The organism is Caballeronia ptereochthonis (assembly GCF_001545075.1).
In the GTDB taxonomy this organism is placed as follows: Bacteria; Pseudomonadota; Gammaproteobacteria; order Burkholderiales; family Burkholderiaceae; genus Caballeronia; species Caballeronia ptereochthonis.
The window spans coordinates 1-57,671 of sequence record NZ_FCOB02000011.1 but is presented as its reverse complement, the minus strand read 5'-3'; the positions used below and the strand labels follow the sequence as shown (position 1 = coordinate 57,671).

The window sequence follows — 57,671 nt, the reverse complement described above, 5'->3', positions numbered from 1 at the left end:
TCCGGCGCCTTGCCTCCAGCGAACACGCGGCCGCCCTGCTCGCGCGCCACGTCGACATACGACAGCACGCGGTCCCGATGCATCTGCGACGTGAGCGGCCCCATCTCCGTCGATGGATCGAGCGGATCGCCGATTCTGATCGAGCGCGCGAGCGACGTGAAGCGCTCCAGCAACTCATCGGCGATGGATTCGTGCACGATCAGCCGCGACGCCGCGATGCACGCCTGCCCCTGGTTGTGGAAGATGCCGAACGCCGAGCCCTGCACGACGGCATCCAGATGGGCGTCGCTGAACACGACGTTCGCGCCCTTGCCGCCGAGCTCGAGCTGCACCTTCTTCAGATTGCCGCTCGATGCCTGGACGATCTTGCGCCCCACCGCCGTCGATCCGGTGAACGCGACCTTGGCGATGTCCGGATGCTCCGCGATGTATTGCCCGGCGATATGCCCGAGCCCCGGCAGCACGTTGACCACGCCCGCGGGAAAGCCGACCTGAGCCATCAATTCCGCAATCGCGAGGCTCGACAGCGGCGTCAGCTCCGCAGGCTTCATCACGACGCAATTGCCCGCCGCGAGCGCCGGCGCCATCTTCCAGCTCGTGAACATCAGCGGGAAATTCCACGGCACGACCTGACCGACCACGCCGACCGGCTCGCGCGTCAGATAGTTCAGGAAGCCCGCTTCGACCGGAATCACCGAGCCTTCGAACTTGTCCGCCATCCCGCCGAAATAGCGGAAGGTCGCGGCGGTGCGCGGCACGTCGAGGTTGCGCGTGTCGCGGATAGGGTGGCCCGTGTCCAGCGATTCGAGGCGCGCGAGTTCGTCCGCATTGGCTTCGATCGCGTCGGCAAGCTTGAGCAGCAGGCGTCCTCGATCGGCGGCCGCCATGCCGCTCCACGTCGGGAACGCCTTTTTCGCGGCTTGTACCGCGCGGTCGATGTCCTCGCGGCCGGCCATCGAGACTTGCGCGATCTCGCTGTTGTCGTGCGGATTCAGGGTCGCGAGCGTTTCGCCAGAGAGGGCTGGCACGAAGCGGCCATCGATGAAGAGTTGCGTTTGCATGTCTTGCTCGTGTCAAGGATTGAAGACGAAACATTCCCCGCGACGCCCGATGAAGGCGTCGTCGCATCAAGGAGGAACGTGGAAGGACTTAGAGCGCGACCGGATACGGCGGCAGCTCGCCGCTTTCGTAGCGCTTGGGCAGATCGGGCGTCGCGTTCTCCCAGACGAGCAGCATCGAGCGCTTCTGCGAATAGCCCTTGTGGCGGATATCGGCGGGCATCGCGGCGATGTCGCCCGCGTTCATGGTGATGCGGGCGCGCGGCTCGCCGGTGTCCTTGTCGGCGACGTCCCAGATGATCTGATCCGAAAGCTGCAGGAACCACTCGACGCGGTCGTTGCCATGAAACACCGGCAGCACGAACTCCTCCGTCGTCGGACAGAAGAGGCTCTGCTTGCACACGGAAGTGACCGAAGGATTCCACGTCACGTCCGAGCGCGACAGATACTTGAACAGGCTGAACGCATGCAGTTGCCCTTCGAATCCGGGCGCGGCATGGATCTCCGGCTCGTCTTGCGAAACATCCGCGAACTGGCGGTTCACCGGCAGGTCGTCCCGCAGGGGCGAGTCGCCTTCGAGGCCCGGCATGCGCTTCGTCGCGATGCGCGTGCGATCGATCGCCGCGATGTTGTCGCCGTGCTTCGCGCCGAATGCCGAACCGGTCTCTTCGGGGGCCGCGAACGGATCGAAGCCTTCGTTCACCCAGTCCTTCAGGATCGCCTTGAAGGTCGCCATGATGATCGGCGTCTCGAACTGCTGCGTGTAGTCGACGCCTGCATCGCGGAAGCTCGCGTTGTAGGCCCCGGCGTACATGTCCACCTTGCCGTAGTGATTGCGCGTGCCGATCACTTCGTCGAAGTTGACCCAGCCGTAGAAGAAGCCCCACGCGACGTCGCGCATCATCGCGCGCAGGAAGTCGTCGGCATGCATCTGATGCGAGCGCGTCTGTCCTTGCGCCGGCCACTTCACGGTGACGAAGTACGCGTCGCGGCTGAATTCGAAATCGCCGAGCCTGAAGGTGCGATAGCCGGTCGTCGCATCGGGGTCGGTCGCGACGACGCTCTGAAGAAATGCAGCGTGATCCATGATGATGTGCTCCGGAAGTTGGAAAATCGTTGGCGTATGCGGGTTCACTGAATGCAGATTTCCGCCCACTTCTCGACGGACGCCGAGCCTGCGATCGTCTGCACGAGCAGCACGCCGGTCTTCCGCGCTTCGAAGCGATAAGCCGCGCCCGCCGGCAGCAACGTCTGATGGCCGCGGCGCAGACGCACGAAGCCCATCTGCTGGCCTGAAGGCTCGCCTTCGAGTATCACCGTGCCTTCCGTGTCCTCGCCGACGAGCGGGCCATCCGAGGGCTTGATGAAATGCACGTCGATCTCGCCGTCGAGCGCGACCGCGAACTCATCGTGCGATGCGCTGAACCACGGCGACACGCCTTCCGCGCGCAGCGTTTCGATCACGTACTTGAGGTTCTTGCCGACCACGATCTTCTCGTACGGCGCGGCGCGGCTCGCGACTTCGAATACGTTGGACATCGCGTAATGTCCGGGCTGCCCCTTGATGATTTCGATGGTGCCCTTGCGATAGTTCTCGAGGCTTCCAAGGTAGGTCTGTTGCATGTCTGTCTCCATTGCTCCGTTGATCTTTCGCGGAAATTCGCAGCGCCGCCTTGAGGTCAAGATTAGGGCTGCGCCCGTCCCAAGGCAATGAATCGAGGTTCGCGTTTGCCGAACATCGCGTGCTCGATTGCGGCCCTAGGGAAAGTACTTATTTCTGCGCAAGCCACGGATAGCGTTGCGTATCGGCGCCTTCGTAGTCGGGGTCGAGATAGATGAAGCAGCGCTGAATCCTGAAGTCGCGGATCTCGAACACGTCGGTCCAGCGGCCCGCGTGCGTGACGCCGGCGCGCCAGTCGACGCCGCTCTTCGTCGTGCCGTAGCTCGTGCCTTCGACGACCACCGTGTCGCCCTGCTGGATCACGTTCAGATATGCGAGGTCGTGCTTGAACTTCGCGACGATCGAGCCCAGGTCCGAGAAGAGCTTTTCGAAGGCCGCACGGCCCGTCGCGATGCCCCATTTCGGGAAATAGACTTCGGCGTTGTCGTCGAAGAGATCGAAAAATGCTGCGCCGCGATCGAGCCTGCGCAGGTATTCGAGCGCGATGGTCTTGCGCTGTTCGTCGGTCATGGTGACGGTGTTCATGATTCGCTCCTGATGAGATTGATGTGTCGTTCAATGCAGCGTGCGCAGATAAGCGATGATCTTCTGACGCCTCGCTTCATCGCCTTCGAAATAGGTCATCGCGTTGCCGGGCGCGACCGATTGCGTATCGGTGAGCCAGGCGTCGAGCAGCTTTTCGTCCCAGACCTTGCCCGATGCGGCCGCCTTCATGCCCGCCGAATACTTGAAGCCCGGTTCTGAAGCCAGCGGCCGGCCGATGATCCCGAAGAGGTTCGGCCCCTGCCCGTTCGGTTCGCCCTTGCCGAAGGTGTGGCACACGGCGCAGTTGTTGGTCGCGAGCTTCCTGCCGAGCGCGACGGGGTCCTGCGGCGCGGCTTCCTGTGCATGGGCCGCGGCGCTGGCAAGCGTGAGCATCACCAGTAAGTTGGCGATCCGAATCATGACTGTCCTCCGTTTGCGGATTGCGCCGCACGATAGGCGAACGCGATGATCGGCCCGAGCGTGCCGCCGCCTGCCCAGTAGGCCCGTGCCGACGCCGACGCGACGCAGTTGCCGACGCCGTACAAGCCCTTGATCGGCTCGCCGCGCGTATCGAGCACTTGCCCGTGGGAGTTGGTCTTCGGTCCGCCCTTGGTATCGAGATTCCCCGCCACGATGAGCGCCGCGTAATACGGTCCTTTCGCGCTCAGCGGATACATCGTTTCGTTCTTCTGATCCGTCCTCTTCGCTGTAGGCCCGTTGAACAGCTTCTCGACGATGCGCTCGCCGCGATGAAAATCCTGATCGACGCCCGTCTTCGCGAAGCCGTTGAAGCGCTTGATGCTCGCGTCGAGGTTGCGCACGAAATCGTCGGACAGATCGAGGCCGCCTAGCGCGCTCCTGTATTTCGCGAGCCGTTCGCGGATTGCGCTCGCGAGCTCCGCCAGCGTGTTACCGCGCAGCACGTGCCGGTCGTTCGAGCCCTTCGGCACGATGAGGCTGCCGTAGTCGTCGCTCGCGCAGTGGTCCTGCGCCTGCTGGTCCCAGATCGAGATGAGCGTGAGGTTCGGATACTCGCCTTTCGCGCCGTCCCATTGCGAGAACGTCGCGCAGACTTCGTTATAGGCGAGCTTTTCGTTGACGACGCGCTTGCCGTACTTGTTCACGTAGATCATCGAATCGCCCGTCGGCGTGAAGACGCCGGAGAGCGAGCCGTCCTTCGCGATCGCCTTGTCGAGAGAAATCGGCGCCATCCACGAGTAGTTCATGTTGCGCAGCTGCACGTCGAGCGCGCTCGAGATGCGCACGAAATCGCCTTCGTTGGTGGGCGCCGCGCAGCCGCCATAGACCGCGCCGTGCAGGAAATTCTTGCGCAGTTCGGGGTCGTGCGTGAAGCCGCCAGTCGCGAAGATCACCGCCTTCTTCGCGTGCGCACGAAAGACCGTGCCCTCTTCCGTCAGCGATTCGACGCCGATCACCGCGCCCGACTCATCGACGAGCACCTTCTGCACGCGGTAACCCGTCCTGATGTCGATGCCGTCGCGCCTGGCCGCCGCGCTCATCGTGCGGATCGCGACGCGTCCGCCATCGGACATGCTCGGCAGGCCGTCCTTCGGAAACAGCACGCGGCCGCGCGGCGCCTTGTCCTCCGGCAATTCGGCCCAGTAGTCGGGCACCGCCGCTTCATGCCGGTATGGCAGCGCGCCCTTGCTCGCGAGCAGTTCCGCAGCGGGTGACGCGCTGTCGTAGATGGCTTCGCACATCTCGTACTCCCAGTCGGAAAGGCCGAGCTTCGGCAGCGACGGATCGTATTGCTCGGGCCGCGAAAGACGCGCGACGTAGCGCATGTAATCGGGCTTCGGATCGGCAATGCCCGCACGGCGCATCGGCTCGTTGTTCGGCACCCAGTACCAGAACGCGGCCTTCGCGGCCGTGCCGCCGACGCTGCCCGCCTTCTCCAGAATCGCGACGCGGTTGCCCAGCCAGCGCGAGAAGAGCGCGCACGGCAGACCGCCGCCACCGCCGCCGCACACGACCACGTCGTATTCCGCATCGAACCGGATTTCGCTCGCGGCGCGCGCGGACAGGGACACCGCGCCGAATGCGGCGGCGGCGGTTCCGGCCCCCGCGGCCTTGATGAAGTTGCGCCGCGACGCGGCAGGAAGTTGATTCGTCTCGCTCATCTTTGTCTCCATCGTTGGATATGCTCACCAGTAGTGCCACGCCTGCACGAGAATCCCGTTGGTGAGCGTGGTGTTGCGCCCGGAAACCGAGTGCTGGTACTGGATGGAAAGCTGGTCGTACATCTTCTGGTGCAGGAACGGCAGGCTGTTCGGCTTGAACTGGAACAGCACGCCAATGCCCACGGCCGTTTCGCGGCTCGCGCTGTTCGCTACCGGCATGAACGCCGTCTGGTTGAACGTGCCGCCGCTCGTCTGATAGTCGAAGCCGACGAAGGGAATCGCGAACGGGTTGTCGGGCGGCGAGAGGCTGTAGCCGACGCGCAGGTTCAGATGAAAGGTGTTGCCCGGGCTCAGGTCATCATGGCCCGAGCGTAGCGTGCGTCCACGCAGGATGCCGCCGACGAGCAGGTCCACGTTCACGTGCCCGTACCAGTCGTCGTAGAACACCGACGGCCAGAACGACCACGTATTGGTCGATACGCTGTCCTGCCCGATCGGCACCTGCACGTAGGCCTGAAACCCTAGCGTCGTCGCGGGCGCGGGGTTGTACCAGACGAGGCCGCCGACGAGCGGATCGCCAATCCCGCTCGCGGAAAACTGCGATCCCTGCGTGCGGATCTCGGGCACGGTGATGCTCGCGTTGAAGCCGACATGCGGCAGTGACGGCACCTTCCAGTAGTGGATGAACGTCGAGAGCCCGACGAAGGTGTTCGTGCCCGGTCCCGCCACCTGATTGCCATGCGAATCGAATGCACGGCTGTCGTGATTCCATTCGATGTTCTGGCCGAACGAATCGTAGGTGCCTTCGAAATCGGAGCTGAATTGCCAGGTCTGCGGACGGTCGGTCGCGAAGGGAATGCCCGATGCGTGCGCCGCGGCCAGCGGCATCATCGAGCAGGCCGCGCCCAGCATGGCGAGCGCGCATGTCTGGCGCCGAGGTCGTCTTGTCGTTCGTCTTGGTTGCCGCGGGTGCATCGTCGTCTCCGGTCGTTCATGTGTTGTGAGCGAACGTTACGAAGACGCGGCCGACGGGTCTTTCAGGTTTTGCGGATTACAGATTCCGGGCGGATCGGCGCGCGGTCGGGGTAAACACCGGGGTCAATCGGCGCACGCGACGTTCGCGAACGGCGACCCATCGGGCCGTGGAAGACGCCTTCCCTCGCATCTATACTCGCGTGAACAGCGGCATCCGATGGCGTTCCTTGTCGGAGCCGCGAAAAAAACACGGACATGGAGACAACGAACATGAGCGCCCTCATCGCGCCGGACGCGGCCGCCCGCATCGATCGCTTCAGCGCGGTCGCGGGCGCGCCGGGACTCGAATACTGCATTTCGGGACCACGGCCGTATTCGCTGGAACTGCGCAATTCGTCGGACATGATCTGCCTGTTGCTGGGCACGATCGTGTCGGAGACGCGCTACGACGACGGCCCTGCCGCACCCTTCACGTTTCGCGCCGAAACGGCCGCGTATCACCCGCGCGGCGGCAGCATGCGCATCGACGCGCACGACGTGCGGCACGGCTTCATCGCGTTTCGCTATTCGGATGCCTTCGTGAGCCGCATCGCCGATCGCAGCGCGGAGCCGTTGCGGCGCGCGGGCAGCCGCAGCAATCTCGGCGCCGATTCGATCCGTCATCTCGTGCGCTATGCGCGCCAGAAGGCGTCAGCGGAATCGCGCGCGGTCGATCCTTGGGAAATGCAGTGCGTCGCGACGCTCGCGTGGATCGAGACGACGCGGCAACTCGAACGCACCGCGCGAGCGTGCAAGTCCGCGCTGACGGACGCCGGCTTCGCGCAGCTCGAAGCGTATGTCGCGGACAATATCGATCAGAGCCTTTCCTGCGCCGATATCGCCGCCGAACTCGACTTGCCCGTGCGAGCCGTCTTCGATGGCGTGAAGGCGCGCACCGGCCATTCGCTCTATCGCTACGTGCTGGAGAAGCGCATCGGCGCGGCCGCGCAGATGCTGCGTACGGGCGACGCACCGCTCGTCGACGTGGCCGCCGCGTGCGGATTCTCTTCGCAACAGCACATGACGGCGCTCTTTTCCGAGCGGCTCGGCACCACGCCGCGGCGCTACAGGAACGGCGCGGCCTAGCGAAGCAAGACAGGAGACAGCATGGACCTCTTCATGTCGATGGAGGCGTTCGTCCGCGCGGCCGAAGCGCAAAGCTTCGCGAGCGCGGCGCGGCAGCTCGGCGTGGCGAAATCGGTCGTCACCTCGCGCGTGAAGCAGCTCGAGGAACACTTCGGCGTCGCGCTTTTTCATCGTTCGACGCGCGCGGTGCGTCTGTCGGAAGTCGGCGAATCGTACTATCGCGATTGTCTGTTGCTCGTCACCAAGGTGCGCGAGCTGTCGGGGCGCGCGAGCGCCGAAACGCAATCGCTGTCGGGCACGCTCAATGTTCATGTGCTGCCGGGCTTCGCGCTCGGGCACTTCTCGCAGGCGCTGATCGCGTTTCGCGAGGCGCATCCGCGCATCGAGTTCGTCGTAACGGTGAACGATCGCGTGATCGATCCGGTTCAGGAAGGCTTCGATCTGGCATTGCAGATCTATCCGCCGGCGTCCAACCTGCTCGTCGAGCGCAAGCTCTTCCCCGTGCGCGGCGTGCTGTGCGCGACGCCGGCGTATCTCAAGGAAGAGCCCGCCATCGAAACGCCGCTCGATCTCCTGCGCCACGATTTCGCACGCTACGCGCACTATCCGTGGGGCGACAACTGGCCGCTCATGAAGGGCAACGAGTGCTACGAGATCGCGCTCAACGCGGTGCTGAAAACGAACAGCGTGCATCTGCTGCTCGAGTTCGCGCGCGCGGGCGCGGGCGTCGTCTATCTGCCGACGATGGTCGCCGCGGGCGACCTGCTCGAACGCCGCCTCGTGCGCGTGCTGCCCGACTATGCGGCGCCGCCGTTGTGGCTGTCGGCGGTGTATCCGACTTCGCATCGCTCGACGACCAAGGTGAAGGCGTTCGTCGATTTCCTGCGCGAACGCTATCTGAGCGAGCCGCAATGGGACAAGGCGCTCGGCATCGCCCCGCCCGATGACGAGGAGCGCGACGTCGACGAGGAACTCGGCGACACGTGAAACGCGCTATACGAGATAGAGCCACGCGAGCAGCGTGACGATCGAGAAGAGCGTGGACATCGAGATGACGGCGCCCACCACCGGCTTTTCGACGTCGTATTCGACGGCGAGCACGTAGGCGCTCTTGGCGGTCGGCACCGCGGCGCACACGACCGCGGCAACGGTCGCGGTGCGATCGAGTCCTGCCGCGAAGCAGAGCCCATAGACGACGAGCGGCATCATCGCCAGCTTGAGCATCGTCAACAGCGCGTAGAGACTCAGGCGTTCGCGCAATTCGCCCAACGTCAGTTCGAGCCCGATGGCGAAGAGCGCGCACGGCGTCAGGGCTTCACCGAGTATCGTGAGGAACGACGCGACCGGTCCCGGCAATCCGAATCCGCCGATCGACCAGAGCAGTCCGCAAACGGTCGCGAGGATCACGGGGTTGGTCGCGATCTGCCGGATCAGCGGGGCCATGCGCAGCTTGCGCGAGGCGTCGTATCGATCGATTTCGAGCAGCACGACCAGCACGGGAAACATGATCGCGCCGACGAACACCGTCGCGACCGCCGCCGCGAGCACGCCAGGCTGGCCGTAGATCGTCTTCAATATGGGAAGCGCGACGAAACCGGTGTTGGTCATCGAGACGGCGGCGGCGAGCATGGCGCTCTTCCCCATGCTTGCGCCGCGTGCGATCCGCGCAATCGTCATCACGGCCGCGAAGCAGATCATCGAACCGCCGCCGAACGCGGCAAGAAAGCGCCAGTCGAGGAGCGAGCGCAGCGTCTCGTCCGCGATCGTCAGGAAAACCAGCGCGGGCATCGCGACATAATAGGCGAAGCGCGTCAGCGACGCGGCCAGCTCGCGCGGCATATAGCCCGAGATGCCCGCGAGCCATCCCGTCAGGATGATCGCGAAGATCGGAAGGATCGTGCCGGCGAGATGCATGGCGGGCTCCCATATCGGAGGGACGCGCAGGCGCGGGCGCGCGTCCCTGAATGGGCACCATTATCGGAGAAAAGCCGCGCCGGGCCCGCCGTCTCGCGCAGGCGCGTGCGGTTCAACGCGAACCCAGGAGCGCGCGCGCTTGCTCGCTCGACAGCACGCCCCGGCCCTTGCGATTCGCGGCGCTCGCGGCATAGACATCCTTGCGTGCATGCGTGATGCCGAGCGGCGCGAAGCCGTTGGCCGGATTGAACGCCATCTGGTTGATGCGCGTCTCGTCGTCGTCCGACGGCGGCGAGGCGATCTCCAGCTCGCCGATGGTCACGACATCCGCCTTCCATGCGACCGATGCATCGCTGATCGGCGTCGATCCTTCATCGGCGAAAAGCTGCAGGCCGAGCCGCCACTTCACCGGGCCATCTTTCAGGCGGTTGAGCAGGTCGTCGCGAAGATAGTTGTCGGCGTGACGATCGGCGTTGGTTCCGCCCTCCGTCGATTCATGCGGATGCAGCGAATACTTGATCGCGGCCTGGCCCAGTTGCACGACCGATCCCCAGTAGTCTTCCGTCGTCACGCTATCGACGTGATGCAGCCTGGTTTCCTTGAACAGGACCGTGAGAATCCGCGCGGCCTCGATCGGGCCGAGCTTTTCCGTCATCAGTTCGCGCAAGCCCGTTGCGATGCCGCCTTTCGGACCTTCCGCAAGCAGCGCGACGATGATATCGGCGACCGCCATGAACTGAACCGCGTTGCGCGCGTGCGAACGGCCGCCCTCGTTCGTCATGAGCAGATCAGTTTCGACGCCGTCGTCCGTGAAGAACTTGATCGCGATGCCGCGCACGTCCGATGCGGTGTCGGCCTGCGGGCAAGGCTGCCCGTTCGAGATACGGCACGCGACACGATACGACGCATTGCTTTTTTCTAACGGGCCGAAGCGCGCGGCCGCGGGAATGTCGTCTGCAATGCGAAGTGTGCCGAATGCGCCGAGCAGTTGCTTCTGATGCTGCGCGCGATCGACCTGGCCGTTCAGCTTCGTGTGGCTGCTGCTCGCAAGCTTCGCCTGCTGGGCGCCGATCGCGGCCACGAGCGCCGCCAGCGTGGCTGCATCCTCGGGGTCGTCGGTCCAGCCGGTGCCGTCGCTGGCTGAATGAGTGAAGCCCATGATTAACCTCCGTTCGCGCTTCGTGTGGAAGTCGCGCCATTGAAGTCTAGTTGCGTTCGTGAAGATGCGAAGCGATCGTTGACGGAACCTCACTCACTGGGCGGCATTGCGCCGGCGGCAATGCTGCCGTCGGCGCGTCCGACGAAGTAACGGTAAATCGCGTCGATGCGATCCTCGATCAACGGATTGCCGCGATACGCGGGCATGCCCATTGGCGGATTGCCGTCGAGAACCGCGGCGATGAAGCGTTCGCGGCTCTGCGTGCGCGCAAATCCGACGATCGACGGCGCGGCGAGTCCTTCGTGATCCTTGCCGTGGCAACGCGCGCAGTCGGCGATGCGCACCGCGCGCCAGGCATCGACGAGCGATGCGCCGGCGGCGGCGTTGGCGGGGGCTTGGGCGTGCGCGGCGAGCGAGACGCAGAGCGCGCCGGCCACGATGCCTGACAACGATCGTCGCATCACGATGACTGCCCTGCGCATTGGCTCAACGATTACGGTCCGCGAGCTTGCCGACGAACTTCCATCCCTGATCGCGCATCCACACATAAGTGAAGCCCGTGGGGCCGTCGATGAAGACGGTCATCGGCCGCTCGGCGGCTGACGCCTCTTTTTGCGGCTCCGCCGACGCGGGCGTGATCCGCGCTTCGTTCGGCCTGAGACGCGCGTCGCGGTCGTCGAGACGCCAGCCGTCTTCATCGGCGTAAGTCAGCCGCGACGTGCCGCCCGACGGCGTGCGCACCGTGAGCGTGAGCGGCCCGTCGTCGACGCCGATCGGCTTCGCGCCACGGGGCATCGCGTTCGCGGCCAGCGCTGCATCCGCGGCCGACGCGTCGGCATTGTCCGCGTTGGTGGCGGCCACGCTGATCCCGCATGCCGCGCCGAGCGCGAGGAGCGTGATCGCCAGGAACATCGGGCGCTTCGTTTGATGGCATTTCATTTCGGATACCTCCTTGCTGGCCGCGTCGTGGCGGCCGTCCATATGTGCTGCGGCGGTGTCCGGACGGCCACGTGCTTCATCGCATGCTGCCGCGCGGCGCCGCATCGAACTTCCGGTCGTTCCATTTCGATCATCCGGATGGCTTCATGCGCGCCTCCATGAACGGAATGTCGCCATGCAGGCGCGTCGACGCCTGTCTGTCGTGCAGAAGAGAGAGTTGCCTCGACGAATGTGAGGCCAAGATACCCGCGAGCGCCGGCGTGATGTTTTCGCTACCGAGTCAGGAGCGCCGCGCATGTCGCGCGTTGTAGCCGTTTGCCGCGGATGAGTGTTTGTCGTGTGGAGACGCCGCCACGCGTGGCCGAAAAGAGAGCCGTCTTTTGATGGGTCTTAATATCGACCGAACGGTCGTCGAGGAAAACCACGCATTCGAAGGGATGTCACCCCGCCATCGGGGGACTGCGCAATGGAAGGCAGGTTGGCCGGAGGTTGATCTGATGCAAGGAGATTGCTGGCAAGCGAACGACTGAGATCTTCGTGCGAAGGCGTCCCCGCCGCCTTCGGCATATCGCTACCGACAGCCCGCTTCACTGGCCGCTATAGATGTTGCAGCTCAGTCCCGGGATGCAGGCCTGGCTCGTGCCGGGCGTCCACGCGTCGCGCGAGGCACTGCCGGAGCGCGTCATCGACGTCGTTCCGCCATAGCTGGAATCGGCCGTGGCGGCGTCCTGCGCGCTTTGCTGCGTGGCGCTGCCCTGCGCCGGAGACATCTGCATGTCTTGCGCTGGTGCGAGCGCGCTCATCGCGAAGAGCCCGGCAGCCGTTGCTGCATATAGAAGAGTTGCTCTCATCGCCATCACCTTTCTGGATCGAGTCACTACGTTGAGGACTGCAAGCTTGCGACAGGCTTGCATGTGAACGCATGTCGGGCCGCGTAGACGGCGCATCGGGCGCGCCTTCCGGGCTTCTGATTTAACGTGAGGTCTGATTGATGCGCGACTCGATCGGGCACGAGGCCGGATTCGCGGCGCAGGAGCCCGTGGGCTCCAAAGGCGCGTACCGTGAAGGACGCACTCACAACGTATACCGTGGGAGGGAAAAGTAAATTCCCGGTCTGCGCGATCCTTTGCCGGCGCGCGTGGCGGCGGAATCGAGAATGCTCTGCCTTAAGCAGCCCATGACATCATGCTCAGGCGAAGCGCCGCCCGGCCGCTCCGGAACTTTCGCCGGGCGCGCGTTTCCGAATCGGATCATCGGTTTTGCTATATTGGTTTTCCCGCCCGGGACTTTCTGACAATGCGTGTCGGCCGACCTGTCAAACCCCTTCCTCATCCCGACTGCGATTATTGCGGCGCGCTCGCGACGCTGGCTCGTGCCGGCGATGAAGCCTATCCGTATCGCGACGACCACGGCCCGCTCTGGATATGCGCGCCGTGTCAGGCGTGGATCGGCACGTTCGCGCGCAGCACGCGCAACGTCCCGCTCGGCCGGCTCGCCGACGCCCGCTTGCGCGAGCTGAAAGTGAAATTGCACGCGGCGCTCGAGCCGCTCGTACAAGCGAAGGTCCGTCGCGATGGCTGCAACGTCTTCGAAGCGCGATCCAAGGGAATGAAGTGGCTCGCCCAGGCGATCGGCGTCGATCCGGACAAATGCAGCATCCATACGCTCGATGCCGACCAGTGCGAGCGGGCGATCGCCGTCGTCGAAGATTTCGAACAGGCGCGCGAGAATCACCCTTCAGATTCGGCGGCGGACGATCGTTAACCTGAACAGGTCAACCATCGATCCACGCATGTCACGCACCATTCCTTTCCAACGCTCGCCCAAGGCGACGCGCGCGCGGCTCAGCAAGGCGCAGTTGCTCCCCATTCCGCGCGCAGTGGCAAACGAGCTCGCGCTCGCGGCGCATATGTCTCTGGCCGCCCTGCGTTCGGGCTCGCCGGACATCGCGCCCGCGCAGCACGTCACCGAGGCGATGCTTCTGGCGAAGTTTCTGGCCGAAGCGGGACACGGCGACTTCTCGCATGAAGAGCTGATTCTCGCCGATCAGACGATGGCCGCCGCATTCGACGCGGGCCGCGCGTCCGGCACCTGGGTGTTGGCACCGGAAGACTTCGACCGGCTCGCGGCGATCGTCTCGCTCTACGACCATCAGTTGCGGCGGGCGACGCTCGGCGCCCTCTCCGTCGCGAGCGAGCGGCTCGAGCGATTCAAGGCGGGCGAGGCTTACCAGCCGATGCACACGCGCAAGTCGGCGCCGCTCTGATGCGAGCGTCCGTCCGTTAGAGGACGGTGCGCGGTTTGAACATGACGCTGCGGCCGACGGTCTGCGCGATATCCGGCACGACGGAGCCCGGGTAGCGTACTTCGTTCGATCGGAGACGGAACTTGCAGGTGCCGGTCGGCAGATATTCTTCGAGCATGCGATGTCGCGCATGCGTGTAGTCGGCGATGAGTTCGAACACGCACCGCGTTCCGTTCAGTGCATGCCGTGAAACTCTATCCGCACGCCCTAATAGACGACTTCGCTGAGCGCGTTGTCCGGTGTTGGGAGCGATGGGCTCGCCGATTTCGGCCCGCCGATTTTCCTACGAAAAATGTATCGTTTGATACGGATTGTTGGGATATGGGTTCTGCTCTTGGTCTGTCGCCAAGACTTGGTCTCTTATAGGCCGATGTATAGCTCGAACCGGTCCGATTTCGTGAAACAAGTTTAGGGACGATTCGTAAGATAATGATTTATAATGGTTTATTAGGATTCTCTTCCGCGAGTTAGTGTTTCACGGAATCCGGCGCATGAACTGCGCGCGCAGACTTCGATTTGATATGGATTCCTACGCAACCGATCTTTGATTGCAACCAGGTGAGACCGATATTTAGATGCCGTAGCAAGGCGCATCGGCTCGGCGATGTCGCAGTCCGGGAATTGAGAACGTTCTCTACCCTTTCGGCGATGAGCGGACCAGGCTCTTCGATCAGGATAGAGGTCTTCGTGACCACCGCCGAGGCGGTGTTGAGCGCTTGGATTCGGCGCTTCGATTGCATTTGAGTCGCCTCGATCACAATCACTGACCGACGGCCTCGCGCGTGTACCCAGGGGCCGACCATCGCAATGCGTTCGTGGCGTCGCTTTTATGTTGGTACGAACCAACGCTCGCGCTTAGCGACGCGGACTATGAATCCGCAGTGACGATGCGGTACGTCTGGTTAGTGCGAGGCTCTGAGTGATCGAGTACGCAGGCAAATCCACTCAACAAAACTCACACGCACAGATCAATCCACCGCGCTGAAGATGAGTCCCTGATGTCGTCCAGGCGCCAACCCAAGCGCAATGCCTTCTCTGTGCCGTGCGAGCGAAACGGTTGAAGCGCGGCGTTTTTGTTTGATCGATTAGGTCAAACGCAGACATCGGAGTCGGCGCTCAGGCCGTTCCTTTGGGTTGCTTCTGCCGCAACTGACGAATCTTCAGTCGCGTCAGAAGATCGCTCCGGACGCTTGCTTGACTTGGCATTGCTCGAGCCGTGCTCACAGTGTCCGAATTCGGACATTCGTCGAGAATTCTCAGAACTCAATGTCGCAAGCTCGCGCTTCGCTGAAGCCCGGGGTGCCGCTCATCCGCATTCAATCGATATCGCAGGGCCTCGTCGACGTCTCGTTGCAATGTCCGAATTCGGACACTGCAACGTCCCGGGATGCGCAATTGAATCCGCGATGGTGACCCAGTGAGATTTTGAAGGTCTGAGCGAGGTCTAAACGGCCTCCTTGCGCCAAGTGTCCGAATTCGGACACCCAATACCTTTATCAGCTTCAGGGCCGCTGAATCTGCGACTGACGCGGAAGGACTGCGGTGTCCGAATTCGGACAGTCCGATCGCCGGCCGTAGCGAGAGGACGCACAAAGAAAAACGCAGGCACAAAAAAACCCGCCGAGGCGGGTCATCGTCATTCGGATCGAATCGAAAACATCTTTCCTATATGCTCTCTAAGCTGATTCTCTTGTTCCTCCGTCACCACACCGGCCTTGAACTTGAAAGTCAGGCCTTTGACGTCTTTCGTGATGCTCCCAGCCTGCACTTTGCCGGCAAATATCTTGAGGATGCTTCTGCCACCTGCATCCGTTGCTGATTCCCCCCGGCTTGCCTGCGCACTCAAGCTTGCTGCAACCTTGGTCTGAACCAGGTCTCCAGCGACCACCTGAGGCCACAGTTCCTGAAGCGCCTTCAACCCCTGCTCGCCGGTCTTCTTGAGCGCGTTCGCGATATCCTGCGCAGACGACGCCCCCAAAACTGACGGATTCAAATCCAGATCACGTTTCACAAAATCCGGCAGCGCATCGTATGCGAGAAATCGGTAGAGATCGCTGCGTGAAATGCCCATCGCCTCTGCGAGCCGCGTACGATTGGGAAACTCCGATTCAGCACGACGAATGGCGATCGCGATTTCATAATCGGATAGATCATCGCGGGTGACGTTTTCCATCAACGCCAGAGCTGCCATATCCTGATCCGTGCACTCGATGACGACCGCGCGAACGGTTTCCCGATTGATCAGCTTGTGTGCGCGCCACCGGCGCTCGCCTGCAACGAGCTGAAATGATTCACCGACCCGACGAACCGTCACGGCCTGCAGCAGCCCAACTTCGTTGATCGACCGTGCCAACTCGGAGAGCTTGGTTTCGCTAAATTGACGCCTCGGTTGCCACGGATTCGGCACCATGGCGTCGACGCGAATCTCGGTCTCCAGACCTTTTGCCTCGAGTTCCTGGATGCGAAGTTGAGCCGCGGCCAACGCGCTCGTGATGCCCGGCATCGTCTGCGGACCGCGATTCGTCTTATCCTTTTTGTTCTCCCCTTTGAAATCCGCGGGCTTCGGCAAGTTGGCCGTCTTGGCCATCAGTTGTTCCCGTATGTTATTGCTCATGCCGACTCCCTCCAGGATTTCACGAACATATCATCCAGCCATTTGGCATATTGCATCATCGGTTGCCGCACGCGTTGAAGAGACTTCGCCGTGGAGTGTGTGCTGACGACATCCAGTGCCGTCGAAAAGGAAAGCGCTCCGCCGCTCATCACCGAGCTCGCCGGAATCTCGAATGGATCGAGCCAGCGTCCGTACGCGCTCTGCGCCCATTGACGGACGACCGGTGCCGAAGATGTCTTTCCGTAGTCGACTTTGGACAGCAGAATGGAGATGAAGTCATAGACCTTGTCCTCCTCGTACGGAAGGAAGTCCTCCGCGACGTCCGAGAACAGGCGCCAGAATGCCAGGGAGCTGATGAAGTCGAGATTCTCCGGGATCATCGGCATGACCAGCGCGTCCGCCGCCAGGAGCGCGTTCAGGTTCATATACGACAACGACGGCGAAGTGTCGATCAGGATGTAGTCGTATTGCGAGCGCAACGGTTCGAGTCCTTCCCGCAGAACGGCCCAGAATCGATACCCCTGGATTGTTTTCTGGCGTGCGGGAAGCAGGAACTCCGCGCCGTACAAAAACGTGTGACCGGGGATAATGTCGAGTCCATCCCAATAGGTCGACTGGACGCTCGCGCCGAGCCCGCCCTCTACGTTCTGATCATATATATAGGGCAGCACAGTATCGTCACCGGAAATCTCCTTCTCCGCGTAGAGTCCGCAGAGTTCCGATGCCGACGCTTGGGGATCGAGATCGATGAGAAGCACCTTGCGGCCGAGCAGCGTCAATGCCTGCGCGAGACATACTGTCGTCGTTGTCTTCGCCGAGCCGCCTTTCAACTGTGCCGTTGTAAGGACTTTGCCCCGGAAGGCGCCATCGCCGTCATCAAGACGCGTCTGATAAATGTCCGATGCCACCTTCACCCAGACGCGCACTTCCGGCAGCGTGAACGTCCGGCTGCGGCCGCTGCCATTGAGCGTTCCGGGCGGAAGGCCGCCTTCACCCTTCGTCACCAGATATTGAATTTGCTGCCGAGTCAGATTGCACATCTCGGCCAGTTCGCTGATCGTGTAGATGGGCGCAGTCTTGCGCGGTCGCGGAGCGAGGATCTGTTCCCGAAGGTTGTCCGAGAAGGGTTCAAGGTTATCCGCAAACTCCGCCACTTCGCGAAGGGTGACCTTGCGGTCTTCCATAGGTAGGGTGCCTACGTTAGCCATTCTGCGCTTTCTCCATGTATTGACGCCGAAGCGCAGAATACACGAATACGCGTAAACAAGGTTGTAGAGCGCAGAGATTTCATGGTTTTTAGGGAAAAACGCACCAGTCAGACCATTGATTTTTCGCGATTTTCTCGCAGTGGAGTCCAATCACTCGATCCTTGGTTCGTCCCGTCAGCTCCAGCTCGAACCCGCTCAGAATAGCAAGCGAATGCGTCAGCACAAAAAGCACCCCGGGGGCGGTTTTTGTGCGCACCGGATACGTCTAACTTTCTCTATATTTTTCATGGAGTTAGCATACCTTCCTGAAAAACTTTCGAACTTTGTTCCGCGTCGTCTGTTCAGTTTTTTTGTAAACCCAACCCCGCAAACCCACAAACAGCCATTCGAATTTCCTTTTGAATCAAGCGATACCCCTGTGGATAGGGACGCTTTTTGTGAAGGGCGGGATGCTTTTTGTGCAAGCGAGTCCGCAAATTGGGCAGCAGGGGACGGAAATTGTGGTGATCGGGGCGGAAATTGTGATCGGCGGTCGACTGCCGGGGCGCTTTTTGTGCGCAAAGCGTCGGACAAGGCGGGGCGGTTTTTGTGTTGACACCCCTTGCTCGCCTGATAGAGTGCCGGGATCGAAGCCCAATCGAACGCATGGAAACCCGAGAACTCACCGTCACCCCTCAGCAGTTGGCGCTGGACATCTACGAAGACATGTCCGCCCAAGGCTCGGCCATCTGCGAATCGACGAGGGATATCGGTTTCCTGCGAAACAACATCTTCACGCGAGTTGGCGGTCTGGGCATCGCCGCGCGCCGGGTGCTGGATGCGGCGTACTTCATCGTCGCGACCAAGGCTCCGGAAGAGCTGATCGACGACAAGGTCTACACCTTCTCGGCCGACGTCAACTATTTCAAGTGGCTGATGCGCTATGACAGCCGCAATCACAGCCATCTCATCGCCCAGATGCGAGCCGCGGCTCGCGCCCGCGTGGAAATCATGACGGCGCCGTCCATCGAGGAGCTCACCGAGAAGGACTCGTGGGGCACCATCAGCCTGCTGGGCGATTGCTATATCGAGCGCAACGTCGTTTGCATCCTGCTGGCGGGACGCGTCATCAAGTACCTCATCAGCCCGTACAAGGCTCACTGGCTGAGCTTGCGGGCGTCGACGGCCTTTTCGCTTTCGCTCGCTCGCGCGATTTACGATCGCCTCATTCCCTGCGAGGGGCACGGCGTGACGGAGTGGTTCGCCTACGAAGACGTGCTCGAATGGCCGGGGAAGGTCGGCGAGTCGCGCAAGGAAGTGAAAGAGTTCAAGAAGCGCTTCCTCGAGCCGGCCATCGACCAGCTCAACGAAGTCTCGGACTTCGATGTCAGCTGGGAACCCAATGCCGAGCGCGTCCCGCCCGAGAAACTGAAAATCCGCTTCAGGTTCACCAAGAAGCAGGGCGCGGACGCTGCGCGCGCCGGCATCCAGGACTCCATGTACCTCCTGCTTCACAACGAATTCGCCTTCGATACACCCGACTTCGAGCGCCTTGCCAAGCATCGCGACGTCTGGACGGATGAGCGGCTCGAGCAGGCGATCGAATACACGCGGTTCAAGCTCAACGAAGGCAAGGTGACGGTCAGCCCGAGGGGCTATCTCTTCAAGGCGCTGGAAGGGAATTACCGGATCGGCGAGGCCGACCGCAAGATGGCCGCCATCAAGGCCAAACAGCTGGAGGACGACAGGAAGGGCCACCGCACGCGGGATGCCGCACAAGCGAATCTCGAGGCCAGCATCCAGGTGCAGAACGAGACGGCCAAGGCCAAGATGAGCGACGAGATCAGGGCGGGCCGCCAGTATTTCGAATCGGCCGATGCCCAGTCGCGCAAGGATCTCTGTCACTCGTTCGTGAGCCAGTTGATCCCGCAGCGGCTGATCGAGAAGCAGGGCCTGTCGCGCGAGACCTTGAGCGCCGACAACATTCTCACGGTCAATCGCGTGGTCGCCGATGCGTTCTGCTCGCACGTCTTCGTGAAGATGAAGAAGGCGCGCGCCGGCAGTCAAGTCTGACCTGCCGGCTATCGCGGCAGGTTTGTCGCCGGATTCGGTTCATTCGGCATCCGAACGATCGGCGCGGCTCGCCAGGGTTGATCAGGCCGATCTCGCCGCGCCCCTCAACGGCTTCTGACAGGCCGCAAGCAACGCACCCGCCACGAGCACCAGCGCGGAGTAGACAAGCCCGCGCGTGAGCCCCGCGCTGTCCGACACGCGGCCGATCACGACCGGCCCGACGATCTGACCGAGCGCGAACACGATCGTGAATGCGTTGATTCCCCTCGGCCATTGACTTGCGGGCAGGTTATGCCGCACGAACGCCGTCGTCGATGCCACCGCGGACAGAAACGTCGCCCCGAACAACGCGCCGGACACGAATGCCGCCAGCGGATGAACGACCACCGCGGGAACGAGCGTCGCGGCCGCGAGCAGCGCGTTGAGTATCGCGAGCGCCTGCCCGCCTCGCATGCGGTCGAGAAGCCCGGACCACATGCGCGCGGACGCCACGGTAGCCACGCCGAGCAGGATATAGAAGCCGCTTACCACGGCAGCGCTCATACCCGCGTTGCGCAGCAAGGCGACGATGAAGGTCATGTAGCCGATATAGCCTATGCCGAAGCATCCATATCCGGCGAGCGCGAGCGCAAAACGACGCCGCTGCACGGGGGCGGCGCGTGCGTCGTTCGCGGCGTGACGCGCGGTGGAAGCAGGATGCGCTGATTCGATTCGCCGCGCGGCCCGCACCGCGATGACAGAAGACGCCGCACAGGCAACGGCCAGCGCGAACCATGCGTAGCGCCACCCGTGAACGACGGGCAGCACCGCGAACGGAACGAGTATCGACGAGATCACGATGCCCCAGCCGGTGCCGCCGTAGTACAGCCCGATCACGAGGCCGGCGTCGCGCGGCGAGCGAGACGCGAGCCGTGCCGCCAGCACGCCGCCGCTCACGAAGATGAGCGCACTGCCCATACCCGTCGCGACGCGCAGCGCGAGCAGGGCGTCGGTATCGACGACCATGCCGCTCGTCGCCATCAATACGGCCGTGACGACGCAGCCCGCGACGAACAGCGATCGCGATGCAAACCGCATGGACAGCCGGGAGAACGCGAGCGCGCCGAGCAGATAGCCGAGCGCGTTCGCCGTGTTCATGGCGCCGGCCTGCGCGAAATTCCACGCCAGGTCCTGCCGCATCGGCGGCAGCAGAAGCGCATATGAAAAACGCGCGAGCCCGAGCGCGATTGCGCTACCCAGCGACAGGGCAAGCGCTTCCGTGAGCGCCTGCTTCCGGTCTGCTTCATGGACACTCGCCGGAAAAGCGGCGCATGCTCCGGTTCGGGAATCCCCCCGGGCGCCGCTTTCACACAACTCTTCACTCGCCTCGTTACGCTGGGTCACGCTCTTGTCGTCCTCTCGATGGCACTGCGCGCGGTCATCCCCGTCGATCCGCCGACGTATGGTATCGCGGACGGTCACATTGCTTACACAAGCGATGGCTAAGCTTCGCGGCGCTGCGTCCATCGGCGCGAATCTGCCGGAGAACTCCGATGTCGTCTGTCCCAGGCCCTCGCCGCACGGCGGCGCGACTTGTCGTCTGCGTCTGCGCAATCGTTTGCGGATGCAGCAAGCCGGAGCCGGACGACGCGAATCCGTCTCCCACGGTCTCCGCTGCGAGCAGCGCGCCTTCCGCTGCAACCGAAACAAGCGAGCTTCAAGACTGGGCAAAGCAAGCCACAGGCGGCGCTTCTGGCCAGTCCGCGCAGGCAGGCATCGCGCGGGCTTCGTCGGACGCGCTCGCGACACCGGTGATTCACACGGTGGACTGACATTCCCTTCCACTTTCCCCGCATACCGATGAAAAACAAGAATCGTCGTGACTTTCTGCGCGCGGCCGTCGAGGCCGCTGGTGCGACCGCCGCGTTGAACGTGATGCCGCTCGGCATTCGCCAGGCGCTCGCGATTCCCGCGAACAATCGGCATGGATCGATCGAGGATATCGAGCATATCGTCGTGCTGATGCAGGAGAACCGCTCGTTCGATCATTACTTCGGCACCCTGCGCGGCGTGCGGGGCTTTGGCGACAAAAGCGCCGTCACGCTGCCGAGCGGCAAGCCGGTCTTCAACCAGCCGATCGCGGCGGGCGCGGGCGAGGTGCTGCCGTTCCATCCGGGCGCGTCGAACCTCGGCCTGCAGTTCCTGCAGGACCTGCCGCACGACTGGGTGAGCGGGCAGGGCGCGTTCCACGGCGGTCTCTACGACCAGTGGGTGCCGTTCAAGGGCACGACGACGATGGCGTACCTGAAGCGCGACGACATCCCGTTCCACTATCAGCTCGCCGATGCCTTCACGATCTGCGACGCCTATCACTGCTCGACCAACACGTCGACCGACCCGAACCGCTATTACATGTGGACGGGCTATGTCGGCAACGACGGCGCGGGCGGCGGCCCGGTCGTCGACAACGCGGAAGCCGGCTACGGCTGGTCGACGTTCCCCGAAGTGCTGGAGCGCGCCGGAATCTCGTGGAAGATCTATCAGGACATCGGCACCGGGCTCGATGCGAAGAATTCGTGGGGCTGGACCGACGACGCCTACATCGGCAACTACGGCGACAACTCGCTGCTCTATTTCACGCAATACCAGAACGCGCAGCCCGGCAGCCCGCTGTATGAAAAGGCCCGGCGCGGCACCAACGCCGCCGCCGGCGACGATTATTTCGCGATCCTCAAGCGCGACGTGCAGGGCGGCACGCTGCCGCAAGTGTCATGGATCGTGGCGCCCGAAGCCTTCTCGGAGCATCCCAACTGGCCCGCGAACTACGGAGCGTGGTACATCGATCAGGTGCTGCAGGTGCTGACGTCGAACCCCGACGTATGGAGCAAGACGGCGCTCCTCATCAACTACGACGAGAACGACGGTTTCTTCGATCACGTGGTTCCGCCGTTTCCGCCGACTTCGAGCGCCAACGGCCTCTCCACCGTCGACACGAGCGAGGAAATCTTCCCGGGCAGCGCGAAATACGCGAGCGGCCCGTATGGTCTCGGCGCACGCGTGCCGATGCTCGTCGTGTCGCCGTGGTCGAGAGGCGGCTGGGTCTGCTCGGAAACGTTCGACCATACTTCGGTGATCCGCTTCATCCAGAAGCGATTCGGCCGCGCGCACGGTCTCGCCGAGCCGAACATCTCGCCGTGGCGTCGGGCGATCTGCGGTGATCTGACGTCCGCGTTCGACTTCCGCAATCCGAACGGCGGATTGCCCGTGCTGCCCAGCACCAGCGGCTACGTCCCGCCCGACAGGGTGCGCCATCCCGACTACGTGCCGTTGCCGCCTGTCGCGCAGGCGCAGCCGTTGCAGGAGCCGGGCGTTCGCGCGGCGCGCGCGCTGCCGTACGAGCTCTTCGTGCGCACGCGTCCGGATGCCGCGAAGGACATCGTCTCGTTCGATTTCGTCAATACCGGCAGCGCGGGCGCGGTTTTTCTGCTCTATCGCAACGCCAGCGCCGATGCGCCGCGCACGTACACGGTCGAAGCGCGCAAGCGTCTCGCCGACCGCGTTTCTGCGAATCCGGATGGCAGCTTCGATTTCGTCGTGCATGGACCGAACGGCTTCCTGCGACGGATCGCGGGCAAGGCCGACGCGCAGCACGGCTGGTGGTCGCGCGAACAGGCCGCGCCGGAAGTGGCGGAAGGCTATGACGTCGCCAACGGCAATCTGCAACTGCGGCTCGAGAATCGCGGAACGGCCGCCTGCACGTTCAGCGTGACCAATGCCTACGATTCGTCGAAGACGATCACCCGGCGCGTGCGCGGCGGAGACACCGCGCAGGTCTACCTCGATCTGCGCGACGCGCACGGCTGGTACGACGTCGAGGTCAAGGTGGATACGGATCGCGCGTTCCTGCGGCGTCTCGCGGGTCACGTCGAGACCGGACGCGACAGCATGAGCGACCCCGCGTTCGGCGCGTGAGGTCGAGCGCAGCAGACCCAACCTTCCCGCAGTAGTCCTCGCCGGCCGCGCGCCAGAATCCGGGCGCGCGGCCGCGCATCACCCGCCGTCGTCCTCCGCGGATGCCGCAAGCGCGGAACTCACCGGCTTTCCCTCACTCGGATAATCTCAGACGCGTGCGAGCGCGAGCGGAAATCCTCACAGGACGACGCCCGGCGCTCGCGTGTGCGTTCGTGCGCACGTGGGGATTGCACGCCTTGCCGCATGTAACCAGCGCTGGGAAAATCTCCTCGCACGCCAGTTCAAGCCTGAGATCGAGGCGACGGCGCGACAGACAACGGAACGCCGGTGCTTCGGAGCGCACCATCAATCCAATAACGAGTTGGAGTGCAACACGGAGACGGGGATGAGAGTACGAGCGACTGTGCTGCTGGTTCGACACCATGCGGTGCTTCTGGTTCGGGAACGCGGCGGTCCATGGCTGCTGCCGGGCGGGACGGTGGAGCTCGATGAGCTGCCCATCGTCGCGGCGATCCGGGCGTTGCACGAGGAAAGCGGCGTCGAAGCGAGCGCGGCCGCGTTTCTGTTTCAACAGGTATCCGCGCATCACCTTCATCATGTCTTTCGCATCGCGATCCCGGACGACGTGCATCCGCGCGCGGCTATGGGAGGCGGCCTCGACGAAGTGCTCTGGGCCGAGCCGTCCCGGCTTGCGCACATGAGCATCACGCCGGGTACGCGAGCGATTCTGAATCGCGCGATCGGACTCGGATACGAATCGACGAAACCCCACAGGGATCCCAATGGCATGGGCGCCGGCAAGCGCTGGCGCTGACAGGCAGCCTGCCGTGCGAGCGCTCGCGACCGAGCATGCGCGAAGGCGTTCGCATCGAATCCGGACGAAGGTCGCGTTGCCCGTCTGCGCGTGATGCAGGCGCGGATGGCGGACACGAACGTGGAGGGCCGCGAGCGAATCGCGCGTTGAATGAAACCTGCGCGTTCATGCGGCAGGGCATGAACGCGCAAGCCCGGATTTGACGCTTGGACTTTCGCCCGAAGGTTCAGCGCAGCCGATCAGGCGCCGCCGGCGGCCGTTCGGCGCGGGAAGCGTGTCCGAGCATCCAGACGGGGAGCATCATCCAGCCCGGCGTCTTGAACCTGACGATAACCGAATACATCCAGACATACGCGCCCGCGAACGCGACGGCGGCGATCCCGAGCACATACGGCGAGTTCCAGAAGAACGTGGCCGGGACGATCGTGATGAGACTCAGAACCCACAGGTAGATCGAACTGACCGAGTTGCGCCGCGTGCAGCGCTGCATATCCCTGAAGGAGATGCCCTTGCGGCCGATCCGCTTGTAAATGAGCGTATGAAGATGCAGCGCATCCGGCGCATCGACAGGCCGCCCGCGAACGTATCGTCGCCGGTAGATGGAGAAGATCGTCTCGAAGGCCGGATACATGGCTACGATCGCATAGAACGCGCTGACGTTTGGATGACGTGCGATCAGCAGCACGACGAGCTCCGCCATGACGAACCCGACGAAGTAAGCGCCGCCGTCACCCATGAACACGAGCGCCGAGGGATAGTTCCACAGGACGAATCCGCCGATCGTGCCGATCATCGTGAAGGCCACGCTCGCGACGAGCCAGTCGTTCACGGTGACGGCAACATACCCGATCGAGGCGAAGATCAGAATCGCGATGACTGAAGCGAGGCCGTTCAGGCCATCGACGATATTCATCGCGTTCGTGACACCGGCCACGGCAACGACGGTGAATGCGATGCCGATGGGCACGATGCGCAGCATGAAATCGATGACCGGCAAATCCACCCTGTCGACGACCGCGTGCAGTACGAAGCAACCCGCGAGCGCAGCCGCCAGCGCGCAAAGAAGACGTACGCGCGGGGTCACGCGCTTGGTGAGGTCTTCCGCGAGTCCACCGATGAAAGCGGGCGTCGCGCAGCTCAACAAAAGAAACGCCTCGTACGTCGGTGATGTATGAAAGACCGTCGACGTCGCGAAGGTGACGGCCGTGGCGCAGAAGATCGCGAGACCACCTACCCGGGGAACCGCGCGGTAATGATTTCTCTGGACGGCGCGAAGATCGAGGTCGAGGGAAGAGCGTGCGTAGATCCCCGCATACCTGACAACCAGCCACGTCACCAGAAACGCGCTTGTGAAGCCAACTGTCAAGTTAACCATTTGGTTCTCCGTGAGCTTACGAAAGCGGCATGGTGCGGTGCGGAAAATTACGGGTTGCTCCAACTCCACAGTGCGGGGGCAAGTACTCTTTCGTGCGAAAAAGCGAAAAAAACTAATAAGCGTTCACTAATATGTTGAATCGATAGGACAGCCTTTTGCTGTCCGCAAAGTATCCTAATCAACAACGCATCGGCATTCCACAAGTTTTTTCGTAGAGGTATCCCCTAACGCTAGAAAATCATATCTTCAGATCAACCAAATAAATGCATAAAGCGTGTTGCTGTTATCGACAACGGCGTTATACGATACGGAGCACCGCACAAAATCAGTGCCGATATGCAGTTCTAATGAAGCTCGGAATTATTACTTGGCTGTGTCAAAGGCCGCCCGTTTTTTAAGTCAGATAAATGCGGCTGCCTGGCGTCGGTTTGGACAAATGGAGCCAAACGGCCCCTCTCTCGGGTTGAAGCGGGGTGCCATAACAATCTCCTGTTTGACAGACACGCTGAACGAAAGGGGAAGAGCATGGCGGAGCAAATGGACCAACGCGCTGTGGAGGATAACGGATCACCTCCACGGTTCGATTTCAACAGCGTAATCGACACTATCTATTCTCACCGCTGGCTGGTCATCTGCGCTTTCGTCTTAATATTCGCGACGGGTTTTATTTATGCAGTTATCGCGCCGCCGGTCTATCAAGCGAAAATCGTCGTTCAACTGGAAGATACCGGAGAGGGCAACACCCGTTCGTCTAATGAATATGTAGGTGATGCATCGTCAATCGTCGGAACCAGGTCGAATGCCGAGGGCGAGATTCAAATACTCGGCTCCAATCGCGTCGTCGGCGAGGCCGTCGACGGGTTGAACCTTGCAGTCACCGCCCAGCCCGTCTACTTTCCCCTCATCGGGCGAGTCATCGCACGATATGCACAAGGGCTTTCCACTCCGGGACTGCTGGGCCTCGGTGGATACGCGTGGGGCACCGAGTCGATCGACGTTCGTTCGTTCGAGGTACCCAAGCGCGACGTGGGACGTTCATACGAACTCAAGACGCTGGCCGGCAATCTCTATGTACTGAGCGGCCCGGGACTCGACGCTCCGGTCACCGGCAAGGTCGGCGAAGCGATGACCTTCAACACCGCCAGCGGCCCGCTCAAGCTGCGCGTCGCCTCCATCAATGCGGAGCCGGGGGCCGCGTTCACGGTGCGCCGCGTCTCGCGCGCTTCCGCCATCCAGACGATCAAGCGATCGATGACGGTCGACGAACAGGGCAACAAGTCGGATGTGCTGGCCGCGACGCTGTCGGGCGCGGATCCGGTCGCCGTGAGCGCGACGATCAACGCGATCGGCCACGCATACGAAAGGCAGAATGCCGAGCGCAAGGCGGTGCGCGCGCAGTCTTCGCTCGATTTCCTGAATTCGCAGCTTCCGGCGTTGCGACAACAGGTCGAACAGGCAGAGACGCGGTACAACGACTATCGCAACCGGCATGCGTCGGTCGATATCAGCGAACAGGCACGTGTGCTCCTGCAGCAATCTTCGACGGCGGAATCCTCGCTCTATCAGCTCCAGCAGAAGCGCCAGGAACTGGCGGCGCGCTTCTCGCCCAGTCATCCGGAAGTCGCGCAACTGGACAAGCAGATCGAGGCGACGCGCCGATATCGCGACTCGCTCACCGACCGCGTCCGCGAGCTGCCGGCCGACGAGCAGGGCACCGTTCGCCTGATGCGCGAAGTGCGCGTGGCCACCGACGTGTATGCCACGATGCGCTCGAACATGGAGCAGCTTCAATTGTTGCGGGCCGGAAAGATCAGCGCCGTGCGTATCGTGGACGACGCCGAGGTTCCGGAGCTGCCCAGCAAGCCGAACAGGATGATGATCATCCTGGTTTCCGCGATCGCCGGCCTGCTTGCGGGGCTCGGTCTCGCTTTCGGACGCGATTACCTGAAGAAGGGCGTCGTCGATCCGATCGAGCTGTCGAGCACGGGCTTGCAGCTGTACGGCGCCATCCCGCTGAGCGTGGACGAAGGGCGCCTCGCGAGGAACAAGACCCCGAGCGTGCCGGAGCGCCTGCTGGCCGCCAAGTGTCCTCAGGACCCGGCGGTCGAAGGGCTGCGGATTCTGCGCACGGCCGTGCAGGTCTCCATGATCGGTGCGCGCAACAAGGTCGTCATGTTGAGCGGCCCGATGCCGCGCAGCGGCAAGTCGTTCACGTCGGCCAACTTCGCGGCGGTACTTGCCGCGGGCGGAAAGCGGGTCCTGCTGATCGACGCGGATCTTCGCCGCGGACACATGCATCGGATTCTGGGCCTGCCGTGGGCGCCCGGTCTCGCTGAAGTGATGCAGGGTTCGCTGTCCATCAAGGACGCGATTCGTCGCGAGGTGCTGCCGAACCTGGACTTCCTCTGTGTCGGCCGGTATCCCGATAACGCGTCCGAGCTGCTGCTGAGAGGCAATTTCCAGCGCGTACTCGATGAGGTGGCCGACAACTACGACATCGTGATCGTGGACGCCGCCGCGGTGCTCGCGGTATCCGACGTGGGCATCATCGCTCCGACGGCCGGGACCATTCTGCTTCTGGCGCGCTACGGTGTCACGCGCGCGACCGAGGTCACCGCCGCGATCCAGCGTCTCAATCAGGCGGGCTGCAAGGTGAACGGTCTCCTGCTCAATGCCGTGCCGGAGGGCGCGGGCGGCTACGCTTATTCCAGACGATACGGAGGCGGAGCGTACAAGTCCTACTATCAGGAAATGGATTCGTAGTGAATGTCGCCCAGGCTTTGTGATGCGCGCTCGCGCATGGCTGACGCTTCGATCGATACCACACATCCATGAAGATCTTCCTGCTGGTGAGTTCGATGGGAACGGGCGGCGCTGAGCGCGTCGCGGCAACGCTCGTCAACGCGTGGGTCGCGCGTGGCGACGAGGTCACGCTCGTGCCGACCTTCTCGGGCCGGAGCGCCATGTTCTATCCGCTCGACGAGCGCGTTCGCGTGATCCATCTTGCAGAGCGCGTCCCGAGCCGGGGAAGCGGCCTGTCGCGCTACCTTGCGCGCGTCATGGCGCTGCGCGCGCTGATCCGCGAGTCGCGTCCGGACGTGCTGATTTCCTTCCTGCCCAACGTGAACGTCATGACGCTGCTGGCGTCGCGCGGTTTGCGCATTCCGGTGATCGCATGCGAGCACAACAATCCGTCGGTCGACGGCCGCTCGCGCCTCTGGACCATCCTGTGCAGAGTGTTCTATCCCGCGGCCCGGATCGTCACGGTGCTCACGGAAGGCGTCGTCGAGCCTTTTCGCAGAATGGTACCCGGCGTGCGAACCATCGTCGTGATGCCCAATCCGCTGCCGAACGAGGTGTTCGAGCTCGCGCTCGCGCGGGAAGAGCGAGGCGGGCGGAAAAGAATCGTGTCGGTCGGGCGGCTTACCGCGCAGAAACAATTCGACGTGTTGATCGATGCATTCGCGGCCGTCGCGGGCGAGCGCGACGACGTCGATCTCTGGATCTGGGGCGAAGGCAGCGACCGGGCGAACCTGGAGGCGCAGATCGGGCGGCTCGGCATGGGCGGCCGCATCTTTCTGCCCGGGACGACCGACGCGATGTGGCGCGAACTGTCGGGCGCGCGGGCGTTCGCGATGTCCTCGCGCTACGAGGGCCTGCCGATGGCGCTGATGGAAAGTCTCGCACTGGGCGTGCCGTGCGTCGCGTCCGACTGCCCGAGCGGGCCGAGGGAACTGACGCGTGACGGGCAGGACGGCTTGCTCGTGCCCGTCGGCGATCGCGAAGCGCTGACGCAGGCGTTGCGCCGCGTCGTCGACGATGACAGCCTTTGCCGGGAGATGGGCAGACAGGCTTCGTGCGCCATGCGCGAGCGCTACGGGTTACAGGCCATATTGCCGATGTGGGATCGTCTGTTCGTCCGCGTGGGCGCGGCGGCGTCAGGGTCCTGATAACGGCCGCAGCGGTTTTTGGACTCATGGAATAACGAACGAGAGATCGCAATGAAGATCCTGATGTTTATTTATTGCATGCATTGCGGCGGTGCGGAGCGGACCACGGCGAGCCTCGCCAACGAATGGGTCGCGCGAGGAGCCGACGTCACGGTCGTGTCCATCGAGTCGACGGACGTCGACTTCTATCCGCTTCATCCCGCCGTGCGCCGCATCGCACTGAATGCCGCGAGCGTGTCGCCCGGCGCGCTTGCCGCGCTCGGCGCGAATTTCGAGCGTGTCAGGGCGCTGCGCGAGGTGCTGCGAGAGCTCAAGCCGGACGTCGTTCTCGGAATCATGACGGTGGCGTCCGTCCTCGCGATTCTCGCGACCCGCGGATTGCCTTGCAAGGTCATCGCGACCGAGCATACGCACCCGCCGATGCTGCCCTTGAGCCGAACCTGGCAGCAGCTGCGCCGCTGGACGTTTCGCTCGGCGGATCTCGTCGTGGCGCTGACGGGCGACAGCAAGCACTGGCTCGAAAAAAATTGCGAGTGCACTGACGTGTGCGTGATCCCGCCGCCTTTCACGCTGCCGATCCCGCGGCTCGAGCCGACCCTCATGCCGGATGCCGTCGTCGGACGCGATCGCCGCGTGTTGCTGGCGGTCGGCCGACTGTCGGAAGAAAAGGGCTTTCATAACCTGATCGACGCTTTCTCGTCTATCGTGAGCACCGTGTCGGCGTGGGACCTCGTGATCGTGGGCGAAGGCGACGAGCGGCCCGCGCTGCAAAAGCAGATCGATGATGCGGACCTCCGGGACCGGATTCACTTGCCGGGCAGGGCGGGCAACATCGCCGACTGGTACGAACGCGCCGATCTCTATGTGTTGAGTTCACGATTCGAAGGCTTCCCGATGGCCCTCACGGAAGCAATGGCGAGCGGCATCGCCGCCGTGAGTTACGACTGCGATTGCGGTCCGCGCGACATCATCCGGCACGGGGAAAACGGCCTTCTGGTCAAGGAGGTCGGCGATACCCGGATGCTTGCGGAAGCGTTGCAGAGGCTGATGTTGAGCGACGTCGAGCGCCTGCGTCTGGCGACCCGAGCTGCGGGCCTCAGGGAAAGCTTTTCGCTGGACAAAGCCATTTCGCTCTGGCGAGACGCGTTCGTGGCTGCCGGAGTGGAGGAGACGCGGCGCGTCGGCGCGTGAAATGAGCATCGCTGTCATCTGCCAGATGTATTGGTCCCGACGGGCTTGTGTGTGCTTGCGCTCATACCGGACCGATGGGAAGGTGCTGGCTTCGTGACGGTCTCCTAAGCGATGTATCGTTGGTAACGAGGCTCGATGTCGCAGCGCGGATACGTGCGGGCATCTGGCGAGCACATTGAACGGATGCGCGGAGTATTTCAGTTGAATCGTCGTACATCGGCCCTGTTCGCGTGGGCGAGCGTCTCTGCGGTCCTCATGATGGGCCTATCCTGGGTGACGGGCTCCGGCGTGTGGAGTGTCGGATTTCAGAGCCCGCCGCCGCATACCGACCCGGCGTTCGGCGCACGTAACGCCATCGTGCTGTTGAGCGCCGGCGCGGATCAGTGGGAATCGGGCGGTCCGTACGTTCCCACCTACGATGCCATGTTCCGGATCCGGCGCGCCGCGGCGGACTACGCGGCGTGCAAGGCCGACAACCGGGTTTGCAAGGTCATTATCAGCGGTGGCGATCCGAGCCATCACGGCCAGTCCGACGCCGAAATCTATACCTCGGAAATCGAGGCGCTCGGCGTCGGCGCAGCGGATCTCATTCTGGAGCAACGCAGCCGCACGACGTACGAGAACGCGAGATATGTGGAGCCACTGCTGCGGAGCGGAAACTATGACGTCGTTCTGCTGGTCACTTCCGCATACCATATGCGCCGTGCGCAGCTTGCTTTCAATCGCCTCGGGTTGAGGGTGATACCCGACGCCGCTCGCGCCGACAAGCCGGTGATCTCCTTTCTTCCGCGCAGGCATAACTTCCGCTTGGCCTGGCGTGCGCTTCACGAACTCGGTGGCATCGTTCAATTGCGCATGTACGACTGGGCCGGCATCCACTGATGACGAGACACGACGAGCCCATGCCCAGTCAGCGTCCCGATGAATACGACGAGAAAGGCGCGATGCGGCCGTGGCGCCCGCTCCCCGCGCGAAGGACGAGGCGTTTGACTTCGATCCTGTCGGGACGGTCGAGGCGAGCGGTTGCCCTGACATGGTTATTGGCGTGGGTGTGCGAGGGCGCGTTTGCTCAGGGTTCCCCCGTTCCGCGCACGTCGCAATGTCCGCTCACGTCGTTCACGGCTCCTCCGCTGTTCCATCCCAACGATCCCCGCGTGTTCGGCGCGAAATGCGATGGCGTCACCGACGATAGCGCCGCATTCCAGAAGGCAATCAATGCCGGTGATGTGAAGGTCGCCGCGGGAACCTGTCTGATCAATAAGACGGTCACCGTTCGGGTCAGTCAAAGACGGCTGGAATGCGCGCCCGGAACGCTCCTCAAGCGCACCGTGTCGGACGCTGAAAGCATGTTCCTCTATGACGCGGGCAATGGCGCGCTGATCGGAAACAGCATCGTGAACTGCAACTTCGAGGGCGCGAATTCGCCGGAACCGGTGATCGATTTCCAAGCGCCGGGCCACTGGGACATTCCAGTGCTTACAAGGGGCAACGTCAGCAACTTCCTGTTCGCCGGAAACACGATGAAGCAGTTCTTCGGACAGTCGTTCTTTCAGACCACGGGCGACAACGGCGGAAGCGGCGACAGGGTCATCTTCAATACATTCATGAACTGTCCTCTGTACGGGCCGGCGTTCGTCGGTCACATGAACGGCTACATCGGCTACAACAGGGTGATGGGCTGCATGGCGGGCATCGAGAACGATCACGCCACCGACAATACGGGCGGCAACATCCTGGAATGCAACAAGATCACTGCTTCGAACGGAGCAAGCGGAAACATTACAGGCGGCGTACAGGGCAAGAACACGAACTACAGCGGCAATATCGTGCGCTACAACCTGATTACCGGAAAAAACACCGGCATTCTGCAGAAGCACGAGGAGGGCGGCAGGGATGCGCAGTACATCGGAAACTCCTGCATCGACGGATGCCGTGTCAAGGGCAATCCCTGATTTCCCATAGCCGCGCAGCCGGCATGACGCAGTGCCCGAACGACAAAAAGGGCGGAGTCCGTGAAGGAATCTCCGCCCATTGGTGGCAGCGAGCGCCGCGAACGGCGCACTGCGCTGTCTCGCGGCTCGTCTGCCGCTCCGGTCCCGAGCTTAGACGATCTTCGGGTTCACGACCGAGACCTTCGGGCCACCCGAATCCCACTGACCAAGGTACCAGTTCGTCGTCCACACCGGATTCGAACTCGTGATCGAGCCGGTCACGGTGTGACCGTCCAGCTCCAGCCCGCCCACGCCGAACGGACCTGCGCCACCGCCGGTATCGGTATGGTTCGTGATCTGGATATCGACCGTTTTGGCGACCGGTCCCGGGAGGCTTCCGAGGTAGACCTGGATGGCCGCGCCGAGGCAGTTCTTGGTCGTCGGGCTGACGATCTTGATCCCCTGAAGCACTGCGTTGTTGTTGTCCGGCTCGATGTCGAGACCGCACTGCGGCGAAGTGCCGCCGATGTTTTCCCACAGCGGGTTGGTGAACGTGATCCCGTTCCCCGAGGTGATCGTGGCGCCCTGGCGACGGCAGCCGGTCGCGTGATGGTCGCTGATCGAGACGGTCTTGCTCACAGCGTTGTTCCCGCTATAGCTATTGCCGATGTAGATACCGTCGCCCCAGCAGCTGATCGTCGTCGGCGACGAAATCGTAACGTTCGAGCTGCCGGCGATCGAGATGCCCATGCCGAATTCGCCCGATTTCGCCGAATTCAGTTCCTTGCTGCCGTCGAGGTACGGAGCTTCGATGTTCACGTTGCTCACGTCCCACACACGCATGATCTGGTAGTCGCTGGAATTGTGAGCCAGCAGCTTGATCGAAGCGCCTTGCGCGAAGCGGATGTGGCTGTTGTTGCGCAGCGTGAGGCCGGTCGTGTCGATCCGGCTCTTCCCGGTGATCAGAAGAATCTGCCCGACCGACCCGTCGATCGCGGCCTGCAGCGCAGCGCGGTCATTGGTCGTTCCGTCACCCTTCACGCCAAAAGACGTATCGAGCAGCACGCCGCTCGTGCTGGTGTTGCTCGCGCCTTGCGAACCGGTGTTCGTGCTTGCATTGCTCGTCGAGCTCGCCGGACTTGCGGCGCTGGCAGCGGTTGGCGAGCTGGCGCTGGTGGAGCCGGATGCGCTCGAGCGTCGGCGCTGCCGGTCCGCCACGGAGTCCGCAACCGAGCCGTCGCCGCCGCCGCCGCAGGCTGCCAATGCCAGCGAGCCGGCACCGAGCACAAACGTGGAGATGAGCTTGCGACGCATCGTGCTGGGAACTGCGGATGCTTCCTGAATATCGGTTTTCGTCGAGGCCATGAGAATTTCCATTGAATAGCGACAGGCACGGCTCACAGAGCCGGGCTGATCTGCACTTGAAGAAAATGGGGGCGATACGGCATGAAGCTGCCGCTCTCGCGCCTATGTGCTTACGGCGCGAAATTCAAATCGCTTTAATCAAGCACTGGCGGATATCGTGTATCCATTAGGAGTACATACGTTATTTGCACGCGAGCAAATCCGCCGGATGTTGGAAAAGAAGATCCGGGCACCGTATCAATGCGTTGTGCTACAAGCGACTAACTAAGCGCCTCACACATCAGGACCAGGTCCAGCCGATCGGCAAATTTGACGCTGCATGTCCAGGCAGTCGCATCGTTTTCGTCGATGACATGACTGCGCGGACGTGGGTATCTCCATGAACGCTGAGTTCAGGCAGGATCATATCGTATGACTCAAGTAATCGGTACTCGTGGAAAAGTAAGTGAATGTAAAAACGACCCGCAAAAATTGAAATATGTTATTTAAAGAAGCCATTTCACGTAATAATAATATGAAATAAGACATGCTTATCGAACGCCAGAGCATTTTTACCCGGTAAAAATGTCGATCTAGGGTTTACGTGCTATTGCAGACGTTTAGCGGCCCGTGAGGCGCTTTTTGAGCGCGATTGGCGCAGGAAGCGCCTCGGGCGAGGGAGGGGAAGAAGCGCCGCATCGGCAACGATTTCCGCGGCGCCGATGAGCGGATGCGCTACGCAAACAAGAAGTCAAAATCATGACCACGTGATGCGTCGATACGACAATTCACCGCACCGGTATTATGGAATTAATCTCTGGACAGCGAATGATTTGCGCGCGTCGATATTCCAGGGCGAAATTCATATATCAATGCCCAGATAGCTTTGAAGCGCGCCTGATAAGGCGAGACCACGTTTTCGCGGCTTGGCCGATTTCGGACATTCAGGCAAGCGCGGGATTCCGGCAGTTTTCATAATTCGAAAAAACAAAGCAATTTCCAAAGCGCGTAATTGCGTGTGCGAAACGCGTAGTCCAGCGCGTCGCCCCTGTCGCCGGGGCGGCCGCCGTTGCACTCCTTTCGCAACGCCTCGATCTGAAGGCAGCCGAGGTAGAAGACTGCTTTCTTCACGTCGTCGTCGAAATTGGCAAGCCGCCGATACAGCAGCGCGCCGAATTGCGCCTTCACTTGTCTGAGGATATGGCTGTCGGGCGGCAGCCCCAACGATCTTCTGTCGGAGAGCAGTCTGGATACGACCCAATAGGCATCCAGGGTTTTCTCGTTTTTGGTCAGGCCGGCCGTCAGACCGCGCGGATTCTCGCGATAGTAATAAACCGGCTGCTTCACGCTGATGTACCCGTTGGCCAGGGGAAGCAGAATCATGGCGACGATCGAGTCCTCATATGCCATTCCTTCAGGAAACCGCACGTTCCTGAAAAGATCGCGCCTGATAACCTTGCCCCAGGGATAGCCAGACAATTCGGCGACGCTCGCGTCGGCGCGCGATGCGACGAATTCATCGAAGACCTGCATCCCCCGCACCGTATTCCCGACATCGACCGTCCAGTAGCTTCCCTGCACGACATCGACGTCATCCCGGATCGCGAGGGCGAGCAGGGTCTCCACACAGTCCGGCGGCAGATAATCGTCCGCGTCGACGAACATGAGGTACTTGCCTTTCGCACGGCGAATGCCTTCGTTTCGCGCGAAGGCCACGCCGCCATTTGTGACGCGCACTACCGTCACTTCAGGACGGCTCGCATAGCGCTCGAGAATGGCGGCGGAGCCATCCGTCGATCCGTCGTCGATGACGATCAGTTCGTATGTCAGCGACGTCTTCTGGTTCAGGATCGAGTCGATGCAATTTGCCAGATAAGCTTCGACGTTGAACACAGGAACGATAATGGAAAGACCGAGGCTGGCGTCCTCGTCGGCGAGGGCGAGCGGCGGCGGGCCGGACGGCCGGTACGGCCTCAATTGCTGTATCCGCGCTTCCAGTGCCTTTTCGTCGATGGCGGCCCTCGTGCCGCCGTTGATCAGCTTAAGGGCAGCCGCCAAGCACGACAGCGGAACGCGAGAAACGCGATCGAAGCTTCTGGCAACCGCATCCGAGCCGGTTGCCCTGGACATGTACCTGTAGACCTTGCTCATGCGCCCTCCGAAGACACGCATTGGTCGCTTCGATTCGCAAGAAACGCTGACGGATTGAAAACGGGCACGACCGGACATGACCGGTCGTGCGTGGCGATTCCGCTCTCACGGATGCTTGCTGGTATTCAGCACTTCGGCCGGACCCCGATCAAACGCGGCGCTCCGGCTTGGCAGCAACTCGAAATACACTGAAAGCGTCTTGTCGATCACGATGCGCTCGTCGAACTCCTGCAGAACCCTGTTGCGGGCGGCGAGACCCAGCTTTCTTCCGAGCGGGCGGTCATCGTCGAGCAGGCGAATCGCATCGGCCAGGGCAACGCTGTCGCGAACCGGAACCGCGAGACCATCTACGCCGTTCCTGGTCACTACCTCGCGGCATCCGGGCGCGCTGGTCGTGACGAGCGGCACGCCGCAAGCGGCCGCTTCGATCAGCGACTTCGGCAGCCCTTCGCGGTAGCTCGGCAACACCATGACGTCAATTTCCGACAGCAGCTTCGGCATGTCGTCGACGTGGCCGAGCCACTTCACGAGGCCTGCCTCGACCCAGCTCTCGACAACCGCCTTCTCGACGGACGCGGGATTGCCGTCGTCCGGCAGTCCGGCCAGGAGGAATTCGACCGTGCGGTTCTCCCCTTTGAGCGCGCGGGCAGCGGAGATGTACTCGTCGATGCCTTTGTCCCGGAGAAGCCTCGCTGCGAGCAGGACGCGCAGAGGCTTGTGATCGTCCACCGGCGTGTCCGGCCGCATCTGGAAACGCGTGAGCGACACGCCCGAACTTCTGATGAGCCTCAGGATCGATTCGTCGACGAGTTTCGAGGTTCTGAAGAACTCCAGGTCGTCCGAGTTCTGCAGGATCAGCGCGCTGCCGCGTCCGCCCAGTGCGAGTCGCATCGCGCAGACGACGAGCGGTCTCAGCGCACGCGCCTTCAGGTCGCGGCTCGTGAAGACATAGCCCATGCCGGCAACCGCATTGACGCGCGCCGGCACGCCGGCGATGCGGCTCGCAAGCGACCCGTAGACCGCGCTCTTGATGGTGAATGCATGAACGAGCGCAGGGCGCTCGCGGAAAAGAAAGCGCGCGAGCCACGCGAGCAGCGCCGCTTCGCGCAGAGGGTTCAGGCTGCGCCGGGCCATCGGCACCGGATGCCAGCGAAACCCGAGGGCTTCCAGCTTCGGTCCGTACTCACCGGGCGGCGAAAGGAGGACGACCTCGAATCCTTCGTCGCGGAGCTTGCGCGCGAACGAAAGGCGGAAATTGTAGAGATACCAGTCGGTGTTCGCGAACAGAACAACCTTGGGGATGTTCATGTGGTCTCCTTCAGGGCGGCTTCTTCCGGCCGGCGGCAGAAAGCGTGAGGGTGACTTGCCTGCGTTGCGTGATCGAATCGCTTGAGGCGCCCGCATCGGGCGATCGATGCGGGCGCGAAAGCGTCGTCGCTCAGGCCTGACCCAACCGCGCGAGTTGTCGATTGGAATGGCGAAGGCTCTGAACGTACCAAGGCATGGTCTTCAGCAAGCCTTCGAGTATGGCGATGCGCTGTGTATAGCCGAGCAGGCGTTCGGCCTTTTCCACGCTGGCCTGGGAGTGGCGGACATCTCCGATGCGGAACTCGCGGTACTTCGGCGCCCTGTCCGAGAACACGCCCTGGGTAGCCAGCGCCTGCTGCAGCGCCTTGTACAAGTCGTTCAGCGTCGTCCGGTCACCTACCGCCACGTTGTAGACCTGGTTCTTCGCCGACGGCTCCGCTGTCGCGGCGAGAATGTTGGCCTTCACGGCATTGTCGACGAAGCAGAAGTCCCGGCTCGTTTCACCGTCGCCGTTGATGTAGACGTCATCGCCCCGTATGAGCGCAGCCGTCCACAAGGGGATGACCGCGGCATAGGCGCCGTTCGGGTCTTGCCGCTGGCCGAACACATTGAAGTACCGCAGGCCCACCGAATCGAAACCGTAAGTTCGCGAGAAAACGTCTGCATAGAGCTCGTTGCACAGCTTGGTAACCGCATACGGCGATAGCGGACGCCCGATCTTCTCTTCGACCTTCGGCAAATCAGGATGATCGCCGTAGGTCGAGCTCGAAGCCGCGTAGGTGAAGCTCTTCACTCTGGCATCGCGCGCGGCGACCATCATGCGAAGAAAGCCGCTGTTGTTCACATCGTGCGTCGTGAGCGGATCATGGACGGAGCGCGGCACGGAGCCGAGTGCGGCCTGATGGAGCACGTAGTCCACGCCGTCGACGGCGGCGGCGCAGTCATCGAAGCTCCGTACGTCTCCTTCGATGAACCTGAACCGCGCCCACTGTTCGCTCGTCACGAGTTCGCGCACTTCGTCGAGATTGTGTCTGTAGCCGGTCATGAAGTTGTCGAGACCGACCACATGCTGGTTCAGCTTGAGCAAAGCCTCCAGAAGATTGGAGCCCACGAATCCTGCTACGCCCGTGATGAGCCAGTGCTTCGGGTTCCGCACAAGCTCCTCACGCACGAGATCGAAGCGATTCAACATTTTTCAGCCGTTCCGGTTGGCGGTAAGGGAATGCCGATCAGGCACCGCGTTCTTGCCTGCTGCTCAAAGACGCAGGTCGCTCTCGTGGCTTTCCAGGACATATTTGAGGTCATACACCACATGCTCCCGCTTGCCGTATGACCGTACCGTGGCCTCGTCCATGCGCTTGAACTCGCGATGGGCGACGGCCAGAATGATGGCGTCGTACATGCCGGACTCCGGCGCGTCGATCGGGTCGAGGCCATACTCGTGATGAGCCTCGTCCTTGGACACCCAGGGATCGAACACATCGATGGTCATCCCGTACTCCTTGAGTTCGCTGACGATATCGATGACGCGCGTGTTGCGCAGATCGGGGCAGTTCTCCTTGAACGTCAGCCCCATGACCAGAACGCGCGCGCCGGCGATAGGCATGCCGCGCCTGGTCAGCGCCTTCACGAGCTGAGACCCGATGTACTTGCCCATGCTGTCATTGAGCCGCCGCCCGGCGAGGATGATTTCCGGGTGATAGCCGATCGCCTGCGCCTTGTGCGTCAGGTAATAGGGATCCACGCCGATGCAATGCCCCCCGACGAGTCCCGGACGGAAGGGCAGGAAGTTCCACTTGGTGCCGGCCGCGTCGAGCACCGCCTTGGTGTCGATGCCCATTCTGTTGAAGATGATCGCCAGCTCATTGATCAATGCGATGTTGACGTCGCGTTGCGTGTTCTCGATCACCTTCGCCGCTTCGGCCACGCGAATGCTGGCCGCCTTGAACGTGCCCGCCTCGATGATCTCCCGATACAGCCGATCGACGATCTCGGCCGTTTCGGGCGTCGACCCCGACGTGACCTTGCGAATGTTCGTCACGCGATGTTCCTTGTCGCCCGGATTGATTCTCTCGGGGCTGTAGCCGACGAAGAAATCGACATTGAAAGTGAGGCCCGAGAGCCGCTCGAGCACGGGAACGCATTCTTCTTCCGTCGCGCCCGGATACACCGTCGATTCGTAGATGACGATGTCGTCTTTCTTCAGCACTTTGCCGATGGTCTCGCTCGCGCGAATCAGGGGCTCCAGATTCGGCCGCTTGTATTGGTCGATCGGCGTGGGCACGGTCGCGATGTACACGTTGCAAGCCGACAGATCTTCGATGTCCGAGCTGAACGTGAGCCGTCCGGCGCGCGCCAGCTCCTCGTCGCTGACTTCGAGCGTGAAGTCGTGGCCCTCGATCAACGCGGAGATGCGGCGGCGGTTCGTGTCGAAGCCCACCACCGATCGCTTCTTGCTGAACTCGACGGCGAGGGGAAGTCCGACGTAACCCAGGCCAATCACAGCCACGTTCAAATCGCGAAATTCGTACATGATCCGCCTTCGAGTAGACGTTACCTGCGTTGTTATGAGGACCGGGCAAGACTCCGGATACCGTGTCCTGTGAAGGTATTTCAATCAGCTGGATATAAGCGACCTATGCGCTTTGCGACCTGGACCGGCCAAGGGAAACGACTCGTCCAAATCTCGCATTCAACCGTGACAGGCGATACTGCGCTGCGGTAGTTTTCATTGGTCTTCATTTCGGATGCGCATGCCGTGTTTTCAGCGACGGCATTCCTTATACGATTAAAGCGTAATGCTGCAATCCTAATAATCATAAGAGTGCGTGGCGGCAAAGCGCCGCCGGGCAAAGCGGCGCGGCGCGTGCGCCTCGATCACGAGACCTTGTGCGAGCACGGCGAGGCCAAACTTAGTGAACCTAAAATTTCAAGGGAAAGCAAAGAGAAAAAGCTTCTGTGCTTACATTGCTCGTGGTGCAATGCGATCTACCCGTCGATCTTATACATGATTGGATGCCGCGAGAGTAGGGCTTTCCTTAGGTGCGGAAATACGATGCGCGCTAGGTGTTTTAGCGCACATAAATAGCAAACGTGGGCGGACGTTATGCTTTAAGCTTTCAGAGCTTGACGTGGGCGCTCGAGGTCGTGCGGCTTTTTATGCGCGCATATCTCGCTGTCAGGCTGATTGCAGGCATAGCCGCCTCCGGACGATTCGGACGTCGAGCCATCGTGTTTCTCGGGCTCGGCAAATCAAACTGCACGATCGTCCGTCTCAATTGAAGCAAGCCGTGATAGTGCAACGAGCAAGGACGCATGAGGGCAGCGCAGACGCTCGGCCCGAGTGATCGTGTCTTCGAGAAGTTCCACCGGGACAGGACTATCGGATGAGGATCTTGCACATCATTTCAGGTCTCGGCGTGGGCGGAGCTGAAACTCTCCTTTACCGCCTGGCGCAGGTTTCCCGGGCCACTCATGCGGAACATCTGGTCGTTTCTCTTTCGTCTGTCGGAATCATGGGCGGCAAGCTGCAGGCGCTGGGCGTCGAAGTACGCGCGCTTGGCATGGACAATGGCGTGCCGCAGCCGCTTCTCGTTCGCCGTCTGATCGACTGGATCGTCGAGTTCTCGCCTGATGTCGTGCAGACGTGGATGTACCACGCCGACCTGCTCGGCGGATTCGCGGCGCGTATCGCGAGACGCATGCGCGCTTCGAGGACGGCGGACCGCTTCGGTCTCTTGTGGTCGATACACCAGAGCGAATATCCGACCTTCAGGTCCGAGCCCAAGCTCGGCGTCGTGGCGAAGTGCTGCGCGATCGGCTCATCGAGGATTCCCGATCTCATCATCTGCTGTGCCGAGACGGCCAAGGCGAATCACGTGCGAGGCGGCTACAGCCCGGCTCGCATGCACGTCATACACAACGGTTTCGATGTCGAGTCGTTCAAGCCCCGGCCCGAAGCGGGAAGCAGCCTGAGGCGCCTGCTTGGAGTCGATGAGAACGCACCCATTGTCGGTATCGTCGGCCGCTACCACGAGGTGAAGGACTACGACAACTTCATCGCCGCCATCGCTCGCGTGCATGGTCGGATGCCGGCGTGCCGTTTCGTCATGATCGGGCACGAACTGAATGACGACAACCGGGCGTTGCAGGCGTCACTCGAGCAAGCGGGCGTGCGGGCGCAGTGCCATCTGCTCGGCCCGCGGGACGACGTCCAGGCCCTGGTGCCGGGATTCGACGTCTTTTGTCTGTCCTCGCGAAGCGAGGGCTTTCCCACGGTCATCGGCGAAGCGATGGCCTGCGGCGTTCCGTGCGTGGCCACCGATGTCGGAGACACGGCGGTGCTGATCGGCGAGGTGGGCCGCGTGGTGCCGCCGCGAGATTCCCGCGCGCTGGCGGAGGGTCTCCTGTCGGTGCTGTCATTGTCGGATGAAGAGCGGAGAAACATCGGGGCGCTGGCGCGCAGCCGGATCCTTTCCGTCTTTTCGATCGACTCGACGTGGCAAAAATACGAACGCGTATATGCGGCGGTCAAAGAAGGAGCATGGGCATGTGCGGAATTGCGGGCTTCCTGACTTGCGATCCACTGGATGAATCGACCGCCGTTCCACGGCTGCGCGCGATGTGCGACAGTCTGGAACGCCGCGGTCCGGACGACGCCGGATATTGGGTCGATGCCCCGGCCGGCGTCGCACTCGGGCATCGGCGATTGTCGATCGTCGATCTTTCGGAGTTCGGTCACCAGCCGATGACTTCGGCCTGCGGCCGCTACGTGATCGTCTATAACGGCGAGATCTACAACGCGGAGGATTTGCGCAGGAATCTGGATTCGGTATCGGGTCCTTCGAACTGGCGCGGACACTCCGACACCGAAGTACTGCTCGCGGCCATTGTCCGATGGGGCATCGAAGAGACGCTGAACAAGGCATATGGCATGTTCGCCTTTGCCTTGTGGGATCGACAGCAACGCGTGCTGACCCTGGGGAGAGATGCACTGGGAGAAAAGCCGCTCTACTATGCGTGGCTGGGCAACACCTTCGTCTTCGGTTCGGAGCTGAAGGCGCTGCGTCAGCATCCGGCGTTTTCCAATGTGGAGATCGACCGTGATGCGCTGACTCTGTACATGCGCTACTGCAGTATTCCAGCGCCGCATACGATATACGCGGGCGTTCATAAGCTGCTTCCGGGCGCGCTCGCGACAGTCCGGCCCGCGCACGCCGACGTAACGGTGCGCAAGTACTGGAACCTCGAGGATCTGGTCCTGCGCGGCCGTGCGGATCCGTTCACGGGAACCGAAGAAGAAGCCGTCACGCAACTCGATGGCGTGCTTCGCGAGGTGCTGAAGGATCAAATGATCGCCGATGTACCGCTTGGAGCATTTCTCTCGGGCGGCATCGATTCGTCGACCGTGGTCGCGCTGATGCAGGCCCAGAGCGCTCGTCCGATCCAGACGTTCTCCATCGGATTCGATCAGGCGGGCTTCAACGAGGCCACGCATGCGCGCAGCATCGCCCGGCATCTCGGCACGGATCATCACGAACTCTATGTGACGCCGGCGCATGCGCTGCGTGTGGTGCCGCAACTGCCGCTGATCTATGACGAGCCGTTCGCCGATTCGTCGCAGATACCGACGTTTCTCGTTTCGCAGATGTGCCGGCGTCATGTCACGGTCGGCCTGTCGGGCGACGGCGGCGACGAGATGTTCGGCGGCTATAACCGTCACGTCGCGGCGCAGGGGCTATGGGACAAGCTGAGCCGCGTGCCCTTGCCGGCACGTACCCTGACCGCGCGCTGTGTTCGCGGACTGGGCGCGAAGCGTCTCGATCGCATGGCTGCACCGCTGCTCGGCATCATGCCGCAGAGCTATCGCCACACACAGTTCGGAGAGAAGTTGCTGAAACTCGCGGATGCAATGAGCGCCGAAGGACTGGAAGCATCATATGAGCGACTCACGTCCGCGTTCGATGCCCCGGAGCAGATCGTGCTGGGTGGCGGCCCGCGGGTCGCCGCGCGGTCCGCGGCAAACGGCTTGCCCGCCGACCTCAGCAATGCCGAACGCATGATGTACCTCGACGCCATCCGTTATCTGCCAACCGATATCCTGGCGAAAGTCGACCGGGCCGCCATGCATGTGAGCCTCGAAACCCGCGTGCCGTTTCTCGACCGGCGCGTGGTCGAATTCGCCTGGCGCCTTCCCTTGGCCATGAAAGTGAACAAGGGCGTGGGAAAGATCGTGCTGCGCAGGCTGCTCGATCGATACGTGCCGAGGCAGCTGTCGGAACGGCCGAAACACGGGTTCAGCGTGCCGATCGCCTCATGGCTCCGGCATGACTTGCGTGAGTGGGCGTCGGATCTCCTCAGTGGCGATCGGCTGAGACGCGAGGGGTACTTGAATGAACCCGCCATCAGAAAGATGTGGGAACAGCATCTCGCGGGCACCCACGACTGGCACACGCGGCTCTGGGCCGTGCTGATGTTCGAGGCGTGGATGGATGCGAACCGATCCATTGACACGAAGACATTGGACCTGCTGGACGCATCGACCTGAGAAACGGTTCGCCGCCGCTTCGAAGAGCGTCCGTCGAATTGACCCTCGCTGCCAGTCATCATCACAGCGCGGCTTCGCGCCTTGTTTACGTACGTTCGTACGACGAAGCCGTGCTGCCTGCCTTTTCGCTCTCCTCCTCAAGACACATGACGCGCGCGGTGCGCAATGCTGTTTATCTGCGTCCGAATCGTCTGAACATAGACGCCCGTTGATCCGAACTTGATTGAACGCGACGTCGGTCGGCGGGTCGAATCAGTTCTGGTAAACACGCAAACGGGCATTCGTTATGCTTGCCGTTCTGACCCAAGCGCTATGTATCCGTCACTTCCGGGCACCGCCCCTGAGACGCGCCCCTGATCGGGGATGGCATCCATAAAATGGTGCAAGTCTGTGCACCATCACACGTAACGCCGGCGGTTGTCTGATAGTGACGTAATGACGTGCGGGAGCTTACGTGCGCTTCCGCACATAAAAGCCTCGCGTGTTAGAATAGGACTTAACGGCGCTCTCGTTCACGCCGTCCTCTGGCGATCCGTCATACGTTCGGCCCATTTCTGGCAGCGTGCAATTCACGGAGAAGACATGTACTGGCTCAACGTGATCGGGACTTTAGCGGTCGGGGCCGTCGTAGTTCTCGCAATCGTCGCTTTGTTCGATATCGTAATACGCGTACCGCGCACGAAGCGTCTGTCGAGCGACCAATCGGTCGACGATTCACGACATCCCGCTACGAACCGCGCCGAGGCAGCGCGCCGACAAGAATTCACACGTTCGGAAGGGACTGAGCGCTAAGCGAGCGTTATCGCAAAGACAGGCGCCTATACCCCGTTTGCGCTTTCGCACGCTTGTAGACGTTCATTTTGATGTCCACGACAGTGACATCTCCCGTTCTGTTCCATGTGTGCAGACCAGATCGCTCGGAAGGCGCGTCCTTGACGAGAATCGGCGTCTCCGCATATTTCAGCGGACTGAGTTCCGTAATCTCGCAAAAACACAAAGCCGCTCCGTACTCGCGCTCGCAGTCCTGGGCCGGCCGGATGAGACGTCCGCTCGAATCCCTGACGATGTTGCCCGCCATGCGCGCGCGGCGGCAGTCCGACACGATCGGATTGGCCGGATGCGCTTGCCACGGACCGAAAGGCGATGGACCGTGGTAGAGATGCAGTTCGTCCCAGTTGGGACCGCTGCCTTGTGCGACGCTGGTAAAGAGCCACCAAGTGCCGGATTCGTGATATAGCGTCGTGTCGGCCGCCACGATGTCTTTCATCAGCGTCGCATGATGCACCCAGCCGGTGGGAAACGGCGCCGCGCGATACACCTCGATGGTGCGATTCTCCGATGTCTCCGGAATCATGAAGATCTCGCCCGCGTGTTCGAACAGAAACGGATAGGAAAGATGGTACGGCCGTTCGAGAACCACCTGCGGCGGCGCATTCCATGACTTCGAGACGGGATCGAGCGTGACATGCGAGATCACGCCCTTGTTCGTCGAGTACGGAAGGTCTTCGAAGAACACGTGATACTGGCCGGCCGAGTCCAGCCATGGAAAAGGATCGGCGTAGAAACGGTCCTTGGGCGATGGTATCTCCAGCCACCATTTGGCCTCGTCGGCAACGGAGATGTCGCCGGTCGTCCGCTCGCGCCCCGATGCATCCTCGCTGTGCAAGGCAATGCCCCAGTGGTCGCTGCGCGATACCGCCCTGCGGAACTTGTTGAAGACTTTCTCGCGCAGATGCTGTGCCGCGAAGCGCATCACATCGACGGCCGAGGTCCGCACGTCCGTGCGCGAGACCTCGATCACGGGCAAGTCGCCGGGCTCGGCGGTGACCTGAAGGCGATGTCGCGCGCGATCGCACAGGAGACGATGACGTTCGAGCGCAATCGAAAGCGACGCGCAGAAAAAACAGCGGTTCTGAATCGCGACGTGCGATTCCGCGATGAGGTGAGCCTGCCCGTCGGGACCGAGCCACACGACCTGCAAGTGAGGCGTGCGCCGTTGAAGCAGCGTCTTCCACAGGCTCGTGATGCTCCAGGCGCCGTTGTAGACCACGGCGCATTCGGGCGCGTCGAGCCGGTCCGGGACGGTCAGGTCGCGGCCGTGCGGCGCCCGATACACCAGGCGCTCGACTGCCATCCACAACTCGAGCATCAATGGGAAGCGCTGGTTCATATTCATCGTTGTTCGGGCATGAATGTCGGAAGAGCTGCCAGATTCCGGCGAGCCTGCGGCAGCGCGGGGCTCGATGAACGCGTGTCCGGCCCGAACGCTAATCGTCGCCGACGTGCGACGCACTCGGTTCGCGCGACTGGCCGGGCGGATACATCAGAAACGCAAAATAGCCGATGAAACTCGCGGCGGCCATCAGGCCGGTGGCGAGGATCACGCCTTGTGCGCCATACACCGGAGCCAGCAGCATGTTGCCACCGAGCTTGACCACGAAACCGACGAAGGAGATGACAGTAAGCGCCCGAAAGCGCCCTTCGCTGACGAGCAGCTGAATGAGGACGAAACAGCCGAATGCGAACGGAAGCTGAAGCAGGCCCATGCGAAACACGAGCGTCACTGCAGCCGTGACTTCGGCGGTGAACGCGCCCCGCTGGAATAGCACCGCGATGATCCATGGTGCGAGCACCCAGGAGATCGCAGCACCAATCGCGCCGATCGCCAGCATGACGATCGACCACTTGAACGCGGTGTCCCGCGCGCGGATCTCGTCCTTCACTGCGAGCATCTCGGCCAGGATCGGCAGGATGGCGCGGCTGATAGCGAGTGCTCCCATGCCGATCAGCAAGGCCAGCACGCGGTTCGCGTAACCAAACGTGGCGATGGCGCCGTCGCCGACCTTTGCCAGGAAGTATTGATCTACCGGCGCGAGTACGCTGATCATGATGCCGCCGAACAGCAACACGCCCAACGAATGCAAGGTCTTGCGCCAATGGGGTGAGTGAAACGAAAGCCGTGGCCGCGCGGTTTGATCGTCGACGTTCCTCGCGACCATCCTCAGCAGAAGCGCTTGCAGGGCCAGGCCGAGCGAGGTGCCCAGCATCAGCGGAAGCAGCGAGTCGCGATGCGGCACGACGAGAACGCAGCACAGCAGGGCCAGCGCCGGAACGCATTCGAGAAGTGTATTGACGTGCTTTTCGCGCGCCTGCAATCGCGCGGCGGTGATGCTGACCGTGAAGCTCAGCACGCCGACCGGACCCAGGCCGGCGAGCATGTACAGGCACTTGGTCCGGGTCTCCTCGGCAAGATTCCCGGCGGTGAAATCGATGACGAACGGGCCGCACAACACGAGGATCGCGGTCAGCATGATGCCGAGCACCAGGCACCAGCCCTCGAGCTCACCCAGAAACTGCGACAGTTCTTCCTTCTTGCCCCGCATGCTGACGAAGAGCGGGACGAGAAGAACGCTCAATTCATTCGTGAGCGTCATGGGAAGCCAGGAAACGAGCGTGAGCGCGAGCTGATAGGCGTCGACGGTACCGCCGATTCCATACCGGTAAGCAACCGCCATCTCCTTGAAAGCGGCCGTTCCCTTACAGAGAAAAACGAACAGCGAGACGATCACGGCGCTTTTCGCGATGCGCCGATGGTCCGTATGGACGTTCAGCAAGCGTCTTCTTAACACGCCGATCGCAGATGTCAGCACGTCTTCTCCGGAAGTTGGACACAGGCATCAGTCTTTCGATTCGTGCGTGAACGTCCGGCTGATGCACCTGCTTAATCGAGAGGCGCCGCGAGACAAGCAAACTATACCGTCGCGGGCCGATGGCGTGTAAGGCATTCTCGTTCCTTGCACGCCATCGTCTAGTTGAAAACGGTTTCGTATGACTAATTTTCAGTCAGAGCGATGCGTTTCTCCGATGCATCTTTCGACCACGCGCGGAAAGCAGCACGGACGATCTGTCCGTCGACGAAAGCGCGGCTTTCTTCGCACGATAGCCGTGCTGCACGAGCGGGTCGTTGGTCTACTGAATCATGACAGCAGCGCGGGGCGGACGTCCATTGGAGGAACTTCAAAGGAAGGGTTTCTTTCGCGCGCGGATCACCTATGCTTTCGCAGGTTCCCTCACTGAGCGAATGCATCGCCACATGTCACCGACACGTGACAGCCGCTGTGACAGCCGCAACGCCCGCGACCTGCACGAGCTTCGCGTCACACGAATCGGCTTTCTGCTACTCGAGCATTTTTCGCTCATCGCGCTCGCCGCCGCGATGGATCCCTTGCGCATCGCGAACGTGATCGTCGAGCGGCGTGTGTACGACTACCGGCTCGTCGCCGCGCAGGCGGGCGCGGTGCGATCGAACGACGGCACTCGCGTGATGCCCGACGCGCTCATCACCATCGATGACGACTTCGACATGGTGTTCGTCGTCGGGTCGAATCCGGTCGCGCGCAAGGGGCTCGGCACGCTGCTCGACTGCCTGCGCGTGTTTGCGAGAAGGGGCATCGCGCTCGGCGGGCTCGATACGGGTAGCTATCTGCTCGCGCGCGCCGGGCTGCTCAACGGCTATCGATGCACGATTCACTCGGACGACCAGGATGTTCTGCTCGAGCAGTTTCCGCAATTGGTCGTATCGAACCGGCGCTATGAAGCCGATCGTGACCGCTACACGAGCAGTGGCGGCATCGCGCCGCTGGACCTCATGCTGCATCTGATCGGCATGCCGCCCGGCAGCAAGGCGCTGGCGGCGCGCGTGCTCGAACTGCTGGTCGATGAACGCCGGGGCCATGAGCGGAGGCCGGTCGCGTCGCTGCGACAGTACATCGCCGAGGAGCACGCGAAGCTCGACGAGGCGCTGCAGATCATGGAAAGCAATGTCGAGGAGACACTGTCGATTGCAGAGATCGCGGACACCATGAACGTTTCGCAGCGACAACTCGAACGCTGGTTTCAGGAGCGGCTCGGCAAGACGCCGGCGAACGCGTATCTCGAGATCCGTCTTCTGCGTGCGAGGCAGTTGCTGTATCGCACCGCGAAGCCGCTCGAGGAAGTGTGCGCGCGCACCGGCTTCAGCTCGATGACTCACTTCTCCACGCGCTACAAGAAGCAGTTCATGATCACGCCGATCGCGGATCGCCGGCGTTATCAGGTCGCGCGCTGATTCGAAGGGCTTTCGTACGTCCGGTTTGCGATGAGCCGGGCTTCGCTCGTCGCTGACGCACGAATCAGCCACGAGTGAACGTCATTGCCGCGGCGCGGACGCAGGTTCGGACGGCGCCTGCGCCGCGCTCGCAGTTTCACCCAGCGCGGGCAGGATCGGCGGCATCGTCGTGAACACCGGCGATTGCGGCGGCGCTTCGGTTACTTCGGCCGCCGGCTCCGCGGGCGCGCGCTTCGCGCGCGCCGGATGCTGCGCCGTGGTCTGCGCATTCTTCGGCGCGGCGGGCTTCGGCGCCTTCGAGAATGTTGCGTCGATCCACGTGCGCAGGCGCGTGACGAACGTCTGCCATTTGCCCGGCGTTTCCTGCGTGTCGAAACGCACGCGCGCGTCGATCAGATGCGAGCGCAGCGTGCGCTGCATGAAGTCGCCGACGATCGGCAGCGCGCTGTGCGCGCCTTGTCCCCAGTAGTCGCTGCGCAGCGTGACGCGGCTGTCGTTGAAGCCGACCCAGGCGCCCGCCACCAGTTGCGGATGCATCAGAATGAACCAGCCGTCCGCGTTGTCCTGCGTCGTCCCGGTCTTGCCCGCGACATCGGCGCGAATGCCGAAGCGCGTGCGGATCATCGTGCCCGTGCCGCGATTGACGACGTCGCGCATCACGTCGACGAGCTTGCGCGTGGCGTCGACCGAAAGCGCGCGTTCGGGTGCGCTCTCGAACTGCGCGAGCACCTCGCCGTCCCGGTTCTCGATGCGCGTGACGAGCAGCGGCTCGATGTAGCTGCCGTCATTGGCGATGGTGCCGTACGCCGACACCATCTCCTTCAGCGTCACCGGGCTCGTACCCAGCGCGAGTGACGGCACCTCGTCGAGATGGCTCTCGCGCACGCCCATGTCGCGCGCGAGCCGCGCGACGCGTGCGGGCCCGACCGATTCCATCAGCTGCGCGGTGATGCGGTTCTTCGAATACGCGATGCCGTCGCGCAGGCTGACGGGCCGGCCCGAGGGCGGCGAGTCGTCGGTCGGGCGCCATGTTTCGGCGCCTTTCACCGGAATCTCCACGGCCTGATCGACGAACGTGTCGGTCGGCTTCGCGCCGCGCTCGAACGCCGCGCCGTAGACGAAGGGCTTGAACGTCGAGCCGGGCTGGCGGCGCGCCTGCGCCACGTGGTCGAACGGGTCCTGTGTGAAGTCGCGGCTGCCGACCCACGCCTTGATCTGGCCGTTGCGCGGATCGAGCGCGACGAACGCGGCTTGCACGCGCGTCTTGTTCTCGCACAGCGTCTGCATGAATGCGCGGTCCGTGCTTAGTTTTTTGAGGGCGTCGGCATCGCTCATGCCGCCGTCGTGCGCCGCGCGATAGTCGCTCGTCTCGCGGATGAACGCATGCGCGAGATCCGCGTTCGCGTTCGCGCAGCCGCCGCGTCCGCCCCACGCGGCGTTGGCGATCGATTGCAGCTGATTGCCCTGCAATGCGAGCGCGTTCGTCGCCATCGTCTGCAGGCGCGAGTCGATGGTCGTGCGCACGACGAGGCCATCCGAATAGATGTTGTAGTCGTTGTCGTCGGCCCAGGCGATGAGCCACTTGCGCAACTGCTGCGCGAAGTGCGGCGCGCGGCCCGGCTCCTCCGTCTGCCGCTCGAAGTCGATGCGCAGCGGGCGCTTCGTGAGCGCATCGAGCTTCGCGGCCGGCAGATGGCCGAACTTCACCATTTGCCCGAGCACGATGTTGCGCCGGTCCAGCGCGCGCTCCGGATTGATCACCGGGTTGTAATAGCTGTTGCCCTTCAGCATCCCGATGAGCGTCGCGCTTTCGAGCGCATCGAGCTCGCCCGCGGATTTGCCGAAGTAGGTGCGGGCAGCCATTTCGATGCCGTACGCGTTATAGAGGAACGGCACCGTGTTCAGATAGGTTTCGAGGATCTCGTCCTTCGAATAGACCGCTTCGATCTTGAATGCGGTGATCGCTTCCTTCAGCTTGCGCGTGAGCGTCTGCGAGCGGCCGATTTCTTCCGGATACAGGTTGCGCGCGAGCTGCTGCGTGAGCGTCGAGCCGCCTTGCCGGTCGCCCGAGAACGTATGCAGCGCCGCCGATGCCGTTCGCCCGAAGTCGATGCCGTGATGCCGATAGAAGCGCCGGTCTTCCGTCGCGATGAGCGCGTCGATCGCCTGCGGCGAGATTTCCTTGAGGCTCACCCACTCGCGGTGCGTGGGCTTGAACTCGGCGAGCAGCTTGCCATCGGCGGAATAGATCTGCGCCGGCTGGTCGACCTTTGCCTTGCGGATATCGCGGATGCCGGGCGTGAACGGAATCAGCACCAGCACATAGAGCAAGAAGAGCGGGGGCAGAACGAGCAGCGTGCGAGGCCGCAGATGCGGGCGCAGCCAAGGTAGAAGGCGGGCCAGAACCGCTCGGGCCCTGGCTTTGAAATCGGACGCGGTCACAACGAAACGGGATGTCCAGACATGGAAAACCCAGAATCGTAGCGTAATTTTTCAGCAGGCTTGCCGCGCGGGTGGTCTATTTCCGCGCCTGGCCGCTATCACGCCGCCCTCGTTCCCGCGGATTCGCCGATCGGAAACGCCGTCGTGGAGAGAATCTCGCGCAGGACGACGAAGGTGCGGATCTGCCGCACGCCCGGCAGATAGAGCAGTTTCTCGGCATGGAGACGGTTGAAGCTTTCGCTGTCGCGCGTGCGGATCAGCATGAAGAAGTCGAACTCGCCCGTCACGACATGGCACTCCATGCAGCCCGGCACCTTCTGCGCCGCCTTCTCGAACGCGGCGAAGGAGTCCGGCGTGGAGCGGTCGAGGATCACGCCGATCAGCACGAGCATGCCCGCATCGAGCGCCTTCGGGTCGAGCAGGGCGACGGTCGCGCGGATCAGCCCGGCCTCGCGCAGCCGCTCGACGCGCCGCAGGCACGCGGGCGGGCTCAGATTGACCTTCTCGGCGAGCGCGACGTTGGAGATCGACGCATCGCGCTGCAACTGACGCAGGATCGCGCGATCGACGCGATCGGTCTGAACGCCCGCCGGGTGCGGCCTTCGGTCGAGGGTAGTTTTTTTCATTGCGTCAGAGCGGGATTTTGCGAAACGAAAGTTCGCAAAGAGGGGAGGACATCCAGAAACGTTAGGTCGAACAGCTTTTTTTTGCAACCCGGTGGAGGGTGGGAATCTCTACGATTGTGCTCAGGCGTTGCCGCGTGCGCGGCGGCCGTAGTCCCACCATTACGAGGATGCCGATCATGAACCTGCAACGTTTTCCCCGCTATCCGCTCACTTTCGGACCGACGCCCATCCAACCGCTTAAGCGCCTTTCCGCGCATCTCGGCGGCAAGGTGGAGCTGTACGCGAAGCGCGAGGACTGCAACAGCGGGCTCGCCTTCGGCGGCAACAAGACGCGCAAGCTCGAATATCTGATTCCCGAGGCGCTCGCCGAGGGCTGCGACACGCTCGTGTCGATCGGCGGCGTGCAGTCGAACCAGACGCGCCAGGTCGCGGCAGTGGCCGCGCATCTCGGCATGAAGTGCGTGCTCGTGCAGGAGAACTGGGTCAATTACTCCGACGCGGTGTACGACCGGGTCGGCAATATCCAGATGTCGCGCATGATGGGTGCGGATGTGCGGCTCGTTCCCGATGGCTTCGATATCGGCATTCGCAAGAGCTGGCAGGACGCGATGGAAAGCGTGCGCGCGGCGGGCGGCAAGCCGTTTCCGGTTCCGGCGGGCTGCTCGGAGCATCCGCTCGGCGGTCTCGGCTTCGTCGGATTCGCGGAAGAGGTGCGCGCGCAGGAGGCGCAGCTCGGCTTCAGGTTCGACTACGTCGTCGTGTGCTCGGTGACGGGCAGCACGCAGGCGGGCATGGTCGTCGGCTTCGCGGCGGATGGGCGCGCGCGGCGCGTCATCGGCATCGATGCATCGGCGAAGCCCGCGCAGACGCACGATCAGATCCTGCGCATCGCCAAGCATACGGCGGAGCTGGTCGATCTCGGTCAGGACATCACGCGCGAGGATGTGATCCTCGACACGCGTTTCGGCGGCCCTGAATATGGTCTGCCCAACGAAGGCACGCTGGAGGCGATCCGCCTTTGCGCGCGGCTCGAAGGCGTGCTGACCGATCCCGTCTACGAAGGCAAGTCGATGGACGGCATGATCCAGATGGTGCGCAACGGCGAATTCCCCGAAGGCTCGAAGGTGCTTTACGCGCATCTCGGCGGCGTGCCCGCGCTCAACGCGTACAGCTATCTGTTCCGCAACGGTTGATGCCTTTCTTTATGCGGACTCGCGGAATTCCAGCCTGAACGCGTCGAAGAGCGCGGCGATTCTTTCGCCCGTATCGGCCTCGAAGACCGGCATGCGGGCGCCAAGCATGTGCGCGAGGATCGGCGGCGCGGGATCGTCGAGGCGCAGGATCGCGAGAATCTGTGCGCGGACGTCGTCGCCGGCGAGGGCGGCCGTATCGCGGCCGAGCAGCGCGGCGCCCGCGATGTCCGGATCGTGGCCGTGCCGTTCGACGAGGTCGAAGGCATCGGAATAGAGCCGGTCGAGGTTGCCCGCCTGCGCGTAGCGCGCCATCAGGAAGAGCAGGTCGATCGCATCCTTGCGATCGGCCGCGTGCCGGTCCTGCCACGCGACGATCTTGAGCATCGCCTGCGCGGGCAGCGACGCGACCGGCACGATCAGATCCGCCGCGATGCGCACGGCAAGCGCCGCATCGAGCGCCTGCCGGAAGCCCGCGACGTTCATCCGCACCGACCAGTCGGGCGGCCACGCAATCTCGCCATGCGCGTCCTGAACGCCGCCGAACGGCACGATGTCGAGCCAGGTGCGCTCGCCGGTCTTCGGCACGCTGTAATTCAGCCGATGCGCCGAGCCTTTCGGCGCCTTGAAATTTCCCGATGCGAGCAGCGTGCGGCGCAACGCGTCGTGTCCGGTCCAGCCTTGAATCGAAATGCCGATGTCGACGTCGGCGGTCGCGCGGATCGCCTCGATGTCGTGGACGTGCGTGAGCAGGATGTCGCGCGCGCTCGCGCCGCCGACGAACCACGCGATGTGCGTCGCCTCCGACGCGGCGACGACTTCCCGCAGCATCGCGGCGGTCGTTGCGGCGAGCGGCCGATGGGGCAGCAATTCAAGCGGCAAGGTAGCGTTCACGCAGCATCCTGGCGGTTTCGAGATTGCGCGGGTCGCCGCTTCCGACGAGATCGGCATAAACGAGCAGCGGCGCGACGACGTTCGGCGGAAGTCCGTCGACGGGTGCGAGCTTCACGGGCGCGCGCAGGAATTCGACGTTTCCGGCGGGGTCGGGACGCAGCCGCGCCTGCATGATCCATTCGCGCGGCACGGCGTCGGCGCAGTAGGCAGTGACCGTCGCCGGCTTCAGATATTCCGTGAGGATCGCCGCGGCGGGCTCGCCGCCGAACTGGCACTGGCCCGGCAACCCGGGCACATCGCGCCACCAGTCGTTCGAGTCGGCGCGGTAGCGTCCGAGCACGAGCGATTCGCGCAACTGGCGCGGATACAGGGTGACCCATTCGTCGATCAGCCGTTCCCGGTCGGCGAACTGCAGGCCGCGGCCGTCGGGACGCTCGAAGACATCGCGATGCTCGACCAGCGCACGCACGGCGTTCTGCACCGTGCCGTGGCTGACGCGGGCAATCTGCGCGATGTCGCGGTAGCCGCGTTCCAGTAGCGGCGGCGTGATGAGCAAGGCGAGCGTGACGCGCAACGTCGACTTCGTCCACGTTCGCGAGCGGCGCGTTTTGCTTTCGGCGACGCGCGGGCGGCCGGAAACGATCACGACGCTGTTGCCTTCGATGAGGCTCGCGTTGCCGGCGAGGTCGAGCGCGTCGACGTGCATGTCGCGGCACGCCTGGATCATGTGCGGCGAGAGATGCGTGGTGACGAGCGTGGGATTTGCGCTGTCCGATGTGCCGATGGCCGACAACGCGCTGTATCGGTCGACGATTTCCCGCACGATGACGGGACGCCTGAAGCGCGCGGTTCCGATGCGGAATTCGATGGCGGCGTCGTATGCGCCGCCCGCCGGCGGCTTCACGCGGCGTGCGGTGAGTCCGGTCGCATCACTGAAGGCGGCGGCGGCCGCTTCGACCATTTGCTCCAGTTGACGATCGGCGCGCGGCGGCATGACGAAGTCCGGTTGTCCAATTTTCAGAATTGTACACGAAACGTGGACATCGATAAAAAATGGACAAACCGTGCGCTCATCGCGTGCGGATCGTCCGTTTCCTGCCGGTTTCCAACGGCACCGGCACGAACGGCGCCCTGAAATGATCGACCAGAAAGTCGATGAACGCCCGCGCCCGCGAAAGGCCTCGAAAAAAAAACGGGCGCTCCGTGCGCCCGTTTCACATCAGAGATAGCTGCAGACGTAGTCGAGCGTTTCGATCACGTCGATATCGAAGCGGCTCTTGCCCGGCACCCGGAAGGATTCGCCCGCGCCGTAGGTCTTCCACTCGTCGCTGCCTTCCAGGCGGATCCGGCACTTCCCGGCCTGCACTTCCATCAATTCGGGCGCATCGGTGCCGAAGTTGAGCGTGCCCGGCAGAATCACGCCGAGTGTCTTCTTCGTGCCGTCGGCGAAGAGCACGGTGTGCGACACGCACTTGCCGTCGAAATACACGTTGGCGCGTTTGATAACGGAAACCTGATCGAATTGCGATGCGGCCGTCATGGCGGTCTTCCTTGAAGTCAGCGGATGTGGATGCGGCGCGCGAGGCTCATGCTCGCGCAGGCCCGCCATCATACAGGCCGCGGCCGGGATGCGGCTCGCTGGAGCGCCGGTTCGTGCTATCCCACGAAGTAGTAGAACACGCCTTTCTGATAGGCGAGATAGACGTCCGCCATGATCATGACGTACAGCACGGCCGTCATCCAGAGCGTGATGGTGCTCCTGACCCGTATCTCCTGGAGGAAGAACGGAAGAAGGAGGGAGATGAGGTAGAAGACCCGGTCCTTGCCGAATGGAAAAAACAGGAACGCGCAGACGAGGTAAGCGATGAGGCCCAGATGCATGAGCCCCAGTTCGCGCAGCGGGGAACGCATGTACAGCGGCCGAACGTACCGGATCGACATGATGAGGAGCGCGGAGGCGAAGCAGTACGACAACATGAGGACGAGCAGGTTGACGGAGAACTCCGCCTGATAACCCGCATAGTCAGCGATACGCCGGCCGCCGAAGGCGTCGAACAGCATCGGCGCGCTCAAGGACAACAGCGCGCCCGCGATGCCGACGGCCGGAATCGCGATGCGGTTGTTCGGGCCGCTCAGGCGCGCGACGATCAGCAAGATAGCGGGGAATGCCATCGTCGTGTGAATGGTGCTCGCGATCAACAGGCCCAGCACCGGGCGGCGCAGCACGACGCAAAACATCATCGCGACGCCAAACGCGAAGCCTTGCCTGATCTGGTACAGCCCCGTGACGGCGAGCGCCGTTGGAATCACTATCCACAACACGAGTCCCAGCAGCGGACGACGCAAGCGTGCGAGCGAGCAGAACACGAGACCGTTGGCCAGCCCGACCGTGAGCCTGATCGCGCCATCGGGCGTGAAGCCGAACCAGTTGACGAGGATGATCCACAGCCGCCAGCCGAGCTCGTCGGTAATAATGCGCGGAATGAAGCCGAGGCCGAGCGGGTGACGCTGGACATAGTCAGAAAACCAGTCCGGACCTGTGAGCTGGAAATACTCGAGATACGAGTCCTGATCGGGCAACGTGGGCACCGGCCGGCCGGACGTGACGAGAAACCATATGACGTAAGACGCAAGCAGCACGAACGCCCATCCGGCGGGCGTGAGCAAATAGGGCGGCTCGCCGCTCCCTGTGCGGCTCGCGCCCATCGAGGCGGAGTTCTTGCGCAATGCTAGGTTTTTCATGATCGAAAAGAAGATGCGTGAACTGCGCCCTGGGGCATTCCGTTTCGTATTCTTGCCTCGATTCGACGCGACCGCAATCGACACGATCGCTATCGTCAGTCTTGATCGATCAGACCGGGGGTGGAGACACTAACGCGTGTTGCGCCGCTTGAGTGCGCTTCCGACAATGGTGCATTCCCGAACGCGCGAAGCGTGCGCTGGCGCACATAAAAGCAGGGTGTGCTGGAGTCGCTGCAGGCATCGCGCCGCATACGGAATAAACAGAACGGGCGATGCGGCTCACATCGCATCGCCCGTTTCATGCAAAGCCCTTTGAAGACCGTTGTTGCAAGAAAGGATCAGTCGAACATGTCGGGCTGCGTGGCGACGAGGTCGTTCCAGATGGTCTGGAAGTGCAGCCAGCCGATGTAGT

Annotated in this window: 46 protein-coding genes (1 of these 46 running past the window's edge); 16 read left to right on the top strand and 30 right to left on the bottom strand. The window is 62.5% G+C overall.

The window, feature by feature from the left end; translation table 11 throughout:
- The 7 genes from AWB83_RS13480 to AWB83_RS13450 all read right to left on the bottom strand — a co-directional run.
- Window positions 1-1,061, bottom strand: the 5' portion of a protein-coding gene (locus AWB83_RS13480) for an aldehyde dehydrogenase family protein (protein ID WP_087046037.1). It extends 403 nt beyond the left edge of the window; only the first 1,061 of its 1,464 coding nucleotides appear in the window; it begins with the start codon at window positions 1,059-1,061; its stop codon lies off the left edge, out of view.
- Window positions 1,062-1,149: 88 nt separating this feature from the next.
- Window positions 1,150-2,145 (bottom strand): hydroxyquinol 1,2-dioxygenase, encoded by a 996-nt coding sequence (locus AWB83_RS13475; protein ID WP_087046034.1) that lies wholly within the window; start codon window positions 2,143-2,145, stop codon window positions 1,150-1,152.
- A gap of 44 nt (window positions 2,146-2,189) precedes the next feature.
- Window positions 2,190-2,681: a cupin domain-containing protein gene (locus AWB83_RS13470; protein WP_087046032.1), complete on the bottom strand. Its 492-nt coding sequence runs from the start codon at window positions 2,679-2,681 to the stop codon at window positions 2,190-2,192.
- A 148-nt stretch (window positions 2,682-2,829) separates the two neighbouring features.
- On the bottom strand, window positions 2,830-3,264 hold the full coding sequence (locus AWB83_RS13465; protein ID WP_087046030.1) for a nuclear transport factor 2 family protein: 435 nt from the start codon (window positions 3,262-3,264) through the stop codon (window positions 2,830-2,832).
- Window positions 3,265-3,294: 30 nt separating this feature from the next.
- Window positions 3,295-3,684, bottom strand: a complete 390-nt coding sequence (locus AWB83_RS13460) for a c-type cytochrome (RefSeq protein ID WP_087046028.1) — start codon at window positions 3,682-3,684, stop codon at window positions 3,295-3,297.
- Complete coding sequence (locus tag AWB83_RS13455) at window positions 3,681-5,405, bottom strand: FAD-dependent oxidoreductase (RefSeq protein ID WP_087046192.1); 1,725 nt, start codon at window positions 5,403-5,405, stop codon at window positions 3,681-3,683. Before AWB83_RS13455 ends, AWB83_RS13460 begins: the two co-directional genes overlap by 4 nt.
- A 24-nt stretch (window positions 5,406-5,429) precedes the next feature.
- Entirely contained in the window at window positions 5,430-6,317 is an 888-nt protein-coding gene (locus AWB83_RS13450; RefSeq protein WP_087046025.1) for a transporter, read from the bottom strand.
- A gap of 333 nt (window positions 6,318-6,650) precedes the next feature.
- Between AWB83_RS13450 and AWB83_RS13445 the strand changes: the two genes are divergently transcribed.
- Together AWB83_RS13445 and AWB83_RS13440 are read left to right on the top strand one after the other, a co-directional pair.
- On the top strand, window positions 6,651-7,505 hold the full coding sequence (locus tag AWB83_RS13445) for an AraC family transcriptional regulator (RefSeq protein ID WP_244197719.1): 855 nt from the start codon (window positions 6,651-6,653) through the stop codon (window positions 7,503-7,505).
- Between the two features lie 21 nt (window positions 7,506-7,526).
- Window positions 7,527-8,492: a LysR family transcriptional regulator gene (locus tag AWB83_RS13440; RefSeq protein ID WP_087046021.1), complete on the top strand. Its 966-nt coding sequence runs from the start codon at window positions 7,527-7,529 to the stop codon at window positions 8,490-8,492.
- 6 nt (window positions 8,493-8,498) lie between these two features.
- Here the strand turns inward: AWB83_RS13440 and AWB83_RS13435 are convergent, their stop codons facing one another.
- The 5 genes from AWB83_RS13435 to AWB83_RS13410 form a co-directional block, all read right to left on the bottom strand.
- Window positions 8,499-9,419: an AEC family transporter gene (locus AWB83_RS13435; RefSeq protein WP_087046019.1), complete on the bottom strand. Its 921-nt coding sequence runs from the start codon at window positions 9,417-9,419 to the stop codon at window positions 8,499-8,501.
- A gap of 112 nt (window positions 9,420-9,531) precedes the next feature.
- Window positions 9,532-10,671: a catalase gene (locus AWB83_RS13430; RefSeq protein ID WP_244197718.1), complete on the bottom strand. Its 1,140-nt coding sequence runs from the start codon at window positions 10,669-10,671 to the stop codon at window positions 9,532-9,534.
- Window positions 10,668-11,039, bottom strand: a complete 372-nt coding sequence (locus AWB83_RS13425; protein WP_244197727.1) for a c-type cytochrome — start codon at window positions 11,037-11,039, stop codon at window positions 10,668-10,670. The genes AWB83_RS13430 and AWB83_RS13425 overlap by 4 nt, the downstream gene beginning before the upstream one ends.
- Before the next feature lie 25 nt (window positions 11,040-11,064).
- Window positions 11,065-11,517, bottom strand: a complete 453-nt coding sequence (locus AWB83_RS13420; RefSeq protein ID WP_087046191.1) for a hypothetical protein — start codon at window positions 11,515-11,517, stop codon at window positions 11,065-11,067.
- A 587-nt stretch (window positions 11,518-12,104) separates the two neighbouring features.
- On the bottom strand, window positions 12,105-12,368 hold the full coding sequence (locus AWB83_RS13410) for a hypothetical protein (protein ID WP_244197717.1): 264 nt from the start codon (window positions 12,366-12,368) through the stop codon (window positions 12,105-12,107).
- 445 nt (window positions 12,369-12,813) lie between these two features.
- On the opposite strand from AWB83_RS13410, the gene AWB83_RS13405 reads away from it, so the two are divergent.
- Window positions 12,814-13,281, top strand: coding sequence for a zinc-finger-containing protein (locus AWB83_RS13405; protein ID WP_087046010.1), 468 nt, complete (start codon window positions 12,814-12,816; stop codon window positions 13,279-13,281).
- A gap of 28 nt (window positions 13,282-13,309) precedes the next feature.
- On the top strand, window positions 13,310-13,783 hold the full coding sequence (locus AWB83_RS13400; protein WP_087046008.1) for a hypothetical protein: 474 nt from the start codon (window positions 13,310-13,312) through the stop codon (window positions 13,781-13,783).
- A 16-nt stretch (window positions 13,784-13,799) separates the two neighbouring features.
- On the opposite strand, the gene AWB83_RS13395 is transcribed toward AWB83_RS13400, so the two are convergent.
- From AWB83_RS13395 to AWB83_RS13385, 3 genes are all read right to left on the bottom strand, one after another.
- On the bottom strand, window positions 13,800-13,982 hold the full coding sequence (locus AWB83_RS13395) for a hypothetical protein (protein WP_087046006.1): 183 nt from the start codon (window positions 13,980-13,982) through the stop codon (window positions 13,800-13,802).
- 1,476 nt (window positions 13,983-15,458) lie between these two features.
- Window positions 15,459-16,436: a ParB/RepB/Spo0J family partition protein gene (locus AWB83_RS13390; RefSeq protein ID WP_087046004.1), complete on the bottom strand. Its 978-nt coding sequence runs from the start codon at window positions 16,434-16,436 to the stop codon at window positions 15,459-15,461.
- Window positions 16,433-17,644 (bottom strand): AAA family ATPase, encoded by a 1,212-nt coding sequence (locus tag AWB83_RS13385; protein ID WP_087046002.1) that lies wholly within the window; start codon window positions 17,642-17,644, stop codon window positions 16,433-16,435. The genes AWB83_RS13390 and AWB83_RS13385 overlap by 4 nt, the downstream gene beginning before the upstream one ends.
- 645 nt (window positions 17,645-18,289) lie before the next feature.
- On the opposite strand from AWB83_RS13385, the gene AWB83_RS13380 reads away from it, so the two are divergent.
- Entirely contained in the window at window positions 18,290-19,696 is a 1,407-nt protein-coding gene (locus AWB83_RS13380; RefSeq protein ID WP_087046000.1) for a replication initiation protein, read from the top strand.
- Between the two features lie 81 nt (window positions 19,697-19,777).
- Here the strand turns inward: AWB83_RS13380 and AWB83_RS13375 are convergent, their stop codons facing one another.
- Window positions 19,778-21,079: a YbfB/YjiJ family MFS transporter gene (locus AWB83_RS13375; RefSeq protein ID WP_374729111.1), complete on the bottom strand. Its 1,302-nt coding sequence runs from the start codon at window positions 21,077-21,079 to the stop codon at window positions 19,778-19,780.
- Window positions 21,080-21,535: 456 nt separating this feature from the next.
- Between AWB83_RS13375 and AWB83_RS13370 the strand changes: the two genes are divergently transcribed.
- Together AWB83_RS13370 and AWB83_RS13365 are read left to right on the top strand one after the other, a co-directional pair.
- Window positions 21,536-23,647: a phosphocholine-specific phospholipase C gene (locus tag AWB83_RS13370; RefSeq protein WP_087045996.1), complete on the top strand. Its 2,112-nt coding sequence runs from the start codon at window positions 21,536-21,538 to the stop codon at window positions 23,645-23,647.
- Window positions 23,648-24,032: 385 nt separating this feature from the next.
- Window positions 24,033-24,461, top strand: coding sequence for an NUDIX domain-containing protein (locus AWB83_RS13365; protein ID WP_087045994.1), 429 nt, complete (start codon window positions 24,033-24,035; stop codon window positions 24,459-24,461).
- A gap of 226 nt (window positions 24,462-24,687) precedes the next feature.
- Here the strand turns inward: AWB83_RS13365 and AWB83_RS13360 are convergent, their stop codons facing one another.
- Window positions 24,688-25,836 (bottom strand): MraY family glycosyltransferase, encoded by a 1,149-nt coding sequence (locus AWB83_RS13360; protein ID WP_087045992.1) that lies wholly within the window; start codon window positions 25,834-25,836, stop codon window positions 24,688-24,690.
- A 537-nt stretch (window positions 25,837-26,373) separates the two neighbouring features.
- Here AWB83_RS13360 and AWB83_RS13355 point away from each other — a divergent pair.
- From AWB83_RS13355 to AWB83_RS13335, 5 genes are all read left to right on the top strand, one after another.
- On the top strand, window positions 26,374-28,599 hold the full coding sequence (locus AWB83_RS13355) for a polysaccharide biosynthesis tyrosine autokinase (protein ID WP_159463051.1): 2,226 nt from the start codon (window positions 26,374-26,376) through the stop codon (window positions 28,597-28,599).
- Between the two features lie 68 nt (window positions 28,600-28,667).
- Entirely contained in the window at window positions 28,668-29,786 is a 1,119-nt protein-coding gene (locus AWB83_RS13350; protein WP_087045988.1) for a glycosyltransferase family 4 protein, read from the top strand.
- A 51-nt stretch (window positions 29,787-29,837) separates the two neighbouring features.
- Entirely contained in the window at window positions 29,838-30,977 is a 1,140-nt protein-coding gene (locus tag AWB83_RS13345; protein WP_087045986.1) for a glycosyltransferase family 4 protein, read from the top strand.
- A 135-nt stretch (window positions 30,978-31,112) separates the two neighbouring features.
- Window positions 31,113-31,859, top strand: coding sequence for a YdcF family protein (locus AWB83_RS13340; RefSeq protein ID WP_087045985.1), 747 nt, complete (start codon window positions 31,113-31,115; stop codon window positions 31,857-31,859).
- Between the two features lie 104 nt (window positions 31,860-31,963).
- On the top strand, window positions 31,964-32,929 hold the full coding sequence (locus AWB83_RS13335; protein ID WP_159463050.1) for a hypothetical protein: 966 nt from the start codon (window positions 31,964-31,966) through the stop codon (window positions 32,927-32,929).
- Window positions 32,930-33,079: 150 nt separating this feature from the next.
- Here the strand turns inward: AWB83_RS13335 and AWB83_RS13330 are convergent, their stop codons facing one another.
- From AWB83_RS13330 to tviB, 5 genes are all read right to left on the bottom strand, one after another.
- Window positions 33,080-34,273, bottom strand: coding sequence for a hypothetical protein (locus AWB83_RS13330; RefSeq protein WP_087045981.1), 1,194 nt, complete (start codon window positions 34,271-34,273; stop codon window positions 33,080-33,082).
- A 951-nt stretch (window positions 34,274-35,224) separates the two neighbouring features.
- A complete protein-coding gene (locus AWB83_RS13325; RefSeq protein WP_159463049.1) occupies window positions 35,225-36,403 on the bottom strand; it encodes a glycosyltransferase family 2 protein in 1,179 nt (392 codons plus the stop codon).
- Between the two features lie 105 nt (window positions 36,404-36,508).
- Window positions 36,509-37,711, bottom strand: a complete 1,203-nt coding sequence (locus tag AWB83_RS13320) for a glycosyltransferase family 4 protein (protein WP_087045977.1) — start codon at window positions 37,709-37,711, stop codon at window positions 36,509-36,511.
- Between the two features lie 130 nt (window positions 37,712-37,841).
- Window positions 37,842-38,903 carry an NAD-dependent epimerase/dehydratase family protein gene (locus AWB83_RS13315; RefSeq protein ID WP_279629086.1) on the bottom strand — a complete coding sequence of 354 codons (1,062 nt, stop codon included), beginning with the start codon at window positions 38,901-38,903 and terminating at the stop codon, window positions 37,842-37,844.
- 63 nt (window positions 38,904-38,966) lie between these two features.
- Window positions 38,967-40,244, bottom strand: coding sequence for a Vi polysaccharide biosynthesis UDP-N-acetylglucosamine C-6 dehydrogenase TviB (gene tviB / locus AWB83_RS13310; protein ID WP_087045975.1), 1,278 nt, complete (start codon window positions 40,242-40,244; stop codon window positions 38,967-38,969).
- An 853-nt stretch (window positions 40,245-41,097) separates the two neighbouring features.
- On the opposite strand from tviB, the gene AWB83_RS13305 reads away from it, so the two are divergent.
- Both AWB83_RS13305 and asnB read left to right on the top strand, forming a co-directional pair.
- A complete protein-coding gene (locus AWB83_RS13305) occupies window positions 41,098-42,285 on the top strand; it encodes a glycosyltransferase (RefSeq protein ID WP_087045973.1) in 1,188 nt (395 codons plus the stop codon).
- A complete protein-coding gene (gene asnB / locus AWB83_RS13300) occupies window positions 42,261-44,258 on the top strand; it encodes an asparagine synthase (glutamine-hydrolyzing) (protein ID WP_087046189.1) in 1,998 nt (665 codons plus the stop codon). Before AWB83_RS13305 ends, asnB begins: the two co-directional genes overlap by 25 nt.
- A gap of 799 nt (window positions 44,259-45,057) precedes the next feature.
- Here the strand turns inward: asnB and AWB83_RS13295 are convergent.
- On the bottom strand, window positions 45,058-46,434 hold the full coding sequence (locus AWB83_RS13295) for a glucosamine inositolphosphorylceramide transferase family protein (protein WP_244197716.1): 1,377 nt from the start codon (window positions 46,432-46,434) through the stop codon (window positions 45,058-45,060).
- 91 nt (window positions 46,435-46,525) lie between these two features.
- Window positions 46,526-47,827: a murein biosynthesis integral membrane protein MurJ gene (murJ, locus tag AWB83_RS13290; RefSeq protein WP_244197715.1), complete on the bottom strand. Its 1,302-nt coding sequence runs from the start codon at window positions 47,825-47,827 to the stop codon at window positions 46,526-46,528.
- A gap of 524 nt (window positions 47,828-48,351) precedes the next feature.
- Between murJ and AWB83_RS13285 the strand changes: the two genes are divergently transcribed.
- On the top strand, window positions 48,352-49,365 hold the full coding sequence (locus AWB83_RS13285; protein ID WP_087046187.1) for a GlxA family transcriptional regulator: 1,014 nt from the start codon (window positions 48,352-48,354) through the stop codon (window positions 49,363-49,365).
- Window positions 49,366-49,446: 81 nt separating this feature from the next.
- Here AWB83_RS13285 and AWB83_RS13280 read toward each other — a convergent pair whose 3' ends face one another.
- Window positions 49,447-51,807, bottom strand: coding sequence for a penicillin-binding protein 1A (locus tag AWB83_RS13280; protein WP_087045969.1), 2,361 nt, complete (start codon window positions 51,805-51,807; stop codon window positions 49,447-49,449).
- A 98-nt stretch (window positions 51,808-51,905) separates the two neighbouring features.
- A complete protein-coding gene (locus tag AWB83_RS13275; RefSeq protein WP_087045967.1) occupies window positions 51,906-52,433 on the bottom strand; it encodes an Lrp/AsnC family transcriptional regulator in 528 nt (175 codons plus the stop codon).
- Window positions 52,434-52,609: 176 nt separating this feature from the next.
- On the opposite strand from AWB83_RS13275, the gene AWB83_RS13270 reads away from it, so the two are divergent.
- Window positions 52,610-53,626: a 1-aminocyclopropane-1-carboxylate deaminase gene (locus tag AWB83_RS13270; RefSeq protein ID WP_087046186.1), complete on the top strand. Its 1,017-nt coding sequence runs from the start codon at window positions 52,610-52,612 to the stop codon at window positions 53,624-53,626.
- A gap of 9 nt (window positions 53,627-53,635) precedes the next feature.
- Here the strand turns inward: AWB83_RS13270 and AWB83_RS13265 are convergent, their stop codons facing one another.
- The 4 genes from AWB83_RS13265 to AWB83_RS13250 form a co-directional block, all read right to left on the bottom strand.
- A complete protein-coding gene (locus tag AWB83_RS13265; protein WP_087045965.1) occupies window positions 53,636-54,517 on the bottom strand; it encodes a nucleotidyl transferase AbiEii/AbiGii toxin family protein in 882 nt (293 codons plus the stop codon).
- Window positions 54,495-55,511: a type IV toxin-antitoxin system AbiEi family antitoxin gene (locus AWB83_RS13260; RefSeq protein WP_087045963.1), complete on the bottom strand. Its 1,017-nt coding sequence runs from the start codon at window positions 55,509-55,511 to the stop codon at window positions 54,495-54,497. The genes AWB83_RS13265 and AWB83_RS13260 overlap by 23 nt, the downstream gene beginning before the upstream one ends.
- Window positions 55,512-55,736: 225 nt before the next feature.
- Window positions 55,737-56,057 carry a pyrimidine/purine nucleoside phosphorylase gene (gene ppnP, locus AWB83_RS13255; RefSeq protein WP_087045961.1) on the bottom strand — a complete coding sequence of 107 codons (321 nt, stop codon included), beginning with the start codon at window positions 56,055-56,057 and terminating at the stop codon, window positions 55,737-55,739.
- 116 nt (window positions 56,058-56,173) lie between these two features.
- A complete protein-coding gene (locus tag AWB83_RS13250) occupies window positions 56,174-57,259 on the bottom strand; it encodes an EpsG family protein (RefSeq protein ID WP_143750047.1) in 1,086 nt (361 codons plus the stop codon).
- Window positions 57,260-57,671 lie beyond the last annotated feature (412 nt).

What these genes read in the sequence shown, in the direction of transcription:
- AWB83_RS13260 (WP_087045963.1), bottom strand. Translation starts at nt 55,511, where the DNA reads ATGCCGCCGCGCGCCGATCGTCAACTGGAGCAAATGGTCGAAGCGGCC.
- AWB83_RS13345 (WP_087045986.1), top strand. Translation starts at nt 29,838, where the DNA reads ATGAAGATCCTGATGTTTATTTATTGCATGCATTGCGGCGGTGCGGAG.
- AWB83_RS13390 (WP_087046004.1), bottom strand. Translation starts at nt 16,436, where the DNA reads ATGAGCAATAACATACGGGAACAACTGATGGCCAAGACGGCCAACTTG.
- AWB83_RS13285 (WP_087046187.1), top strand. Translation starts at nt 48,352, where the DNA reads ATGTCACCGACACGTGACAGCCGCTGTGACAGCCGCAACGCCCGCGAC.
- AWB83_RS13445 (WP_244197719.1), top strand. Translation starts at nt 6,651, where the DNA reads ATGAGCGCCCTCATCGCGCCGGACGCGGCCGCCCGCATCGATCGCTTC.
- AWB83_RS13460 (WP_087046028.1), bottom strand. Translation starts at nt 3,684, where the DNA reads ATGATTCGGATCGCCAACTTACTGGTGATGCTCACGCTTGCCAGCGCC.
- AWB83_RS13305 (WP_087045973.1), top strand. Translation starts at nt 41,098, where the DNA reads ATGAGGATCTTGCACATCATTTCAGGTCTCGGCGTGGGCGGAGCTGAA.
- AWB83_RS13440 (WP_087046021.1), top strand. Translation starts at nt 7,527, where the DNA reads ATGGACCTCTTCATGTCGATGGAGGCGTTCGTCCGCGCGGCCGAAGCG.
- AWB83_RS13475 (WP_087046034.1), bottom strand. Translation starts at nt 2,145, where the DNA reads ATGGATCACGCTGCATTTCTTCAGAGCGTCGTCGCGACCGACCCCGAT.
- AWB83_RS13385 (WP_087046002.1), bottom strand. Translation starts at nt 17,644, where the DNA reads ATGGCTAACGTAGGCACCCTACCTATGGAAGACCGCAAGGTCACCCTT.
- AWB83_RS13320 (WP_087045977.1), bottom strand. Translation starts at nt 37,711, where the DNA reads ATGAACATCCCCAAGGTTGTTCTGTTCGCGAACACCGACTGGTATCTC.
- AWB83_RS13360 (WP_087045992.1), bottom strand. Translation starts at nt 25,836, where the DNA reads ATGGTTAACTTGACAGTTGGCTTCACAAGCGCGTTTCTGGTGACGTGG.
- AWB83_RS13425 (WP_244197727.1), bottom strand. Translation starts at nt 11,039, where the DNA reads ATGCGACGATCGTTGTCAGGCATCGTGGCCGGCGCGCTCTGCGTCTCG.
- AWB83_RS13455 (WP_087046192.1), bottom strand. Translation starts at nt 5,405, where the DNA reads ATGAGCGAGACGAATCAACTTCCTGCCGCGTCGCGGCGCAACTTCATC.
- AWB83_RS13470 (WP_087046032.1), bottom strand. Translation starts at nt 2,681, where the DNA reads ATGCAACAGACCTACCTTGGAAGCCTCGAGAACTATCGCAAGGGCACC.
- tviB (WP_087045975.1), bottom strand. Translation starts at nt 40,244, where the DNA reads ATGTACGAATTTCGCGATTTGAACGTGGCTGTGATTGGCCTGGGTTAC.
- AWB83_RS13250 (WP_143750047.1), bottom strand. Translation starts at nt 57,259, where the DNA reads ATGAAAAACCTAGCATTGCGCAAGAACTCCGCCTCGATGGGCGCGAGC.
- AWB83_RS13405 (WP_087046010.1), top strand. Translation starts at nt 12,814, where the DNA reads ATGCGTGTCGGCCGACCTGTCAAACCCCTTCCTCATCCCGACTGCGAT.
- AWB83_RS13435 (WP_087046019.1), bottom strand. Translation starts at nt 9,419, where the DNA reads ATGCATCTCGCCGGCACGATCCTTCCGATCTTCGCGATCATCCTGACG.
- AWB83_RS13370 (WP_087045996.1), top strand. Translation starts at nt 21,536, where the DNA reads ATGAAAAACAAGAATCGTCGTGACTTTCTGCGCGCGGCCGTCGAGGCC.
- AWB83_RS13380 (WP_087046000.1), top strand. Translation starts at nt 18,290, where the DNA reads ATGGAAACCCGAGAACTCACCGTCACCCCTCAGCAGTTGGCGCTGGAC.
- AWB83_RS13330 (WP_087045981.1), bottom strand. Translation starts at nt 34,273, where the DNA reads ATGGCCTCGACGAAAACCGATATTCAGGAAGCATCCGCAGTTCCCAGC.
- AWB83_RS13365 (WP_087045994.1), top strand. Translation starts at nt 24,033, where the DNA reads ATGAGAGTACGAGCGACTGTGCTGCTGGTTCGACACCATGCGGTGCTT.
- ppnP (WP_087045961.1), bottom strand. Translation starts at nt 56,057, where the DNA reads ATGACGGCCGCATCGCAATTCGATCAGGTTTCCGTTATCAAACGCGCC.
- AWB83_RS13450 (WP_087046025.1), bottom strand. Translation starts at nt 6,317, where the DNA reads ATGCTGGGCGCGGCCTGCTCGATGATGCCGCTGGCCGCGGCGCACGCA.
- asnB (WP_087046189.1), top strand. Translation starts at nt 42,261, where the DNA reads ATGTGCGGAATTGCGGGCTTCCTGACTTGCGATCCACTGGATGAATCG.
- AWB83_RS13275 (WP_087045967.1), bottom strand. Translation starts at nt 52,433, where the DNA reads ATGAAAAAAACTACCCTCGACCGAAGGCCGCACCCGGCGGGCGTTCAG.
- AWB83_RS13400 (WP_087046008.1), top strand. Translation starts at nt 13,310, where the DNA reads ATGTCACGCACCATTCCTTTCCAACGCTCGCCCAAGGCGACGCGCGCG.
- AWB83_RS13465 (WP_087046030.1), bottom strand. Translation starts at nt 3,264, where the DNA reads ATGAACACCGTCACCATGACCGACGAACAGCGCAAGACCATCGCGCTC.
- AWB83_RS13295 (WP_244197716.1), bottom strand. Translation starts at nt 46,434, where the DNA reads ATGAATATGAACCAGCGCTTCCCATTGATGCTCGAGTTGTGGATGGCA.
- AWB83_RS13420 (WP_087046191.1), bottom strand. Translation starts at nt 11,517, where the DNA reads ATGAAATGCCATCAAACGAAGCGCCCGATGTTCCTGGCGATCACGCTC.
- AWB83_RS13325 (WP_159463049.1), bottom strand. Translation starts at nt 36,403, where the DNA reads ATGAGCAAGGTCTACAGGTACATGTCCAGGGCAACCGGCTCGGATGCG.
- AWB83_RS13270 (WP_087046186.1), top strand. Translation starts at nt 52,610, where the DNA reads ATGAACCTGCAACGTTTTCCCCGCTATCCGCTCACTTTCGGACCGACG.
- AWB83_RS13350 (WP_087045988.1), top strand. Translation starts at nt 28,668, where the DNA reads ATGAAGATCTTCCTGCTGGTGAGTTCGATGGGAACGGGCGGCGCTGAG.
- AWB83_RS13355 (WP_159463051.1), top strand. Translation starts at nt 26,374, where the DNA reads ATGGACCAACGCGCTGTGGAGGATAACGGATCACCTCCACGGTTCGAT.
- AWB83_RS13340 (WP_087045985.1), top strand. Translation starts at nt 31,113, where the DNA reads ATGTCGCAGCGCGGATACGTGCGGGCATCTGGCGAGCACATTGAACGG.
- AWB83_RS13410 (WP_244197717.1), bottom strand. Translation starts at nt 12,368, where the DNA reads ATGAGAGCAACTCTTCTATATGCAGCAACGGCTGCCGGGCTCTTCGCG.
- AWB83_RS13315 (WP_279629086.1), bottom strand. Translation starts at nt 38,903, where the DNA reads ATGTTGAATCGCTTCGATCTCGTGCGTGAGGAGCTTGTGCGGAACCCG.